General features: G+C 69.5%; 53 protein-coding genes, 2 pseudogenes and 1 riboswitch (1 of these 56 cut by a window edge). Of the genes and pseudogenes, 27 read left to right on the forward strand and 28 right to left on the reverse strand.

What is annotated here, in order from left to right:
• Both HYE82_RS00005 and HYE82_RS00010 read left to right on the forward strand, forming a co-directional pair.
• On the forward strand, window positions 1-1,025 hold a 1,025-nt coding region (locus HYE82_RS00005; protein WP_256986781.1), incomplete at its 5' end, for a metallophosphoesterase.
• Window positions 1,026-1,175: 150 nt separating this feature from the next.
• On the forward strand, window positions 1,176-2,018 hold the full coding sequence (locus tag HYE82_RS00010; protein ID WP_179171780.1) for a hypothetical protein: 843 nt from the start codon (window positions 1,176-1,178) through the stop codon (window positions 2,016-2,018).
• On the opposite strand, the gene HYE82_RS00015 is transcribed toward HYE82_RS00010, so the two are convergent.
• The gene (locus tag HYE82_RS00015; protein ID WP_218782093.1) at window positions 2,019-2,825 is read right to left on the reverse strand and encodes a collagen-like protein; all 807 of its coding nucleotides are present in this window, start codon (window positions 2,823-2,825) and stop codon (window positions 2,019-2,021) included.
• Between the two features lie 260 nt (window positions 2,826-3,085).
• On the opposite strand from HYE82_RS00015, the gene HYE82_RS00020 reads away from it, so the two are divergent.
• Window positions 3,086-4,192 (forward strand): glycosyltransferase, encoded by a 1,107-nt coding sequence (locus HYE82_RS00020; protein ID WP_179171782.1) that lies wholly within the window; start codon window positions 3,086-3,088, stop codon window positions 4,190-4,192.
• Between the two features lie 41 nt (window positions 4,193-4,233).
• On the opposite strand, the gene HYE82_RS00025 is transcribed toward HYE82_RS00020, so the two are convergent.
• From HYE82_RS00025 to HYE82_RS00035, 3 genes are all read right to left on the reverse strand, one after another.
• Window positions 4,234-5,283, reverse strand: a complete 1,050-nt coding sequence (locus tag HYE82_RS00025; RefSeq protein WP_179171865.1) for an aldo/keto reductase — start codon at window positions 5,281-5,283, stop codon at window positions 4,234-4,236.
• Between the two features lie 141 nt (window positions 5,284-5,424).
• Window positions 5,425-5,559, reverse strand: coding sequence for a thiamine biosynthesis protein ThiC (locus tag HYE82_RS00030; protein WP_179171783.1), 135 nt, complete (start codon window positions 5,557-5,559; stop codon window positions 5,425-5,427).
• A 367-nt stretch (window positions 5,560-5,926) separates the two neighbouring features.
• Window positions 5,927-7,525, reverse strand: coding sequence for a DUF2142 domain-containing protein (locus HYE82_RS00035; RefSeq protein ID WP_179171784.1), 1,599 nt, complete (start codon window positions 7,523-7,525; stop codon window positions 5,927-5,929).
• A gap of 79 nt (window positions 7,526-7,604) precedes the next feature.
• On the opposite strand from HYE82_RS00035, the gene HYE82_RS00040 reads away from it, so the two are divergent.
• Together HYE82_RS00040 and HYE82_RS00045 are read left to right on the forward strand one after the other, a co-directional pair.
• Entirely contained in the window at window positions 7,605-8,045 is a 441-nt protein-coding gene (locus HYE82_RS00040) for a GtrA family protein (RefSeq protein ID WP_179171785.1), read from the forward strand.
• 609 nt (window positions 8,046-8,654) lie between these two features.
• Window positions 8,655-8,849 (forward strand): annotated as a pseudogene (locus HYE82_RS00045) (transposase); the annotation flags it as partial.
• 268 nt (window positions 8,850-9,117) lie between these two features.
• On the opposite strand, the gene thiC reads toward HYE82_RS00045, so the two are convergent.
• On the reverse strand, window positions 9,118-10,914 hold the full coding sequence (gene thiC / locus HYE82_RS00050; RefSeq protein WP_218782094.1) for a phosphomethylpyrimidine synthase ThiC: 1,797 nt from the start codon (window positions 10,912-10,914) through the stop codon (window positions 9,118-9,120).
• Window positions 10,909-11,054, reverse strand: a riboswitch (TPP riboswitch). (Overlaps the previous gene by 6 nt.)
• A gap of 39 nt (window positions 11,055-11,093) precedes the next feature.
• On the opposite strand from thiC, the gene HYE82_RS00055 reads away from it, so the two are divergent.
• Window positions 11,094-12,515 carry a YibE/F family protein gene (locus tag HYE82_RS00055; RefSeq protein WP_179171786.1) on the forward strand — a complete coding sequence of 474 codons (1,422 nt, stop codon included), beginning with the start codon at window positions 11,094-11,096 and terminating at the stop codon, window positions 12,513-12,515.
• A 9-nt stretch (window positions 12,516-12,524) separates the two neighbouring features.
• Here the strand turns inward: HYE82_RS00055 and HYE82_RS00060 are convergent, their stop codons facing one another.
• The 4 genes from HYE82_RS00060 to HYE82_RS00075 form a co-directional block, all read right to left on the reverse strand.
• Window positions 12,525-12,974 carry an SsgA family sporulation/cell division regulator gene (locus HYE82_RS00060; protein ID WP_179171787.1) on the reverse strand — a complete coding sequence of 150 codons (450 nt, stop codon included), beginning with the start codon at window positions 12,972-12,974 and terminating at the stop codon, window positions 12,525-12,527.
• Between the two features lie 97 nt (window positions 12,975-13,071).
• A complete protein-coding gene (locus HYE82_RS00065; RefSeq protein ID WP_309144142.1) occupies window positions 13,072-13,818 on the reverse strand; it encodes a helix-turn-helix domain-containing protein in 747 nt (248 codons plus the stop codon).
• Between the two features lie 286 nt (window positions 13,819-14,104).
• Window positions 14,105-14,332 carry a DUF5326 family protein gene (locus HYE82_RS00070; RefSeq protein ID WP_179171789.1) on the reverse strand — a complete coding sequence of 76 codons (228 nt, stop codon included), beginning with the start codon at window positions 14,330-14,332 and terminating at the stop codon, window positions 14,105-14,107.
• Window positions 14,333-14,492: 160 nt separating this feature from the next.
• Complete coding sequence (locus HYE82_RS00075; RefSeq protein WP_179171790.1) at window positions 14,493-14,810, reverse strand: cupin domain-containing protein; 318 nt, start codon at window positions 14,808-14,810, stop codon at window positions 14,493-14,495.
• A gap of 84 nt (window positions 14,811-14,894) precedes the next feature.
• On the opposite strand from HYE82_RS00075, the gene HYE82_RS00080 reads away from it, so the two are divergent.
• The 5 genes from HYE82_RS00080 (at window position 14,895) to HYE82_RS00100 (ending at window position 18,434) form a co-directional block, all read left to right on the forward strand.
• Window positions 14,895-15,275 (forward strand): phage holin family protein, encoded by a 381-nt coding sequence (locus HYE82_RS00080; RefSeq protein WP_179171791.1) that lies wholly within the window; start codon window positions 14,895-14,897, stop codon window positions 15,273-15,275.
• 11 nt (window positions 15,276-15,286) lie between these two features.
• The gene (locus HYE82_RS00085; protein WP_179171792.1) at window positions 15,287-15,601 is read left to right on the forward strand and encodes a hypothetical protein; all 315 of its coding nucleotides are present in this window, start codon (window positions 15,287-15,289) and stop codon (window positions 15,599-15,601) included.
• A 77-nt stretch (window positions 15,602-15,678) separates the two neighbouring features.
• Window positions 15,679-16,806, forward strand: coding sequence for a cystathionine gamma-lyase (locus tag HYE82_RS00090; RefSeq protein WP_179171867.1), 1,128 nt, complete (start codon window positions 15,679-15,681; stop codon window positions 16,804-16,806).
• Window positions 16,807-16,985: 179 nt separating this feature from the next.
• Entirely contained in the window at window positions 16,986-17,894 is a 909-nt protein-coding gene (locus HYE82_RS00095; RefSeq protein ID WP_179171793.1) for a LysR family transcriptional regulator, read from the forward strand.
• A gap of 60 nt (window positions 17,895-17,954) precedes the next feature.
• Window positions 17,955-18,434, forward strand: coding sequence for an NUDIX domain-containing protein (locus HYE82_RS00100; protein ID WP_179171794.1), 480 nt, complete (start codon window positions 17,955-17,957; stop codon window positions 18,432-18,434).
• A gap of 33 nt (window positions 18,435-18,467) precedes the next feature.
• On the opposite strand, the gene HYE82_RS00105 is transcribed toward HYE82_RS00100, so the two are convergent.
• A complete protein-coding gene (locus HYE82_RS00105; RefSeq protein ID WP_256986783.1) occupies window positions 18,468-19,652 on the reverse strand; it encodes a globin domain-containing protein in 1,185 nt (394 codons plus the stop codon).
• 141 nt (window positions 19,653-19,793) lie between these two features.
• On the reverse strand, window positions 19,794-20,444 hold the full coding sequence (locus HYE82_RS00110) for an HAD family phosphatase (protein ID WP_179171796.1): 651 nt from the start codon (window positions 20,442-20,444) through the stop codon (window positions 19,794-19,796).
• A 171-nt stretch (window positions 20,445-20,615) separates the two neighbouring features.
• Between HYE82_RS00110 and HYE82_RS00115 the strand changes: the two genes are divergently transcribed.
• Both HYE82_RS00115 and HYE82_RS00120 read left to right on the forward strand, forming a co-directional pair.
• Entirely contained in the window at window positions 20,616-21,500 is an 885-nt protein-coding gene (locus HYE82_RS00115; protein WP_179171797.1) for a GNAT family N-acetyltransferase, read from the forward strand.
• Between the two features lie 14 nt (window positions 21,501-21,514).
• Window positions 21,515-21,976, forward strand: coding sequence for a GNAT family N-acetyltransferase (locus tag HYE82_RS00120; protein WP_179171798.1), 462 nt, complete (start codon window positions 21,515-21,517; stop codon window positions 21,974-21,976).
• Window positions 21,977-22,131: 155 nt separating this feature from the next.
• Here the strand turns inward: HYE82_RS00120 and HYE82_RS00125 are convergent, their stop codons facing one another.
• Window positions 22,132-23,517, reverse strand: coding sequence for a serine hydrolase (locus HYE82_RS00125; protein WP_179171799.1), 1,386 nt, complete (start codon window positions 23,515-23,517; stop codon window positions 22,132-22,134).
• A gap of 9 nt (window positions 23,518-23,526) precedes the next feature.
• Window positions 23,527-25,002: a replicative DNA helicase gene (gene dnaB / locus HYE82_RS00130; protein WP_179171800.1), complete on the reverse strand. Its 1,476-nt coding sequence runs from the start codon at window positions 25,000-25,002 to the stop codon at window positions 23,527-23,529.
• Window positions 25,003-25,436: 434 nt separating this feature from the next.
• On the opposite strand from dnaB, the gene HYE82_RS00135 reads away from it, so the two are divergent.
• Window positions 25,437-26,774 carry an MATE family efflux transporter gene (locus HYE82_RS00135; RefSeq protein WP_179171801.1) on the forward strand — a complete coding sequence of 446 codons (1,338 nt, stop codon included), beginning with the start codon at window positions 25,437-25,439 and terminating at the stop codon, window positions 26,772-26,774.
• A gap of 133 nt (window positions 26,775-26,907) precedes the next feature.
• Here HYE82_RS00135 and rplI read toward each other — a convergent pair whose 3' ends face one another.
• The 4 genes from rplI to rpsF form a co-directional block, all read right to left on the reverse strand.
• Window positions 26,908-27,354, reverse strand: a complete 447-nt coding sequence (rplI, locus tag HYE82_RS00140) for a 50S ribosomal protein L9 (RefSeq protein WP_179171802.1) — start codon at window positions 27,352-27,354, stop codon at window positions 26,908-26,910.
• Window positions 27,355-27,372: 18 nt separating this feature from the next.
• Window positions 27,373-27,609: a 30S ribosomal protein S18 gene (gene rpsR / locus HYE82_RS00145; RefSeq protein WP_005315025.1), complete on the reverse strand. Its 237-nt coding sequence runs from the start codon at window positions 27,607-27,609 to the stop codon at window positions 27,373-27,375.
• Between the two features lie 43 nt (window positions 27,610-27,652).
• Entirely contained in the window at window positions 27,653-28,231 is a 579-nt protein-coding gene (locus tag HYE82_RS00150) for a single-stranded DNA-binding protein (protein WP_179171803.1), read from the reverse strand.
• 72 nt (window positions 28,232-28,303) lie between these two features.
• On the reverse strand, window positions 28,304-28,594 hold the full coding sequence (rpsF, locus tag HYE82_RS00155) for a 30S ribosomal protein S6 (RefSeq protein WP_100827172.1): 291 nt from the start codon (window positions 28,592-28,594) through the stop codon (window positions 28,304-28,306).
• A gap of 247 nt (window positions 28,595-28,841) precedes the next feature.
• Between rpsF and HYE82_RS00160 the strand changes: the two genes are divergently transcribed.
• The 3 genes from HYE82_RS00160 (at window position 28,842) to HYE82_RS00170 (ending at window position 31,504) form a co-directional block, all read left to right on the forward strand.
• Window positions 28,842-29,156 carry a hypothetical protein gene (locus tag HYE82_RS00160; protein ID WP_179171804.1) on the forward strand — a complete coding sequence of 105 codons (315 nt, stop codon included), beginning with the start codon at window positions 28,842-28,844 and terminating at the stop codon, window positions 29,154-29,156.
• Between the two features lie 132 nt (window positions 29,157-29,288).
• Window positions 29,289-30,407: a peptidoglycan bridge formation glycyltransferase FemA/FemB family protein gene (locus HYE82_RS00165; RefSeq protein ID WP_179171805.1), complete on the forward strand. Its 1,119-nt coding sequence runs from the start codon at window positions 29,289-29,291 to the stop codon at window positions 30,405-30,407.
• A gap of 65 nt (window positions 30,408-30,472) precedes the next feature.
• Window positions 30,473-31,504 (forward strand): alanine racemase, encoded by a 1,032-nt coding sequence (locus HYE82_RS00170; RefSeq protein ID WP_179171806.1) that lies wholly within the window; start codon window positions 30,473-30,475, stop codon window positions 31,502-31,504.
• A 48-nt stretch (window positions 31,505-31,552) separates the two neighbouring features.
• On the opposite strand, the gene HYE82_RS00175 is transcribed toward HYE82_RS00170, so the two are convergent.
• Window positions 31,553-33,013, reverse strand: coding sequence for a glycosyltransferase family 87 protein (locus HYE82_RS00175; RefSeq protein ID WP_179171807.1), 1,461 nt, complete (start codon window positions 33,011-33,013; stop codon window positions 31,553-31,555).
• 87 nt (window positions 33,014-33,100) lie between these two features.
• On the reverse strand, window positions 33,101-35,641 hold the full coding sequence (locus HYE82_RS00180; protein ID WP_179171808.1) for a transglycosylase domain-containing protein: 2,541 nt from the start codon (window positions 35,639-35,641) through the stop codon (window positions 33,101-33,103).
• Between the two features lie 272 nt (window positions 35,642-35,913).
• Here HYE82_RS00180 and HYE82_RS00185 point away from each other — a divergent pair, with 272 nt between their 5' ends.
• The 3 genes from HYE82_RS00185 to HYE82_RS00195 all read left to right on the forward strand — a co-directional run bounded on the left by HYE82_RS00185 (window position 35,914) and on the right by HYE82_RS00195 (window position 39,048).
• Window positions 35,914-36,516, forward strand: a complete 603-nt coding sequence (locus tag HYE82_RS00185; protein ID WP_179171809.1) for a PadR family transcriptional regulator — start codon at window positions 35,914-35,916, stop codon at window positions 36,514-36,516.
• A gap of 49 nt (window positions 36,517-36,565) precedes the next feature.
• The gene (locus tag HYE82_RS00190; protein ID WP_179171810.1) at window positions 36,566-37,648 is read left to right on the forward strand and encodes an inositol-3-phosphate synthase; all 1,083 of its coding nucleotides are present in this window, start codon (window positions 36,566-36,568) and stop codon (window positions 37,646-37,648) included.
• Between the two features lie 119 nt (window positions 37,649-37,767).
• Complete coding sequence (locus HYE82_RS00195) at window positions 37,768-39,048, forward strand: MFS transporter (RefSeq protein ID WP_179171811.1); 1,281 nt, start codon at window positions 37,768-37,770, stop codon at window positions 39,046-39,048.
• A 63-nt stretch (window positions 39,049-39,111) separates the two neighbouring features.
• Here HYE82_RS00195 and HYE82_RS00200 read toward each other — a convergent pair whose 3' ends face one another.
• On the reverse strand, window positions 39,112-40,554 hold the full coding sequence (locus HYE82_RS00200; RefSeq protein WP_179171812.1) for a CCA tRNA nucleotidyltransferase: 1,443 nt from the start codon (window positions 40,552-40,554) through the stop codon (window positions 39,112-39,114).
• Window positions 40,555-40,739: 185 nt separating this feature from the next.
• Here HYE82_RS00200 and HYE82_RS00205 point away from each other — a divergent pair, with 185 nt between their 5' ends.
• The 7 genes from HYE82_RS00205 to trxA all read left to right on the forward strand — a co-directional run bounded on the left by HYE82_RS00205 (window position 40,740) and on the right by trxA (window position 50,365).
• Window positions 40,740-43,007, forward strand: a complete 2,268-nt coding sequence (locus HYE82_RS00205) for a DUF6049 family protein (protein ID WP_179171813.1) — start codon at window positions 40,740-40,742, stop codon at window positions 43,005-43,007.
• Window positions 43,008-43,052: 45 nt separating this feature from the next.
• Window positions 43,053-45,227 carry a murein biosynthesis integral membrane protein MurJ gene (murJ, locus tag HYE82_RS00210; RefSeq protein ID WP_179171814.1) on the forward strand — a complete coding sequence of 725 codons (2,175 nt, stop codon included), beginning with the start codon at window positions 43,053-43,055 and terminating at the stop codon, window positions 45,225-45,227.
• Between the two features lie 118 nt (window positions 45,228-45,345).
• On the forward strand, window positions 45,346-47,070 hold the full coding sequence (locus tag HYE82_RS00215) for a protein kinase family protein (protein WP_179171815.1): 1,725 nt from the start codon (window positions 45,346-45,348) through the stop codon (window positions 47,068-47,070).
• 172 nt (window positions 47,071-47,242) lie between these two features.
• Entirely contained in the window at window positions 47,243-47,944 is a 702-nt protein-coding gene (sigM, locus tag HYE82_RS00220; RefSeq protein ID WP_179171868.1) for an RNA polymerase sigma factor SigM, read from the forward strand.
• Window positions 47,941-48,885, forward strand: a complete 945-nt coding sequence (locus HYE82_RS00225; RefSeq protein ID WP_179171816.1) for an anti-sigma factor — start codon at window positions 47,941-47,943, stop codon at window positions 48,883-48,885. The genes sigM and HYE82_RS00225 overlap by 4 nt, the downstream gene beginning before the upstream one ends.
• Window positions 48,886-49,011: 126 nt before the next feature.
• Window positions 49,012-49,971: a thioredoxin-disulfide reductase gene (gene trxB / locus HYE82_RS00230; protein WP_179171817.1), complete on the forward strand. Its 960-nt coding sequence runs from the start codon at window positions 49,012-49,014 to the stop codon at window positions 49,969-49,971.
• Window positions 49,972-50,023: 52 nt separating this feature from the next.
• Entirely contained in the window at window positions 50,024-50,365 is a 342-nt protein-coding gene (gene trxA, locus HYE82_RS00235) for a thioredoxin (protein WP_179171818.1), read from the forward strand.
• A gap of 111 nt (window positions 50,366-50,476) precedes the next feature.
• Here the strand turns inward: trxA and HYE82_RS00240 are convergent, their stop codons facing one another.
• From HYE82_RS00240 to rnpA, 8 genes and pseudogenes are all read right to left on the reverse strand, one after another.
• A complete protein-coding gene (locus tag HYE82_RS00240) occupies window positions 50,477-51,094 on the reverse strand; it encodes a GNAT family N-acetyltransferase (protein WP_179171819.1) in 618 nt (205 codons plus the stop codon).
• Between the two features lie 105 nt (window positions 51,095-51,199).
• The gene (locus HYE82_RS00245) at window positions 51,200-52,300 is read right to left on the reverse strand and encodes a ParB/RepB/Spo0J family partition protein (RefSeq protein ID WP_179171820.1); all 1,101 of its coding nucleotides are present in this window, start codon (window positions 52,298-52,300) and stop codon (window positions 51,200-51,202) included.
• Complete coding sequence (locus HYE82_RS00250; RefSeq protein WP_256986784.1) at window positions 52,297-53,385, reverse strand: ParA family protein; 1,089 nt, start codon at window positions 53,383-53,385, stop codon at window positions 52,297-52,299. The genes HYE82_RS00245 and HYE82_RS00250 overlap by 4 nt, the downstream gene beginning before the upstream one ends.
• 271 nt (window positions 53,386-53,656) lie before the next feature.
• On the reverse strand, window positions 53,657-54,373 hold the full coding sequence (gene rsmG, locus HYE82_RS00255; protein ID WP_179171821.1) for a 16S rRNA (guanine(527)-N(7))-methyltransferase RsmG: 717 nt from the start codon (window positions 54,371-54,373) through the stop codon (window positions 53,657-53,659).
• 126 nt (window positions 54,374-54,499) lie between these two features.
• Window positions 54,500-55,012 carry a R3H domain-containing nucleic acid-binding protein gene (locus HYE82_RS00260; RefSeq protein WP_179171822.1) on the reverse strand — a complete coding sequence of 171 codons (513 nt, stop codon included), beginning with the start codon at window positions 55,010-55,012 and terminating at the stop codon, window positions 54,500-54,502.
• A gap of 15 nt (window positions 55,013-55,027) precedes the next feature.
• Window positions 55,028-56,131 carry a membrane protein insertase YidC gene (yidC, locus tag HYE82_RS00265; protein ID WP_179171823.1) on the reverse strand — a complete coding sequence of 368 codons (1,104 nt, stop codon included), beginning with the start codon at window positions 56,129-56,131 and terminating at the stop codon, window positions 55,028-55,030.
• 30 nt (window positions 56,132-56,161) lie between these two features.
• A pseudogene (yidD, locus tag HYE82_RS00270) lies at window positions 56,162-56,416 on the reverse strand (membrane protein insertion efficiency factor YidD); the annotation flags it as partial.
• On the reverse strand, window positions 56,413-56,737 hold the 3' portion of the coding sequence (rnpA, locus tag HYE82_RS00275) for a ribonuclease P protein component (protein WP_179171825.1). 50 nt of this gene lie beyond the right edge of the window; 325 of the gene's 375 nt are visible here — the last part of the coding sequence; its start codon lies beyond the right edge, outside the window; the stop codon is at window positions 56,413-56,415. The gene rnpA and the pseudogene yidD, both read right to left, overlap by 4 nt.

Consider the following 56,737-nt stretch of genomic DNA (forward strand, 5'->3'; position numbering starts at 1 on the left):
CCCCGGTCCCGCCCGCGCCGCCGGTCCCGCACGTCCCGCCGCAGCCGGGCGGGGGCATGCCGCCCGCGGACGACGACATGGATGGCTACACCCCGACCCAGCGCGACCTCCCGGTCATCCGCCCCGGCGACCTCGGCCGCCCCGGCGGGCCCGGTGACACCGTCCAGGTGCACTACGTCCCCCAGCCGGCGCCGAGCGGCCCCGGCCCGCTCTACGTCGTCGGCGACGTGCACGGCTACCTCGACGAACTCGTCGCGGAGCTCCAGGCACAGAGCATCATCGACGCCGACCTGCGGTGGTCCGCGGGGAACGCCCGCATCTGGTTCCTCGGCGACTTCACCGACCGCGGCCCCGACGGCATCGGTGTGATCGACCTCGTCATGCGGCTGTCCGCCGAGGCAGCCGCCGCCGGCGGCTATTGCAAGGCCCTCATGGGCAACCACGAGCTGCTGCTCATCGGCGCCAAGCGGTTCGGAGACACGCCCGTCCAGTCAGGCGCAGGCACCGCCACGTTCCAGGCGGCCTGGCTGCTCAACGGCGGCCAGCGCACCGACATGGAGCGGCTGGAAGACGTACACCTGCAGTGGATGTCGCGCCTGGACGCTGCCGTGCTGGAGGACGGTCACCTGCTGCTGCACTCCGACACCACCGCCTACCTCGACTACGGCGACTCCATCGAGGACGTCAACGACACCATCCACGAGCTGCTCAACCGCAACGACGCGGACATCACCTGGGACCTGTTCCGCAAGTTCACCAAGCGGTTCGCCTTCCGCGACGAGGAGACCGGCCCGCAGGCCGTACGCGAACTCCTCGACACCTACGGCGGCAGCCGCGTCGTGCACGGCCACAGCCCCATCCCGTACCTGCTCGGCGAGGTGGGCACCGAGGACGGCGACGGTGCCGGCGGCCCGGAGCTCGTCGACGGGCCCCACGTGTACGCGGACGGCCTCGCCATCGCGATGGACGGCGGCGTGACGATGGCGGGCAAACTGCTGGTCGTGCAACTCCCCCTGAACGACTGAGGCTTGTCAGAAGGGGGGTATTTTCGCGAAATCCCCTGTCACGGCGCGGCATGAGCCCTCTACCATCGCCCTATACGTAGCAGGCTCTCCTCCGTTTGTGCCGGCGCCCGGGTCTACGCGGGTGAACCGGCCCCCACGGAGCATCGGGGGATGCACATGAACAGCGCTCCGCACCTGCTGACCGAAGACCGGCCGGAGTTCGACCGGCTCCTCGACGAGGCGCTGCGCACCGCACACGAACGGCCCGGACTCGACGGGCTCGGCGAACGGCTGAACGCCGAACAACTGCGCATCATGGCCGTCGGGGCCAGCGCACTGCTGACCGCCGCGGCCACGGCCGAGTACGAGCACTACGTGAAGGTGCGCAGCGCGCAGCGCGAGGAGATCCGCTCCACCCCGAGGGCGGACTACCGGGACGGCGAACGGGAGGAGAGCGGCGGGGCCGGCATCACCGCCATGGTCGCGGTCCTCGCCCCGGTCCTGGCGGCCACCGCCATGGTGATCTTCCTGCTGGTGGGCTACATCCTGAAGGCCGTCGAGCCCGAACCGTCTTTCGCCGAAACGATGCTGACGGCGGGCTGGGTGTTCGGCGTCCTGACCGCTGTCACGCTCTTCGGCGCGGTGATCGCGCTGCTGGTGACGGCCGTGCGCAACCGGGCGACCGAAGTGGTGGCCCGGGACGAGGCCGAGGTCGCACCCGACGCGGTCGCGCTCGCGCGCGAGGCGTGGCGGAACGCCCTGCTGGAGCAGGGCATCCTGCCGTTCCTGCGCGAGGCCCTGGCGGAGCCTGCCGCGGACCCGGCCGCTGAGCCTGCCGCGGAGCCGGCGCAACCCGCCCCGCACACGCCGAAGGCCGGGCGCATCCCCCACCTGGGATACACCCGGCCCGACTTCACCAGTCCCGGACCCCATTCACAGGGGACCCGTCCCGGCTACACTCCTCCGGACTTCACCAGCCCGGACTTCGGCGGCCCGGACAGGGCCCCGGAATAGTCACTGCAGGCTGTTACGGGCGCCTCCGTGGGCAAGGTCGCCCTTCCACTGGATGCCCTTGCTGCGCAGCCCGACGTTCGGGTTCGGCCCGGGCAGCAGGAGCGTCCAGGCCTCGTCCCAGATGAAGTCAGTGCCCTCCACGTCACCGTGAGTCTGGTATACCTGACCATCCGTGGTCAGCACCTTGATGTACGCGTCATCGCCCTGAGCCTCGATGGAGATGGCGCAGGCCCGATTGACGGGGAAGTTCGGGTTGTCGTCGGCGTCGCTGATGTTCTGCCATACCGGCACGCCGCCGAGTGGGACTCCGCGGCCCGCGTACGCGACCCCGCCCACGAGCGCGGCGTGGAAGTCCTCATCGGCCGAGGGGGCGTAGCTGTCGATGTCGACGCACAACGACGGGCCCGTGGGGCCGGTGGCTCCCGTGGCGCCGGTGGCACCCGTCGCACCGGTCACGCCGGGGGCGCCCGTCGGACCGGTCGGGCCCGTCTTCCCCCTCGGGCCGGTGGGCCCCGTCTTGCCCTTCAGGCCCCTCGGACCCGTCGGCCCCCTCTCGCCCCTGCACTTGTCGTCGGCCGTCGGCTGCGCCGTCTCCGCCGGGTCCATCGCCTTCTTCGCCACGGTCGAACAGTGGTCGCCGCTGTCCGGAACCACCACGGACCCGCCGGGCTGCGGCGCTCCGACGGCCGCGGGGGCCGCCATGCCGGCCAGCACCAGCGCCACGGAGGCGAACGTGCCTCCGACCAGCCAGCCGGTCCGGCGGGGCAGCGGCCCCAAGGGAGATCGGGGCCTGTCCTCAGAACTCATGTACCACTCCTCGTGCGCACGGGATCGAATGCTTCCTCGAAGCCCGCACATTCGCGCAGACTCCGCGAGCAGCCATCCTGAAGAGCCGTTCCCTCCGCGTCGGCCCGGCTCGCCAGCCAGTCAGACGAACGGACCAGCATGCAGGGCCACATGGCCCTGTGCACGCCAGCCGCCCGGGGCCGCGGACCGGCGTGCCGCACGCGGCCCGAGCGGCCCCGTCCCTAGGGTCGGCGGCCGTGAAGCCGACCATTTGTCTCTGCATGATCGTGAAGAACGAGTCCGCCGTCATCGAGCGCTGCCTGGACTCAGTACGGGACCTCATCGACACCTGGGTCATCTCCGACACCGGATCCACCGACGGCACCCAGCAACTGATCCGCAACGCCCTGCGGGGCATCCCGGGCGAACTCCACGAGGAGCCCTGGAAGGACTTCGGGTACAACCGCAGCCTCAACATCGCACACGCCCGGGGCAAGGCCGACTACCTGCTCCTCCTCGACGCCGACCTGGTCCTGCGCCGTAGCGGCCCGCTGCCGCCGCTCACCGCGCAGTCGTACATGCTGCGGCACGAGGGGGACACCGAGTACCGGATCAAGCGTCTGGTCCGCGGTGACCTCCCCTGGCGGTACGAGGGCGTCACGCACGAGTACCTGACCTGCGACCGCCCCGACGAATACGACCAACGCCCCGGTATGCAGGAGAACCTCGACGCACTCGTCATCGAGGACTACGCCGACGGCGGCTCCCGGCACGACAAGTTCGAACGCGACGCACGCCTGCTCAGCGCCGAACTCGAACGGGACCCCGCGAACCACCGGACGGTCTTCTACCTCGCGCAGACCATGCGGGACATGGGGAACACCGCGGAAGCGATCCGGCTCTACGAGCGTCGCGCGGCCATGGGCGGCTGGGAGGAGGAGGTCTACTACGCGCTGCTCCAAGCCGGTGTCCTGAACGCGGATGCGGGCGACTGGCCTGCCGCAATGGACGCACTCACGCGCGCCTGGGAGTTCCGGCCCACGCGCCTGGAGGCCTGCTACGAACTCGCGTCACGGCTGCGGCTGCTGGGCCGGTACCACGCCGCGCATGCAATCACGCTGGCCGTCTTGGACCGGCCGGCCCCGGCGGACATCCTCTTCGTCCACCCGTGGGTCTACCGGTGGGGGCTGCTCTTCGAGCACTCCATCACCGCCTACTGGGTGGGGGACATGGACGCCTCGCTGCGCGCCTGCGACCGGCTGCTGGCTCTGCCCGACCTCCCCGAGAACTACCGGCGTCAGACCGAGACCAACCGCGGTTACGCCCTGGAGCGCGGCGGCTCGTCCATCCCGGTTTCACGTGAAACATCGCCCGCTGCGACGGTGTGACTCCCCAGACCCGGCCGGAAGTGTCGCCCCTGGCCGGGGCATCACCCGGCGGCGCGGTCCAGCAGCGGGCGGCGGCGCAGCGCGGCATCCGTCAGTGCCGGCGGTCGCCAGACCCCGTCCGGGTGGTAGAGGTTCGTCCCGGGAGGCACGATCTCGTCGATGCGGTCGAGCGCGGCGTCGTCAAGTACCAGCGAGATGCCCCCGACCAGCGATTCCAACTGCTCCATGGTCCGCGGTCCGATGATCACCGACGTGACGGCGGGGTGCGCGACCGGGAAGGCGACGGCCAGCTCGGGCAGGGTGCAGCCGATGCCGTCGGCGAGTTCGATGAACTTCTCCACGGCCTCGAGCTTCGCAAGGTTGCCGGGGATCGCCGGGTCGAAGCGCGCCGGCGTGCGTGCGGCCCGTCCCGAGGTCAGGTCGACGGGCTCGCCGAGGCGGTACCTGCCCGTCAGGAAGCCCGAGGCGAGCGGGCTCCAGGTCAGCACGCCCATCCCGTACCGCTGGGCAACCGGCAGGACATCGGCCTCGATGCGGCGCGCGAGGACCGAATAGGGCGGCTGCTCCGTCCGGAACTTCGGCAGCCCTCGCCGCTCGGCGCTGTGGTGCGCTTCGACGAGTTCCTCGGCGGGGAACGTCGAACAGCCGAAGGACCTGATCTTCCCCGCCCGCACCAGATCACCGAGGACCGACAGGGTCTCCTCGATGTCCGTCGTGTGGTCCGGGCGGTGCACCTGGTAGAGGTCGATCCATTCGGTGTCCAGGCGGCGCAGGCTGTCCTCGACGGCGCGCACGATCCAGCGCCGCGAGTTCCCGCTGCGGTTGCGGCCCTCCCCCATCTGGAAGTGGACTTTCGTCGCGAGCACGACGTCGTCGCGGCGGCCGCGGAGGGCCTTGCCCACGATTTCCTCGGACTCGCCGGCGGAGTACATGTCGGCGGTGTCGACGAAATTGATGCCCCGGTCGAGCGCGGCATGCACGATCCGCACGCATGCGTCGTGGTCCGGGTTCCCCGCCGCCCCGAACATCATGGTCCCGAGGCAGTGCGCACTGACCTCCATGCCGGTGCGGCCCAGACTGCGGTATCTCATGGTCATGGGGCGGCACTCTAGGAGTTGGAGCGCTCTCCAGCGCAAGCCCCGCACGGCCGGGGCAGCGGTCAGCCGGGCCCCGGGCCGGGCCCGCGACTCCCCCCATACGGGTCGCGGGGCCGGCCCGGCGGGCCCGGCACGTCAGTCGGCGATCGGCAGGTAGACCCGGTTGCCGGTCGCCGCGAACTCGGCGGACTTCGCCGCCATGCCCGCCTCGATCTCGTCCGCCTTCAGGTCGCCGCCGTGCTCGCGGCGAATGTCCTGGGAGATCTTCATCGAGCAGTACTTCAGCCCGAAACCAGCCCATCGGCGCCGACTTCAGCGCCTCCGTGTCAACGTTCTCCGCGCCGCAGCTGCTCTCACCAGTGGATCGCGGTCCTGCTCCACTCTTGGTCGTCCGACTCGGACAGCTCGTGCCTGAAGCAACGCCTGCGACCCCCACGAGTAGCGGACCGCGGTTTGCTCTGATGGCCCGCCGGCCAACTCGCCTCAAGGATGGAGAAGTGGCGACGGCCCTGGCGGGTGCTACATGGCCGCAACTTCAGCGCGGGCTCGTGTGCTGGCGAGGCGGTAGGAATCGACTCCCGTCTGGCGAACGGGTTGGCGACGGTGGCCCGCTTCGTCCTCCTCAAGCTGTGGGTCTTCAGGAGACGCTGAGCGCCACCGGTCGCGGCTCCGGAGCTGCCTCGGCCACTGTCGGGCAAGTGCTCGTCCAGGCCCACCACCCGAGCAGGGCGCAGCCGGCGGTGCCCACGAGCAGCGCGGTCGCCGATCCGGCCGGCGGGTGCCAGTTGCCGGCGAGCGGGTTGAGCGGAGTGTGCTGGAGCGACGAGCCGACTCCGGTCTGCCAGCGGATCATGGTGTACGCCAGGAAAGCCAATTGCAGCGGCAGTACCACCAGGGCGACGGTCCGGACCAACTTGGCGGAGCGCTCCTCGTCCAGCACCCCGCGGCGGCCGATCAGGTAGGCCGCCAGCAGCGGGACTCCGACCGTGACCGGCAGCAGGTAGCGGCCCTGGCCGCCGAAACCGTACTTGTGCGCCCCCACCGCGTCTGAGAGCGTGATCACACCGAACGGTACGATGAAGAGCGCGAACAGCCGCCCGCGGTCGCTCCACCGGCCGAAAGCGACTGCTGGCAGGATCAGGGCGCCCAGGACCAGGTACCACAGGTCGTAGGCTGTGCCCGGAAGATGGGTGTCCAGCCACGAAGGCACACCGATCATCTCGGTGAAATAGTTGGGCCAGCGCACTATCACCTCGTGCCGCAGCCCCTGAGCCAGGGTGACCTGTGGCTGCACGTTGACCGGGGCCATCTCGGACGCCTTCATCACCACGGTCCAGAGCGCCCCCGCCGCGCCGGTGACGAGGAGCGCGCCGGCCATCCACCAGACCGGGCGGAACCGCAGCAGGGCACGCAGCCGCTCCCGCTTGGCCGGGATCAGCATGATGCCGATCACCGCAGTGCACCAGACCGGCCCGAGGGCGCGGAGCGTCATGAGGACGCCGCCCGCGATGCCGATCTGGACCATCGCGGCCTGGCGCAGCGGCTGGTCCGGCTCCAGCACGGTGGGGACGAGCGCCGCGATCAGCGCCAGGCCGGCGGCGATCTCGACCCCGTTGGGGTTGACCGAGCCAGCGAGGTGGGCGGTGATCGGGGTTACCGCGGCAAGCACGCCGGCCGCCGCGACCCGGTGCCTGGTCCAGGCGACCATACTGTGCGCAGCAGAAGCCAGCAGCGCGGAGACCAGACCCGCGCTGATCAGACGGGCCAGAGTGACGCCCGACCAGTTCGGCCACAGCGCAAGCGGCCACCCGACTACGGCGTAGAAGATCGGGTTGTATCGTCCGGCTCGGGTGGCCACCTTCTCCACACGCTCGTCGCCACCGATCGGCTTGGCGCAGGCCGCAGACTTTCCGGCGTCGAAGGCCCAGCAGTTCTCCCTGACCAGCGAGACCGGGACGTGCTGGAAGGCGCCGGTGCCGCCACCCGCCGCCTCCGGCCTAGGCGCGAACTCACCGCGCGCCACACCGGCCGCCCGGATGATGTGCTGGGCCTCATCCGGGCTCGCATCGTACGGCGCGGCCAGGGCCCAGCCTGCGCACAGCAGGAAGAAGCCGATGAAGGCGGTCCACCAGGTGCGTTGGAACAGCAGACGGCTCGGGCGGTAAGCACCGCGTCGGCCGATTTCGCTCGTGGAGGGCGCAGGCAAGGACGTGACGGAGGTGGAGTATGAGGACACGCGCCCAACCTACCGGGCGCAAGAATCCAACTACTCAAACACTTGTAGGACGGTGCTTCGCAGCACGTACGATTCCCCCGTGACTTCACAGGAATCGCCCATATACGTGTCCGAACCCACCACCGCGAGAGGCGGCGTCGTGGGACTGCTGGGCCATAGCGCCGTACGATTCCTGGTCGCCGGTGTCACCAGCGCGACGGTGGACATGGGCCTGCTGTTCGTGCTGCACGGTCTCTTGCACCTGCCGCTGGCGCCGTCCACATTCACTGCGGTGCTGGCCGGCTTCGTCACCAACTTCCTGCTGAACCGGATATGGGCGTTCGAGAGCTCGTCAGCAGTCGGCAAACAGAGCCTGCGCTACATCGCGATGGCGGTCGGCAATTGGGTCGGCACAGTGCTACTGGTCGGCGGACTCGTCAAACTCGGGCTGTTCTACCTGCTGGCCCGCGCTCTCGTGCTGGTGGTTCTTTCGGTGGTAAACTATTTGGGCTACAAGCACTGGGTGTTCCGGGCCAAGTGACGACATGACCCGGCGGGATGTATGCGCTGCCGACAACTCCCGGGCCTGGTATTTCGGCCACCAGGAGCTGCGGCGCTTCGCCTCGTGGCCGCCGCTTCTGCTACGGCCGGCTCCCCATGATGACTAGCAGCCTGCGCCACTCGTCAGCACGTAAAAGGGCCCCATGGCGTCGACTGAGATGCCGGCCAGCCGCTCACAGTCTGCGTAGGAGCCCCGCAAGCCCACCCCGGTGAACTCGTCGATGGCTGTCGTGGTGTTGCCCCACGGAACCCGCTTCTGATGGCTCGCCGCAGCACCGCCGAGGGCACCCTCCACTTGATCGGGACTCATCCCGAACCTCAGGGGCTCCACACCAACATACGGCCCGGCAAGTAGTCTGCGCCCGTTCGTCGTCTCACTTCCCGATCCACGTACTCATGACCGCTGCCCCGTTCCGATCACTCACAGCGCCGAATGAACAGCCTACGGGCAGTGCTGGGGAGCTCCCCCCACTTCCCGGCACCGCGTCCCCACGGGCGATGGCGTCAGTCGGGACTGACACGAAAATGACCACCGGTGGTGGGTCAGGCTGTGATCGGTTCGAAGCGGATGGCCAGTCCGAGACAGCGCGAACATCCCGGCATCGAGGCCGTATGCCGCGACGGCTCGGCCACCTACCGAGGCCGTCCACCGCGCCCTTCCCGATGCGGTGCAGGTCAGCGACCGATGGCACCTGTGGCTCTATCTCTGCGACAAAATCCAGCTCGAGGTCCGCGCGCACGCCGACTGCTGGGCCACCAGCACCCGCCCCGCCCCGGCGGAGTCCTCGCCCTATGACAACGGCCGCACCGAAGGTGTCAACACCCGCACCAAACGGATCACGAGACTGATGCACGGACGCGCCGGATTCGACCTCTTCCGCTACCGCGTCCTCCTGCGCTGACGGACCCAGAGCGTCACCACCGACTAGGGGCCAGAGCCCTGCGATTGACAGACGCCGGACCGGCACCCATCTCGACCTCGGCCCGTTGACGAGCGACCGAGCGCCGCCCCGAGAGGCGAAAGCTCTCGGGGCGGCGCTCGGTGTGGTGTGTCAGTCGGCCAGCGGCAGGTAGATCCGGCCGCCCGAGGCGGCGAACTCCGCCGACTTCTTGAGCATGCCGTCGGCGATCTCGTCATCCGACGCGGCAGGCTCGTCGCCGCCGAACTGCTCTGTGATGCTTCTGCTGATCTTCATCGAGCAGAACTTCGGGCCGCACATGGAGCAGAAGTGCGCGGTCTTCGCCGGCTCGGCCGGGAGCGTCTCGTCGTGGAACTCGCGGGCCGTATCCGGGTCGAGGGCCAGGTTGAACTGGTCCTCCCAGCGGAACTCGAAGCGCGCGTCCGACAGGGCGTCGTCCCACTCCTGGGCGCCCGGGTGCCCCTTGGCCAGGTCCGCCGCGTGCGCGGCGATCTTGTACGTGATGACGCCGGTCTTGACGTCGTCACGGTTGGGCAGACCCAGGTGCTCCTTGGGTGTGACGTAGCAGAGCATCGCCGTGCCCCACCAGGCGATCATCGCGGCGCCGATGCCCGAGGTGATGTGGTCGTACGCCGGGGCGACGTCCGTGGTCAGCGGACCGAGCGTGTAGAACGGCGCCTCCTCGCAGATTTCCTGCTGGAGGTCGATGTTCTCCTTGATCTTGTGCATCGGAACGTGGCCCGGGCCCTCGATCATGGTCTGCACGTTGTGACTCTTGGCGATCTTGTTCAGTTCGCCCAGCGTCTTCAGCTCGGCGAACTGCGCCGCGTCGTTGGCGTCCGCGATCGAGCCGGGGCGCAGGCCGTCACCCAGCGAGTACGTCACGTCGTACGCTGCGAGGATCTCGCAGAGCTCCTCGAAGTTCGTGTAGAGGAAGTTCTCCTTGTGGTGCGCCAGGCACCACGCGGCCATGATCGAGCCACCGCGGGAGACGATGCCGGTCTTGCGGCGGGCAGTCAGCGGCACGTAGGGCAGCAGCACACCGGCGTGGACCGTCATGTAGTCAACGCCCTGCTCGGCCTGCTCGATGACGGTGTCCTTGTAGATCTCCCAGGTCAGCTCCTCGGCCTTGCCGTCGACCTTCTCCAGGGCCTGGTAGAGCGGCACGGTGCCGATCGGCACGGGGGAGTTGCGCAGCACCCACTCGCGGGTGGTGTGGATGTTGCGGCCGGTGGAGAGGTCCATGACCGTATCGGCACCCCAGCGGGTGGCCCAGGTCATCTTTTCGACCTCCTCCTCGATGGAGGAGGTGACCGCGGAGTTGCCGATGTTGGCGTTGACCTTCACCAGGAACCTCTTGCCGATGATCATCGGCTCGATCTCCGGGTGGTTCACGTTCGCGGGCAGGACGGCGCGTCCTGCGGCGAGCTCCTCGCGCACGACCTCCGGGGAGACGTTCTCGCGGATCGCGACGTACTCCATCTCCGGGGTGACCTCACCGCGGCGGGCGTACGCGAGCTGCGTGACGGCCTGGCCGCCACGGCCGCGGCGCGGCAGGCGCGGACGGCCGGGGAAGACCGCGTCGAGGTTCTTGAGGCCGCCGCGCGGCGAGGTGTGCTTGATGCCGTCGTCCTCGGGGCGCACGGGACGGCCCGCGTACTCCTCGGTGTCGCCGCGGCCGATGATCCAGTTCTCGCGCAGCGGCGGCAGGCCCCGTCGGACATCGGTCTCGATCTGCGGGTCGGTGTACGGACCGGATGTGTCGTAGAGCGTCACGTCCTTGCCGTTGGTGAGGTGGACCTGGCGAACCGGCACCCGGATGTCGGGGCGGGAGCCCGCCACGTAGCCCTTGTGCCAGCCCGGCTGGCGCTCGGTCCTGCCGTCGGCGTCCGGGCCGACGGCAGGCGTGCGTGCGTCCTGAATGGTCATGAGACCTGATCTCCCTACGCCGGCATTACCCGGTAACAGGTTCGGCGGTCGGCGCAGCCTCTTCCCGTACGCGCGTCGTGCCCGCGTACGGTGATCAGCGCCCTCTCAGCCCGGTGCTCCGAGCTCCCGCGTTGTGCAAAGGTGCCACCACGCTAGCGTCATCTGTGGCGTGCTGAACAGTGGGCCCCCTCAACTCTTGCGATGATCAGCTGGTGACGTCCTCGACACAGCCCCCCGACGAGCCCACCGAGCCCACGGGTCGCACCGGCCACGAACATGCCGACCACGACCACGGTCACGGGCACGGCCATTCCCACGGCCACGGGCCTGCGGCTCCCGTCTCGAAGCACCTGCGCAAGGTCATCGCGGCCGTGCTGATCCCCTTCGCCACGGCCGTGTTCGTCGGCATGGCGGTGCTCTGGCCGGGCGGCGCCCCCGCACACGAGCGCTCCGGTGTGGGCTTCGACCGCCAGACCGAGCAGGGCCGGGTCGTTCGGCTCGAACAGGTCGACTGCAAATCCGTGAACGCCTCGCAGGTGCCGCCGACGGCCAACCCCTCGACACCGGAAGGCCGCGAGGCACAGGCCGCGCAGACCGGCCAGTGCAAGAAGGCCACCGTCGAGGTCGGCACCGGCCGCGACAAGGGCCGCACCTTCATCGAGATCGTCCAGCCCGGGGCTCCCCGGCAGCTGGCGGACGGTCAGAAGGTAGTCGTGGCCTACGCGCCCGACGCGCCCCGCGACCTGCAGTACTCCGTGATCGACGTGAACCGCAAGATCCCGCTGGCGGTGCTGGCGGGAATCTTCGCCCTGGTGGTGGTCCTGGTGGGGCGGATGCGCGGCCTGTTCGCGCTGATCGCCCTCGTCATCAGCTTCGCCGTGCTGACCCTGTTCATCCTGCCGGCGATCCTGCAGGGCTCGAATCCGCTGGTCGTCGCGGTCATCGGGGCGAGTGCCATCATGCTGATCGCGCTCTACCTGTGCCACGGGCTGACCGCCCGCACCTCCGTCGCGGTCCTCGGCACGCTCGTCTCGCTGCTGCTGATCGGACTGCTGGGCTCGGTGTTCATCGACTGGGCGTTCCTCACCGGCAACACCGACGACAACACGGGGCTGATCCACGGGCTGTACCCGGACATCGACATGAGCGGTCTGCTGCTCGCCAGCATCATCATCGGATCGCTCGGCGTACTCGACGACGTGACGGTCACCCAGACCTCGGCGGTCTGGGAACTCCACCACGCGGACCCGGCGATGGGGCCGCGTTCCCTGTACCGCGCGGCCATCCGCATCGGCCGCGACCACATCGCGTCGGTGGTCAACACCCTCGTGCTGGCCTACGCGGGCGCGGCCCTGCCCCTGCTGCTGCTGTTCTCGATCGCGAACAGCAGTGTGGGCGCGGTGGCCAACAGCGAGCTCGTCGCGGTGGAGATCGTACGGACCCTCGTGGGCTCGATCGGCCTGGTGGCCTCGGTCCCGGTCACAACGGCGCTCGCAGCGCTCGTGGTGTCCGCCGACCGGCCGGCGGGCACGGCCGCTGCGACGGCGGCCCCGGGTGCCGGGCGCGGGAGCCGGGGCCGGGGCCGACGGCGCAAGCGCTGAGTCCGGCTGTCAGCCGGCGTTCTGCTCGTTCTGCCGGGACTCGGCGAAAATTCTGTCGAGCGCCTCGTCGAGGCTCATCTCGAAGTCGCCGAGGCTCCGCTCCTGACCGAGCGGAACCAGCCGGTCGGTGCGGTCGAGGAAAGCGACCAGGGGGGCTGCACCGGCCCGGAAGACGGCGCGGTCGCTGCCGACCTGGAGCCGGATGCGGACGTCGGACAGCTCCTCGGACGAGGCCGGGGCGATGTGGACGTCGCCTTCCCCACACGGCTTGTTGATGCCGTCGAGCAGGAGTTCCCGCCCGAACGCCCAGGTCACCGGCGCATCACCGGGAAGGTGGAAGGTAAGCCGCACTGCGTACGGGTCGCCGGCGTCGTACCGGAGCTCCACCGGGATCCGGAACGAGAGCTCCTCGGAAACGAGGAAGCTCATCATGACCTCTGCCTGTACCGACTCGCGCATTGCCTACCCCGCTGTTGTGGAAGTGGCCAGGAATGACCCCCCGGAACCCCCTTGACAAGACTGGTGGAAGCGCTAGCGGATCACAAGGAGTGAGTTTTCAGATACTGATAGAGAAGGAGAGGGAGCTCAACAGCGCGCCTACTTCACTCCGTAGTCGATCGACTGCACATGGCAGCCTTTCCTGCTGATGGAAAGGGAGAGAAATGGCCATCGTTGCGGCTGCGTCGCCGGCGGTGATCGGGATGGCGGCGCACACCGTGCCCAGCGCGTACTCCTGACGCTCGATCACGGGCTCCATGCGCCCCAGGGAACGGATCCTCTGCTCCAGGACTCGCTGGTCCCGCACGGTGTAAGGGGTGATGGCCTGAACGGGATGGCGATCGTAGTAGTCCCGGCGCGTCTCCTCGTCGAGCTGGGCCAACAGGCACTGCCCGACCGCGTGCGCGTGGCCGGTGGTCCGGAAGTCGGCCCACTCTTCGACGGCCGGATCGGCCGGGGTGTCCGACACGCCCACCACCTCGATCTCACCGTCACGGAAGACGGCGAAGTAGACGGGGGCCCCGACCGCATCGCGGAAGTGCGCGAGCGCATCGAGGATCATGGTGCGACGTTTCTGCTGCAACCCGCCGGCCGCCAGCCGTCCGGCCGCGGCCCCGAGAACGAAGACGCCGCCCTCTCGACGCAGGTATCCCTCATGCGTCAGCGTCCGCAGCAGGTGGTACGCGGTGGGCAGCGGGAGCCCGGCCTCGCGCGCCAGCTGCTTCGCCGGGGCTCCCCCGCTGTGGGAGCCGGCTGCTTCGAGCAGCCTCAGCGCCCGCTGTACCGAGCCGATCAGTGTCGGCACACCGGCATTGTGAACCGGAGACAAGGATTCACCCCCAGGCGTGGCGGCAGGCCGTGAAGCCCACCCGGCGGGGGCCGCCCCCGCGCATGCCGCGGTCCTGGGGCCGTGCTCGTTCCTGCGTGGCATGATCGCGGGGTCGGAGCGGTCGTACCGGCGTTCGCACCCAGGGGGACGGCGCAGACTGCACTCTAGCGACCGCGTCCCGCCCGGTGAGCTGCCCGGAGCCCCGCGTTAGGCCACCCGGGTTACTGCCCGGGCGGCCCGAACAGGGGACCGCGAATCCCCGCTACCACTCGCGCGACGACGACTTCGCGCTGCTACCACCGAACTTCTTCACCAGGAAGACCAGGCCGGCGACCAGACCGACGAAGAGCAGCAGCTTGAACGCGAACCCGATCAGGGCACCGAGGATGCTCGTGATGACGCCGCCGAAAACGAAGAGCACCAGAAGCGGGATCGCGACCCACTTCACCCACCAGGGCATGCCTGCCAATGTCGCCCGGATGCCGTCCATGTCCTCGCCTCTTCCTCTTCCGCGTCCCCGTCGGTGACGTCCGTTTTCCTGCCTCCGATGCTAGGAGCACGCACATGCGGACGGGGGCCCGCGAGCCCCCGGACTCCCCTGATCCTGCCCCTAGGGGGATCAGGGCTTCGACCCTCACCCGCGGCGGGGGTCATGCCTCCGGCGGGGAGAACACCACCAGCACCTTCAGGTCCTCGGAGATGTGGTGGAACTTGTGGGGCACGCCGGCCGGCACGTAGACGACGCTGCCGCGGGCCACCGTCGTCGTCTCCTCCCCGACCGTGATCGAGGCGCGGCCGCTGACCACGAAGTACACCTCGTCCTGGCGGTGGGGCTGCTGCGGATCGCTCTGGCCGGCGTCGAGTGCGTACAGCCCGACCGACATGTTCCGCTCGCGCAGGAACTGCAGGTAAGCGCCGTCGTTGGCGAGCCGCTCCGCTTCGAGCTCGTCCAGCCGGAAGGCCTTCATCGTTGTGCCCCTCGTGTTCTCGCGGTCCGGGATCGGCGGATCCGCCGATATACCACCTGGATCTTCTCTGCCACGATCAGACACATGACGAATTTCGTAGTCAAGACGCTGGCGAACGCGGCCGCCCTCGCCGTTGCCATCTGGCTGGTGTCGGGCATCACGCTCGACGACGGAAGCCCCCTGGGGCGCCGAACGCTGACGCTGGTCCTCGTCGCCCTGGTCTTCGGCCTGGTCAACCTCATCGTCAAGCCGGTGGTGAAGCTCTTCTCGCTGCCGCTGTTCGTCCTCACCCTCGGACTGTTCACCCTCGTCGTGAACGCGCTGATGCTGCTCCTGACGTCGTGGCTCGCCCAGCTGCTCGACCTCAGCTTCCACGTCGAGAACTTCTGGAGCGCGCTGCTCGGCGGCGTGATCATCTCCATCGTGTCCTGGGCCGTGAACCTGGCCCTGCCCGAGAAGAACTGAACGGAGCGGCGGTGTACCGCGTGTGCTTCGTCTGCACGGGCACCATATGCCGCTCTCCCATGGCCGAGTCCGCATTCCGCGCCTGTGTCACCGAGGCCGGACTCGCGCGCCTGGTCGAGGTGGACAGTGCCGGAACCGAGGACGCGGCTAAGGTCCGGCTGCTGCGGTCCTACGACCCGGCCGCGCCGGCCGGGGCCGACGTACCGGACCCCTACTACGGCTCCCTCGACGGGTTCGAGAAGTGCCTGCGGCTCGTCGAAGCGGCGCGCCCAGGCCTGCTGGAGGCCGTGGAGGAGGCCCTGAACCCGAAGGAGCACGTCCCGTGACCGACCGTACGAACGACCACGTCCCGGAAACGGTCCAGGAGACGGATCCGGCGACAGCAGCGGCGGCGGAAGCCGGAATGGGCGACGGCACCCGGGCCGTGCGCGCCGGGCTGCCAGCGCCGGTGAAGAACGAACCAGCCCTTCCCGGGCCCGTCTTCGCCGCCCATTTCCACCTCCCCGGCGACGTTGCCGGTCCCTACACCTACGGCAGGGACACCAACCCGACCTGGACCCTGCTGGAGCAGGCCATCGGGGAGCTGGAGGCGCCCGGACGGGAGGGAGTGGACACCGTCGTCTTCGCCTCCGGCATGGCCGCCATCTCCGCCGTCCTGTTCTCGCAGGCCCGCGCCGGCGACACCGTCGTCCTGCCCGACGACGGATACCAGGCGCTGCCGCTGGTCCGGGAACAGCTGGAGGCGTACGGGATCTTTGTCCGGACCGCCCCCACCGGCGGTGACGGCCAGCTCGCCGTCCTCGACGGAGCCCGGCTGCTGTGGATCGAGACGCCGTCCAACCCCGGGCTCGACGTGTGCGACGTACGGCGCCTGGTCGACACGGCCCGCGCGGGCGGCACTCTGGTCGCCGTCGACAACACCCTCGCCACCCCGCTCGGGCAGCGGCCTCTGGAGCTGGGGGCCGACTTCTCCGTGGCCAGCGGCACCAAGGGACTCACCGGCCACGGCGACCTCCTCCTCGGCTACGTCGTCTGCCGCGATGCGGAGCTCGCCGCCGGAATCCGCCGCTGGCGTAAGATCATCGGAGCGATCCCGGGGCCCATGGAGGCCTGGCTCGCCCACCGCTCCCTGGCCACCATCCAGCTGCGCGCCCAGCGCCAGTGGGCCAACGCCCTGGCCGTCACGGAAGCCCTGGCCGGCCGCTCCGAGGTGGCCGGGCTGCGCTACCCCGGCCTGGCCTCGGACCCGTCCCACGCCACGGCCGCCCGGCAGATGCGGGGATTCGGCTCGGTCGTCTCCTTCACCCTGCCCGACCGCGCGTTCGCCGAGCGGTTCCTGGCCGCGCTGCACCTCGTCGAGGACGCCACCAGCTTCGGCGGCGTGCGCTCCACGGCCGAGCGGCGCGGACGGTGGGGCGGCGACCCTGTCCCGGAGGGCTTCATCCGCTTCTCCGCCGGCGCCGAGGACACGGACGATCTGGTCACGGACGTGCTGCGCGCCCTTGACGCCGCGGGCGCGGACCGGGGCTGAGCCGCAGCCCGCGCGAAGGGCGGTCCGAGCCTCCCCCCTCCTGGCTCGGACCGCCCCGGGTTCCCGCGCGAAGAACCACGGACTCAAGGCTAGTTGACCCAGTGTCAGAGTCCAATCACGGTAACGACAGTGGCCTATCGACATATTTATAGTTGAAGGCCCACCGAGAGGGGCCTCTCATGGACCTGGCCCTGCTGCGCACCTTCGTCGCCGTACACCGGGCCGGCTCGTTCACCCGTGCCGCCGCACTCCTCGGGCTGTCCCAGCCCGCCGTCACCTCCCAGATCCGCACCCTCGAACGCCAGCTGGGGCGGCCTCTGTTCCACCGGCGGGCGCGCGGGGTCACCCCCACCGCTGTCGGGGACGAACTCGCCCACAAGGCCGCCCCGCACCTCGACGCACTCCTGCAGATCACCGAGGCCGAACGGGAGATTGCCGGAGCCGCGCGTACCCTGCACCTCGCCGGTCCCCCGGAGTTCCTGTGCCTGCGGGTCCTGCCCGCCCTCGCGCCCCTCGTCGGCCAGGGCCACACCCTGCGGACCACCCTGCGGACCGGAGCCGAGGAGACCCTCGACGAACTCGCCGCCGGCCATCACGACCTCGTCGTCACCACCGCCCGCCCGCGGGGCGAGCTTTTCACCGCCACCGCCCTGTGCGACGAGGAGCACGTACTGGTCGCCGCGCCCTACTGGGCAGCCCTGGTGGACCCGGACCGGCTCCGCGACAGCGGTCCCGCGACTCTCGACGGCATTCCGCTCGTCGAGGTCCACGAGAGCCTGCCGCTCGTCACCCGCTATTGGGCGGCCGTCTTCGAGACCCGGCCCGACAACCGACAGCCCGATGCCGCCACCGTGGTCGTGCCGGACTTGCGGGCCGTGCTCGAATGCGTCCGGGCCGGCGCCGGACTCGCCGTTCTGCCGCGCTACCTGTGCCAGAACGCCCTCGACAGCGGGCAGATCGTCGCCCTGCTGGAGCCCCCTGTGCCTCCTCTGCGGACCTGGTTCCTCGTCGTACGCACCGGAAGCCTCTCCCTGGCCCACCTCTCCCGTGCCCACGAGCGGCTGCTGCGTGCCGCCGCACAGTGGTAAGCATTCCGGTTCCGGCCCGTGGCGCGTTTCAGAGGCGCAGTCCTGGGCCACTCTTCTCCCATGACCGAACGTCCCGTGGTCAAACGCACCGCCCGCGCGATCCTGCTCGACGGTGACGACCTGATCCTCATCAAACGCACCAAGCCCGGCGTCGACCCCTACTGGGTGACCCCCGGCGGGGGAGTCGAGCCCTCGGACGAGACCGTCGTGGACGCCCTCCACCGGGAGGTCCACGAGGAACTCGGCGCCAAGATCACAGATGTGGTGCCCTGCTTCGTCGACACCGTCGAGCACATCGCCGACGGGGGTGTGACCGGCGTGAAGGTGCAGCACTTCTTCGTCTGCCGGCTCGCCTCGATGGACCCGGCCGAGCGGCACGGCCCCGAGGTGGACCAGCCGGAGGGGACGTACGAGATCGTGCGGGTGCCGTTCAGCCGGGTCGGCATCGCCGCCGTCCACCTCGTGCCCCTGTCCCTGCGCCACTACCTGGACGGCAACATCGAGGGTGTTCGTGCCATGCACGCTCCCGACCTGGGCTGATCCGGGCCTCTGGAAGGCGGGCGGCCGCCGGTGTCAGCCGGCGACACCCGCCAGCTCCTCGACTGCGTCATAGCGGATCCGATCGCGGGGAACGCCGATCCGCTCAAGCTCGCCCACACCGCTGCGGATCATCGCCGGCGGCCCCGAGACGAAGGCGTCGTACGAGCTCCACGGGCCGTGCCGGCCGACCGCGTGCGGCAGCTGCCCCTCCAGCCCCCCGCCGACCACCGGGCGTACCGACAGCCACGGGTGCGAGCGCTGGAGCCCCAACAGCGTGTCCTTGTCGTAAAGGTCCCCGTCCGTGCGCGCCCCGAAGAAGACCTCCACGGGGCGCCGTTCGCCGTGCACCGCCACGTCCTCGATCAACGCCCTGATCGGGGCGATGCCGGTTCCGCCGGCCAGGCACAACATCCCGTTGTCGGTGCTGTGGTCCACCACCATCGATCCGGCCGGCGGCCCGAGCCGCAGCACGTCGCCCGGGCGTGCATGGCGTACGAGGGCGTTGGAGACCCAGCCGGCCGGGACAGCCTTGACGTGGAAGGACAGCAGGCCGTCGGGACGCGGGGCCGAGGCGAACGAGTAGTGCCTCCAGACCCGCGGCCACCACGGGGTCTCCAGGCTCGTGTACTGGCCGGCCAGGAAGGTGTACGGCTGGTCGGGGCGAACGGTCAACACCGCGATGTCGGGTGTGCGCAGCTCGTGCGAGACCACCTCGGCGTGCCACCACGCCGGGGACTTCCGCTCGTCCTCAGCGGCAGCATCGATCATGATCTGGGAGATGGCGGTGTAGGCCCGCACCCATGCGGCTTGCGCCTGCGGCCCCCAGGTGTTCTGGGCGTACCGGGACAGCGCCCCGATGAGGGCCTCACCCACCACCGGGTAGTGGCCCGCGAGCGTGCCGTACTTGCGGTGTCCGGTGCCCAGCCGCTGCAGATAGGGCCTGAGGACCGCGGGGTTGTCGAGGTGTTCGGCTGCGGTGAGAAGCGCCTTCAGCAGCCTGTCGCGCTGGGCGTCCATCGCAGCAGGGAACATGCCCCGCACCTCCGGGTGCCCGGCAAACACCAGGGCGTAGAAGTACGAGGTCACCCGGTCTGCAATGGGTGCGATCTCCTCCAGGGTCCGGCGGATGAGTACCGCGTCCGGGGAGGGCTCGGCCTGACTGCCCGCGGACGGTATCCGGACCGTCCCTCTGGCCGATCTGGTGGGCGGAGCGTCCATGCGGTGCCTCGCTTCGAACATCTCGGTCGGTAAAGCAGGCCACGGCCTTTGAATCCGTGGTTCCGGGGCTCACAGACTGCCAGCCGACCCAGATACTCGCGGGGGAATGAAGAAATCCCCCGTTTCGAACCCACTTTCCTCTTAAGATGCCTCAACTCCCGGGCGTGCCGACGCAACGAGCTGGTATGCGTCACGCAGATCCCGTCCTTCGTAGATGTGTGTGGCACGCTCGGCCAGAGCGGGCCGGGCGTTGACCGCCACCGACACCGGAACCGCGTCGAAGAGCACCGCATCGGTCGCGGAGTCTCCGTAAGCCACGCAGTCCGCCCGGTCGAGCCCGAACCGGGAACACAGCCGGTCGGCCACGGTGACCTTGTCCTTCGGCGTCAGGATGCCGGTCACATCCACAGGCCGGGTGAAGGGGACCTCGGGGAACACCGAGCCGTGGGCGGCGTGTGCACCCCACTCCAGCAGCAGCTCCACGAAGAAGGACGGCGACAGCGAGATCACCGCGCAGTAGTCGCCCCGTTCCCGGATCTCCTGCCACACCTCCTGGATCCCGGCCAGCCACGGCGCGCCATCGAACGCCGCCCGAACATGCGCGGGCGTCAACTCGGCCCACAGGGCATGGGCCGCCACCGAGAACTCCTGGGGGCCGATCTCACGGGCTCCGAACGCTCGCTCCAACTCGGCGATCTCCGCGCCCAGGCCGAGCTGCCGAGAAAGCTCCACCGGCGCTGCCGTGCCGTACATCAAGGTGCCGTCGAGGTCGAAGAGGTGCAACAGCGTCATGGCAGTGCAGGCTAGCCGCTGGTTCCGCGTGGAACGGTCTGTTTCACGTGAAACTGCGGTTTGGTTTCACGTGAAACATCGTACGTTTCACGTGACACGTCAGACCGATCGGCGCCGAACATCGCCGGAATTTCCCTGGACGCGCACCCGTGCGTGATCCAATCTGGGCCGGTGACACCACCACACCTCACCGACCTGCCGATCCGTGCGCTGACGGTGGATGATCTCCGCTGCTGCGCCGACCTCTCCGAAGACCGCGGGTGGCCGCGCGAGGACCACAAGTGGGGCCTGCTCCTCGCCGCAGGCAAGGGCTACGGGGTCGACGCCCCCGACGGGCGGGGACTCGCCGCCGCCTGTGTCGTCACCTCCTACGGACACACCTACGGCAAGCCGCAGCTGGCTGCCATCGGGATGGTCCTCGTGGCCGACCGTTACGCCGGCCGGGGCCTGGGCCGCCGCCTGATGACGCACCTCTGCGACGGCACCCTCAAGGGCATCCCGCTCACCCTCCACGCCACGCCGTACGGCCGCCCCCTCTACGAGGAGCTCGGCTTCACCGCCACGGGCCAGGCCGAGATGCTCCGAGGCACCTTCCGCCCCGGCCCCGCGGCGGAGCGGGACAGCACCGCGGTCCGGCCCGCCGCCGCTGAGGACATCTCACGGATCGTCCACCTGGACGCCGAGGTGTTCGGCGCCGACCGGACCCACCTGATCACGCGGCTCCCGGCCTTCGCGGACCGACTCATGGTCGCCGAGGACCGCGCGGGCCACCTCACCGGTTACGCGGCGATCTGGCCCAACATGGAGACGCATGTGATCGGCCCATTGATCGCCCGTGACACGGCCTGCGCCCAGGCGCTCGTCATCGGCCTCGCCGCCACCACCAGCAGGCCCCTGCGCACGGATGTCGACGTCCGCCACGAGGAGTTCGCCGGCTGGCTCAAGGATCGGGGCCTGTCCTCCGTCGCCTTCAACGTGGTCATGACCCGTGACATCCCCGGACTGCCCGGTGACTGGACCCGGCGCTGGGCCCCGCTCACCGTGGCGGCCGGCTGAGCAAGGAGCGCCTCATGTACGACACCACCGACCTCACCATCCGTCCCGCGACCGAGGAGGACCTGCCGGCCATCGTCGCGATGCTGGCTGACGATCCCCTCGGCGCCACACGCGAATCCGCGGACGATCTCACGCCGTACCTCGCGGCGTACCGCCACCTGGCCGCGGACCCCTACCAGCATGTGGTCGTGGCGGTCCGCCAAGGGCGGGTCGTGGGCACGCTCCAGCTCACCATCGTCCGGGGGCTGTCCCGCAAGGGGGCCACGCGCTCCATCATCGAAGGCGTCCGCGTCCACGCCGACGAGCGGGGCAGCGGTCTGGGCACTCGTTTCATCGAATGGGCAATCGAGCAGTCCCGCCGGGAGAACTGCCAAATGGTCCAGCTCACCTCCGACGTGACCCGCACCGACGCCCACCGCTTCTACGAGCGACTCGGCTTCACGCCGTCCCACGTGGGCTTCAAGCTCGCTCTCTGATCGCTCACGGCGCTGAGCGGGGCAAGAAGCCGGCCCGGCGGTGTGGCGGAACGGCGAGGCCGTCGGCGGCCGGGGACAGCGGGCGGACGGGGCAACGTCTGGCGGATGCTCGGTTCCCCCGGCCGGGCCGCGGAAGCGGTGGTGGCGGCCGAGGGTCAGCCGATTCCCCGCCACCCCTTCGGGTCCACCCCACCCGGTACCGGGGCCTCGGGGTCGTACGGCTGCCGGGTGAACATGAACGACCCCAGGTCGAGATGGCCCACCGAGCCGTCGGCCCGCCGGACCGCCCGCAACGTCTCCCCCGCGTAATAGCCGTTCAGGCCCCGCCAGCTGCCGTCCGGCTCCGCCCGGAACCTGGCGGCCCGGCCCACCGCGCCTGCAGGGCCCAGTTCCAGCTCACCGTTCGACCGCAGCCGGACCACGTGCGCCGCGGGACCCCAGTACCAGGGCCCGCACAGCTCCAGTGCCACCGGATCCGCCTCCTCGAACGGCTTCCACGGCTCCGGAAAACGCGGTTCGGCGTCCGCGACAAGGGTCAGCAGCTCAGCGGCCACGGTCCCGGCCGGCAGCCCCGACGTGCAGTTCGCCAGCACCACGGCCACCAGGTCCTCGGCCTGGTTCAGCCACAGGCCGGCGACGAAGCCCGGCAGCGAGCCGCAGTGCCCCGCGAGCCGGCGCCCGCCGCTCTCCGTCAGCTGCACCCCCAACCCGTACCCGAACTCGGCGATTCCCGGCTCGGGGGGCGACGCGGCAACAGCCATCTCACGGACGCTCTCGGCACCGAGCACCTGCTCGTTCCCGTGCAGCAGGAACTGCCCGAACCGCGCCAAGTCGCGTGTGCTGGACCAAAGCTGACCTGCCGGGGCCATCAAACCCAGGTCCTCCGGCGGCTCGGGCATCAGCACATCGGCCCACGGATGGACGGCCCAGCCGTCCGCGTAAGGCGTCTGTGGCTGCACGGTAGTCCGGTCCAGACCCAGCGGCTCCAGCACCTCGGCACGCAGCACCTCTTCCCACGGCTTGCCGCGCACCGCCTCCACAAGCGAACCCAGCAGTGTGTAGCCGGGGTTGGAGTAGTGGTGGCGCCAACCGGGCTCGAAGAGGAACGGCCCCGTCCCCAGGACGTCGGAGAGCTCGGGGCGCAGCGAGGCGGAGCTCCGCTCCCACCATTCACCGGGCGTCTCCGCGGCCAACCCAGCAGCGTGGGAAAGCAGCTGTCGGACCGTCACTGCTCCGGCGCCGGTCCCGGGCAGGTGTTTTTCCAGAGGGTCACCGAGCGCCAGCAGACCCTCGTCGCGCAGCCGCATCACCAGGACGGCAGTGAAGGTCTTGGTGATCGACCCGATCCGGTACTGCGTGTTCCCGTCCGGGTCGTGCCCGCCGGCCGGGCTCCGAGCCCCCTCCCAGACCAGGGCGCCTCCCCTCGCCACGGCGGCGACCACCGAGGGCGCCCGGCCCTCGTTCTGGGCGACGGCGATCCGGTGCCCGAGGGCACGCCGGGTGGAGGGGAGCAGATCCAGGTCTTCGGGCAAGGCGTCCATGCCCGGATGCTACGTGTTGGCCATGTCCACGAACCGCGAATAATGCCCCTGGAAGGCGACCGTGATCGTCGCCGTGGGGCCGTTTCGGTGCTTGGCCACGATCAGGTCGGCCTCGCCCGCACGCGGCGACTCCTTCTCGTAGGCGTCCTCGCGGTGCAGCAGGATCACCATGTCGGCGTCCTGCTCGATCGAGCCCGACTCACGCAGGTCGGAGACCATTGGCTTCTTGTCGGTGCGCTGTTCGGGACCACGGTTCAGCTGGGACAGCGCGATCACCGGCACCTCGAGCTCCTTGGCCAGCAGCTTGAGGTTTCGGGACATGTCCGAGACCTCCTGCTGGCGGCTCTCGGGCCGGCGGGAGCCGCCCGACTGCATCAGCTGGAGGTAGTCGATGACCACCAGTGCCAGGTTGTTGCGCTGCTTCAGGCGCCGGCACTTTGCCCGGATCTCCATCATCGACAGGTTGGGGGAGTCGTCGATGTACAGCGGGGCGGCGGAGACGTCCGGCATACGGCGGGCCAGCCGGGTCCAGTCGTCGTCCGTCATCGTGCCGGAGCGCATGTGGTGCAGGGCGACGCGCGCTTCTGCGGACAGCAGGCGCATCGCGATCTCGTTGCGTCCCATTTCGAGGGAGAAGATCACGCTCGGCAGGTTGCTCTTGATGGAGCAGGCACGGGCGAAGTCCAGCGCGAGAGTCGACTTGCCCATGGCGGGGCGGGCCGCGATGACGATCATCTGGCCCGGGTGCAGGCCGTTGGTGAGCGAGTCGAGGTCCGTGAACCCGGTCGGGACGCCCGACATCTGGCCGCTGCGCGAGCCGATGGCCTCGATCTCGTCGAGCGCGCCCTCCATGATGTCGCCGAGGGGCAGGTAGTCCTCGGAGGTCCGCTGCTCGGTGACGGCGTAGATCTCGGCCTGGGCGCTGTTGACGATCTCGTCGACGTCACCGTCCGCCGCGTATCCCATCTGCGTGATCTTCGTGCCGGCGGCGACGAGGCGGCGCAGGACCGCGCGCTCATGGACGATCTCCGCGTAGTACGAGGCGTTGGCCGCCGTGGGCACCGACTGGACCAGCGTGTGCAGGTACGAGACGCCGCCGACCTTGCCGATCTCGCCGCGCCGGGTCAGCTCGGCGCCGACCGTGATCGGGTCTGCGGGCTCGCCCTTGGCGTAGAGGTCGAGGATGGCCTGGTAGATGGTCTCGTGCGAGGGCCGGTAGAAGTCGTGGCCCTTGATGATCTCGACGACGTCCGCAATGGCGTCCTTGGACAGCAGCATGCCGCCGAGCACCGACTGCTCGGCGTCGAGGTCCTGCGGCGGAACGCGCTCGAATCCACCGCCGTCCCAGGAGCCGCCTTCGCGTCCCCGCTCGTGCTGCTCGTCCCCACGGCCGCGGCTGTCGGCGCCGCGGCGCGAGCGGGTGGGCAGACGGTCGCCGGGACCGCTGTCGGCCCAAGGGTCGTCCATGGGCTCGGGCATACTCACCGGCCCGCCTCCTCACGTCCGCAACGCGGACCTCGCCATGCCGTTCTCGCCGGGGCACGGCTCTGACATTTGGGACACCCGAGACGGCAGTCAGCCGGTCGGGCAACGCACAACGGTAGGGCCGGGAGCGGCGTCAGCCAATCTTGTTATCCACAGGCTGTGTGGATGAGATGTGGATGACGGACCCAATGCTGTGGGTAACTCGCCGGAAGCTGTGCACGGACCGGGGGACGACGCTGTGGACAAAATCACCCGACCCACCCCGTCACCGCACCTGACCTGCACATTCTCCCTCCACCGCCTGCGAGGAGGAAATTTCTTGCCCGCAGTCCCGAGATCACCTTCGACAGGGCGCCAAGAGCACCGGAATCGACCGTTCAGTAAGGATCGTCAATGCATTGCGTCTGTTACCTGTGGAAGATTAGATTGACCACATGACACAGGCCCCGGACATACCGAAGGCTCCACCGGGCCGGCACGACCGAGAGATCCTGGCTCTGGCCGTGCCGGCCTTCGGTGCACTTGTCGCGGAACCCCTCTTCGTGCTGGCCGACAGCGCCATCGTCGGGCACCTCGGCACCTCCCAGTTGGCCGGACTCGGGGTCGCCGCCGCCCTCCTGACGACCGCCGTCAGCGTGTTCGTCTTCCTCGCCTACGCCACCACCGCGGCAGTCTCCCGTCGCGTCGGCTCGGGCGACCTGGGAGCCGCCCTCCGGCAGGGCATGGACGGCATCTGGCTCGCCCTCCTCCTGGGCGCGGCCGTCACCGCCCTCGCGCTCCCCACAGCGCCCTGGCTGGTCTCGGCCTTGGGCGCCTCCGACACCGTCGCCCCTTACGCGATCACTTATCTGCGGATTTCGTCGTTCGGCATCCCGGCCATGCTCGTGGTGCTGGCAGCCACGGGCGTGCTCCGCGGCCTCCAGGACACCAGGACCCCGCTGTACGTGGCCGTGGCCGGCTTCGCCCTCAACGCCGTCCTCAACCTCGCTCTGGTTTACGGAGTCGGTTTCGGCATCGCGGGCTCCGCCTGGGGTACGGTCATCGCCCAGTGCGCCATGGCCGCCGCATACCTCTACGTGGTGGTCCGCGGGGCCCGGAAGCACAGAGCCTCACTGCGTCCCGACGTGGTGGGCATTCGCGCCTGTGCCCAGGCCGGGGTGCCGCTGCTGATCCGTACCCTGTCCCTGCGAGCCGTCCTGATGATCGCGACCGCCGTGGCCGCCCGGCTCGGTGACGCGGACATCGCCGCCCACCAGATCATCCTCGCCCTGTGGAGCCTGCTCGCCTTCGCTCTGGACGCGATCGCCATTGCCGGGCAGGCGATCATCGGCCGCTACCTGGGAGCCGGCGACGTCGGGGGCGCCAAAGCGGTCTGCCGCCGCATGGTGCAGTGGGGAATCGTCTCCGGTGCCGCCCTCGGCGCACTGGTGGCTGTGGCCCGTCCCCTGATCGTGCCGTTGTTCACCACCGACCCGGTGGTGCAGGAGGCTCTGCTGCCCGCTCTGCTGGTCGTGGCCGTGTCCCAGCCCGTCGCCGGGGTGGTCTTCGTCCTCGACGGGGTCCTGATGGGCGCGGGCGACGGACGCTATCTGGCCTGGGCAATGCTGGCGACACTCGTAGCGTTCGCGCCGGCAGCCCTGCTCGTGCCGGCCGTCGGCGGGGGGCTGACGGCACTGTGGTGGGCCATGACCCTGATGATGCTGGTCCGGTTGGCAACCCTCCAGCTGCGCGCACGCTCCAGCCGATGGGCCGTCGTCGGCGCGACCCGCTGAATCGCGGACCGATGTTTCACGTGAAACGTGCCCTTGAAACGGCCCGTGTTTCACGTGAAACCGCGCCACCCGGAGACGGCAGACAATGACGAAGGGCCGCACCCGGCGGGGTGCGGCCCTTCATGCGCAGCACTTAGGCGGCGACGACCTCGACGCCCACGTTCGCGGCGACCTCGGCGTGCAGACGCACGGAGACCTGGTACGAACCGAGGGTCTTGATCGGAGCAGCCAGCTCAACGCGGCGCTTGTCGACCTTCGGACCGCCGGAAGCCTCGATCGCCGTGGCGATGTCGGCCGGGGTCACGGAGCCGAAGAGGCGGCCGGCGTCACCCGAGCGGGTGGCCAGACGGACCTTCGTGCCCTCGAGCTGGGCCTTGACCTCGTTGGCCTGCTCGATGGTCGCGATCTCGTGGATCTTGCGGGCGCGGCGGATCTGCGCCACGTCCTTCTCGCCACCCTTGGTCCAGCGGATCGCGAAACCACGCGGGACCAGGTAGTTGCGAGCGTAGCCGTCCTTGACGTCGACGACGTCGCCAGCGGCACCGAGGCCCGAGACCTCCTGGGTCAGGATGATCTTCATTAGTCGGTCACCCTTTCCTTATCGCGCGGTGGACGTGTAGGGCAGCAGCGCCATCTCACGGCTGTTCTTCACGGCCGTGGCGACGTCACGCTGGTGCTGCGTGCAGTTGCCGGTGACGCGGCGGGCACGGATCTTGCCGCGGTCGGAAATGAACTTCCGCAGCATGTTCGTGTCCTTGTAGTCCACGTACGCGGTCTTGTCCTTGCAGAACGCGCAGACCTTCTTCTTCGGCTTGCGCACAGGCGGCTTCGCCATGGTGTCTCTCCTGTGTGATCAAGAAGTGGGGGTGCGAGCTCCCCTAGAAGGGAGGCTCGTCCGAGTAGCCGCCGCCGGAGTTTCCACCCCAGCCACCGCCGCCACCCTGCTGCTGGCCGCCGGCCGGCGCGCTGGACGCCCACGGGTCGTCGGAGGGACCTCCGCCGCCCTGCGGACCGCCGCTGGGGGCTCCGCCCCAGCCACCGCCACCGCCGCCGCCCTGCTGGCCGCCGCCGTACCCACCCTGACCACCGCGGCCGGTGGTCTTGGTGACCTTGGCCGTGGCGTTCTTCAGGCTGGGACCGACTTCCTCGACGTCCAGCTCGAAGACCGTGCGCTTGACACCCTCACGATCCTCGTACGACCGCTGCCTCAGTCGGCCCTGCACGACGACGCGCATGCCTCGCTGAAGGGACTCGGCGACGTTCTCCGCCGCCTGCCGCCACACCGAGCAGGTCAGGAACAGGCTCTCGCCGTCCTTCCACTCGTTGGTCTGACGGTCGAAGGTGCGAGGGGTGGACGCGACGCGGAACTTCGCGACCGCCGCACCCGAGGGGGTGAAGCGCAGCTCGGGGTCGTCGACGAGATTGCCGACGACCGTGATGACGGTCTCGCCTGCCATGGATGAACCTCTCGGCGGGGATTTGCTGCTGGCTGCTGTGCTACTCGAACCCGATTACCGCTGAACCGAGGTTCAGTGGGTCTCGGGGCGAAGGACCTTGGTCCGGAGAACCGACTCGTTCAGGTTCATCTGGCGGTCGAGCTCCTTGACGACCGCAGGCTCGGCCTGCAGGTCGATGACCGAGTAGATGCCCTCGGGCTTCTTCTTGATCTCGTAAGCGAGACGACGACGGCCCCAGGTGTCGACCTTCTCGACCTTTCCGTTGCCCTCGCGGACGACGGAGAGGAAGTTCTCGATCAGGGGGGCGACAGAGCGCTCCTCGAGATCGGGGTCGAGGATGACCATCACTTCGTAGTGACGCATGTGGAACCCACCTCCTTTGGACTCAGCGGCCACGGTCGTTCCGTGGCAGGAGGGTCGTGATGCGTGCCGCACGGCGTCTGAGAGCAGACACCGCGCAGACCGTACAGACTACCCCGCCGCCTCCTTCCGGTTGAAATCCGGCGCAGGGGGGCCACAATTTGTAGGCATCGGGTGTGCTCGGTGCTATGCCCCCGGCCGGGAGGCAGGCCCGCAGCACCGGTCCGCTTCAGCCAGGAGGTGCCTTCCGATGGCACAGGCAATGCGCTCGCAGCCCTCCATCTCGCTCCTCGCGACCGACGGCAAGCCCCATCCGCTGCAGGACACGCTGATGGCGATCACGCTCGTCTGCGGCGCCGTGGCATGCATCACAGCGTTCTTCGACAATCTGCACCTGCTCACCTCGTGGTCCGGGCTGGTCGGGATCCTGACCGGCGCATACGGACAGTTCATCTCGGAAACGACACGCGAGCGCTTCGCGCTGATCATCGGCCTTGGCGCATCAGGCCTCGGCTTCTATCTCGGCATGGCCCACGGCGGGCTCTTCGGGGGCCTGCTGGGCTGACCGGGGAACCTCCGCGACAGGGCGCCGGCCCCCCGACCGGCCCGAATACGGCCCGTCCCCCAGAAGGGTGGCGCCCTTGTCGCAGTAGGCTTCGCGCCATAGCCAGCGAAGCCGCCGGAGGAGACGCCCCGCATGAGCCTGTCCCTGAGGACCATCAGCCGAGAGCAGCATCTGGGATATCTCCAGACCCTGCCCTCGGCTAGTCACTGCCAGGTCCCGGCGTGGGCCGACGTGAAGAACGAGTGGCGGTCGGAGAACCTCGGCTGGTTCGACGAGAACGACGAACTCGTCGGTGCCGCACTCGTGTTGTACCGCCAGCTGCCCAAGGTGAAGCGGTACCTCGCGTACTTGCCCGAGGGCCCCGTCATCAACTGGTTCGCCCCGAATCTGGAGGAGTGGCTCCAGCCGATGCTGGCGCACCTCAAGCGCCAGGGTGCCTTCACCGTGAAGATGGGTCCGCCCGTCGTCATCCGCCGCTGGAACTCCGCCGCCATCAAGTCCGGCATCCAGGACCCGAACGTCAAGCGCCTGCGTGACGTGGAGGCCTCGCACATCGAGCCCCGTGCCTTCGAGGTGTCCGACAAGCTGCGCCGCATGGGCTGGCAGCAGGGCGAGGACGGCGGCGCCGGCTTCGGCGACGTGCAGCCCCGCTACGTCTTCCAGGTGCCGCTCGCCAACCGCTCGCTGGACGACGTCCTCAAGGGCTTCAACCAGCTGTGGCGCCGCAACATCAAGAAGGCCGAGAAGGCCGGCGTCGAGGTCGTCCAGGGTGGTTACGAGGACCTGGAGACCTGGCAGCACCTGTACGAGATCACGGCCGTGCGCGACAAGTTCCGCCCGCGCCCGCTCAGCTACTTCCAGCGCCAGTGGACGGCCCTCAACTCCGAGGATCCCAACCGCATGCGGCTGTACCTCGCCAAGCACGAGGGTGAGGCGCTGGCCGCGGCCACGATGATCACCGTCGGCCAGCACGTCTGGTACTCGTACGGCGCGTCGGCCAACCACAAGCGGGAGGTGCGGCCGTCGAACGCGATGCAGTGGCGCATGCTGCGCGACGCGTACGCGCTGGGCGCGAGCGTCTATGACCTGCGCGGAATCAGTGACACGCTGGACGAGAACGACCACCTGTTCGGCCTGATCCAGTTCAAGGTCGGTACGGGCGGCGAGGCCGTCGAGTACGTCGGCGAGTGGGACTTCCCGCTCAACAAGATGCTGCACAAGGCGCTCGACATCTACATGTCGCGGCGCTGACCGGCTGCACCCCCACCACCGCACTGCTGCTTCACGCAGCCATTCCAGAGAGGCTCCGGACGGGCATGGCGCTCACGCTCTACGTCGACACCGCGCGCTGGCGTGCGCACCACAAGCAGATCCAGGACCGGTTCCCCGGTCTGATCCCGGTCTGCAAGGGCAACGGCTACGGCTTCGGCCACGAGCGGCTGTCCGAGGAGGCAACCCGGCTGGGCGCGGACATCCTGGCCGTCGGTACGACGTACGAGGCTGCCCGCATCAAGGACCTCTTCAGCGGCGACCTGCTCGTCCTCACCCCGTTCCGGCGGGGTGAGGACCCGGTCCCGCTGCCGGACCGGGTGATCCGCTCCGTGGCCTCGCTGGACGGGGTCCGCGGTCTGGTCGGGGCCCGTGTGGTCATCGAGTGCATGAGCTCGATGCGCCGCCACGGCATCTCCGAGCAGGACCTGGGCCAGCTGCAGGCCGCGATCGAGGACGTGCGGCTGGAGGGCTTCGCCCTGCACCTCCCGCTGGACCGCCCGGACGGCTCTGACCCGGTCGAAGAGGTCATCGGCTGGATGGACCGGCTGCGCGCGGCCCGTCTGCCACTGCACACCATGTTCGTCAGCCACCTGAAGGCCGAGGACCTGGCCCGTCTGCAGCAGCAGTTCCCGCAGACCCGTTTCCGGGCCCGTATCGGAACCCGGCTGTGGCTCGGGGACCACGAGGCGACCGAGTACCGCGGCAGCGTCCTGGACGTCACCCGGGTGGCCAAGGGCGACCGGTTCGGCTATCGGCAGCAGAAGGCCGCCTCCGACGGCTGGCTCGTCGTGGTGGCGGGCGGTACCTCCCACGGTGTGGGCCTGGAGGCCCCCAAGGCCCTGCACGGTGTCATGCCACGCGCCAAGGGGGTGGCCCGGGCCGGCCTGGCCACTGTCAACCGGAACCTTTCGCCCTTCGTGTGGGCGGGCAAGCAGCGCTGGTTCGCCGAACCGCCGCACATGCAGGTATCGATCCTGTTCGTGCCGTCCGACGCGCCCGAGCCCCATGTCGGCGACGAGCTCGTGGCGCACCTGCGCCACACGACGACGCAGTTCGACCGGATCCTCGACGCCTGAGCCGGGCGCTCCGGGCCGCCAGGCCGGGTTGGTTCGAGGCCGAGGCCGTCAGTCCCCGGGGGCCGTGCCCCAGCGGACCCGCTGTCCCTCCGAGGGCGCCGCTTCCCGCGGCGCCCTCGCCGCGTCCGAGAGCACGAACACGTCCTCGGCCCCGTCCAGGACTCCTCCGGAGGGGTCGTCCGCCCCGTCGCGGCGTACGACATCCCGCTCGGGCAGCAGGATGTCGCGCACGACGACCGCACACAGGTAGAGCGTGCCCAGCAGATGGGCGGCGATGGCCAGCTGGTAGCCCTCCGTGGGCAGGCCCTGGTGCTTGTCCCCGCTGGTCGTGTAGGCCAGGTAGAACCAGATCCCGAGGAAGTACACGACCTCGGTGGCCTGCCAGATGAGGAAGTCCCGCCAGCGCGGCCGGGCCAGCGCCGCGAGCGGAATGAGCCACAGCACGTACTGCGGCGAGTAGACCTTGTTGGCCAGGATGAAGACGGCCACGACCAGGAAGGCCAGCTGCGCGAAGCGCGGGCGGCGGGGCGCGGTGAGCGCGAGCAGGCCGATGGCCGCGCACAGCAGCAGCGTCAGGCCCGTCGCATAGGTGTTGGCGTCGGTCAGGGGGTTACCGGAACGCTGGGAGATGAGCAGCCACACCGAGCCGAAGTCGATCGGCCGCTCCTGACTGAACGTGTAGAACTTCTTCCAACCGTCCCAGGCGAACAGCATGACGGGCAGGTTCACCACGAGCCAGGAGGCGGCCGCGCCGAGGACCGCCGCCGCGAACGCACGCCACCTGCCAGCCCGCCAGCACAGCACGAACAGCGCCCCGAGCAGCAGGACGGGGTAGAGCTTCGCCGCGGTGGCCAGCCCGACGAGGACACCGAAGAGCAGGGTGCGGCCGCGGGACCACATGAGCATGGCCGCGGCGGTCAGGGCGATGGCCAGCAGGTCCCAGTTGATCGTCGCGGTGAGCGCGAAGGCGGGCGCGAGGGCGTAGAGCAGCGCGTCCCAGGGCCGGCGGCGATGGGTGCGGGCGACGCACACGGCGATGACGGCCGCGCAGGCCATCAGCATCCCGGCGTTGACCATCCAGTACATCTGCTCGCGGTGCTGCATGGAGCCGCCGCCCGGGGTCAGCCAGGACGCGACTTCCATGAACAGGCCCGTGAGGACGGGGTACTCGAGGTACTCCATGTCGCCCGGCAGCCGGTCGAAGTACGGCGTGAGGCCGTCCGCGAAGCCGCGTGCGACGAAGAGGTGCGGGATGTCGGAGTAGCAGGCATGGGTGTACTGGGACCCGGCGCCCCGGAACCACGCCCAGTCGTAGCAGGGCAGCTTCTGCACCATGCCGAGGGCGAACATACCGAGGGCGACCAGCACCACGACGCGGACAGGGTGCAGCCAGTGGCCGCCCAGCCTGGCGTGGCGGCCGATGGGACCGCCGATGAATTCGCTGCCCGCCGCGGCGACCTCGTCCTGCTGTGTGGGCAGTACGGGCCGCTCCTCCTGCACCTTCGTCATGCGCTCATCCTGCCGTACGGCGCCGGGCACGCGGGAGGGCCGCCGCGGCGGAAGCGGCGGCCCTCCTCCGGCCGGGGGACGGGCGGGTCAGCCCCCGTCCGTGAACGTTCCCCAGCTGATACTGCCGCCGGGGCGGCCCGGCTTGCCCGACGGGGTCGGGGACGGCGATCCGGTGGATGTGCCGCCGTCGGCGCCACCGGTGGTGGTGGTGCCGCCGCTGTCGGGGATGCAGTACAGCTGCCACGGCTTGCAGGACGGCTTGCCGCCCCTGGAGGGCGTCGGGGACGGGGAGAGGGAGGGGGACGGGGACGCCGACATGGACGGCGACGAAGAGACGGAGGGGCTCGGCGAGGGAGCGCCGGCGCCGTCCGCGATCACGCCGATCGGGGCGGGCTCCGGGAAGTCCTTGACCGGGGCGTCCTTGAGCGCTTCCTTCATGTAGGCGGTCCAGATGACGGCCGGGATGTCGCCACCGTGGATGGAGTCGGTACCGCCCACGCCCTTCATGGAGATCAGCTTCTTGTCCGGCGAGTTCGGGTCGGTACGGAAGAGCGTGACCGAGGTGGACAGCTCCGGGGTGTAGCCGACGAACCAGGCCGACTTGTTGAAGTCGGTGGTACCGGTCTTCCCGGCTGCCGGCCGGCCGAGCCTCTTGGCCTTGGTGCCGGTGCCCTTCTCCACGACGTTCTCGAGCACCTTGGTGACGTTGTCGGCGATGGAGTCGTCCATCGCCCGCTGCTCCTTGGGCGGCTCGAAGCCGGGCAGGTCCTTGCCGTCCTTCTGCACACTGCGCACGGAGAACGGCTCGCGGTGGACGCCGGACGCCGCGAAGGTGGCGTAGGAGTCGGCCATGCGGATGGCGCTCGGGGTGGAGGTGCCCAGGGCGAACGAGGCGTCGTTGTTCGGGTTCATCGAGTCTTCGAGGATGCCCGTGGCCTTGGCCACCTGGCGGACCTTGCTGTGGCCGACGTCGAAGACGAGCTGCGCGAACGGCACGTTGATGGACTTCTCCATCGCCTCGTTGAGGGTCACGTAGCCGTAGGGGTACTCGCTCTCGTTCTTCTGCCGGAACGGCTGGCCGGAGGCATCGCGCAGCGGCTTGCCGTCACGGTTGTTGATCACCGTGCGGTCGTTGGCCATGTACTTGCTGTCGGGCGAGATGCCCTGGCCCTTGGAGTTCTGGGTGCCGTACTCCATCGCCGCCGCCAGCACGTACGGCTTCCAGGTCGAGCCGACCGGGACACCGATGGTGTTGGCGTTGTTGCTGAAGTACTTCTTGTCCATGCCCGGACCGCCGTACAGGGCCACGATCGCGCCGGTCTTGACGTCCACCGAGGCCGCGCCGAACTGGACGAAGGTGTCGTGCTCCGGCCGGGCCTTCTCGTCGAGGAAGTCGTTGCGGGTCTCGTCGACCGCCTTGGTCAGGGCGTCCACCTTCGGCTTCTGGAAGGTGGTCTTGATCTGGTAGCCGCCCCTGGCCATCTGCTCCGGGGTGATCTTCGCGACCTTCATGACGTACTGCTTGGCCGTCTCGACCAGGTAGCCGGTCTGGCCGGAGAGGCTGCGGGCCTGCTCTGAGTCGACGAGCTTCGGGAACTCCTTGAACTGCTCCCGCTCCGACTTCTGCATGCGGCCGACGGCGACCTCGCGGTCCAGCACCCACGCCCAGCGCAGGTGGGCGCGCTTGGTGTTCTCCTCGGGAGTGGCCGCGGGGCCGATGCCGCCATCCGGGTTGTAGAGGTTGGGGCCCTTGAGCACGGAGGCCAGGAAGGCGCTCTCGGAGGGCGTCAGGTCCCAGCAGTCCTTTCCGAAGTAGGCGCGCGCCGCGGCCTGGATGCCGTAGGCATCACGCCCGTAGTAGGCCGTGTTGAGATAGCCGGCCAGGATCGTGTCCTTCTCCTCGGACACGCCGAGCCTCATCGAGATGAAGAGCTCGGTGACCTTGCGCTTCAGCGTCTGGTCGGAGTCCAGGTACGTGTTCTTCACGTACTGCTGGGTGATGGTCGAGCCGCCCTGGGTGGAACCGCCCGTGGCCATGTTCCACACGGCGCGGGCGATACCCATCGGGTCGATGCCCTTGTCCGTCTCGAAGGACTCGTTCTCCGCGGCGATCACGGCGTTCTGCATCGACCTGGGGATCTTGTCGATGGGCACGATCTGGCGGTTCATCGTGCCGCCGGTGGCGACCATCTGGGTGCCGTCGTCCCAGAAGAACACGTTGTTCTGGGCCCTCGCGGCGAGGTTCGGGTTGGGCGTGCTCACCGCGGCGATCCCGATGCCGGCCCCTGCCGTGATGACGGCGAAGAAGCCCAGGGCCGTGCCGCCCACCAGCTTCCACGACGGGACGAAGCGCTGCCATCCCTCCTTGTCGGAGCGCGGGTAGTTGATGAACCGCTTGTCGGGGCGGCCCGCGCCCCGCCCCCGGGTTCCGGATCCGCGCTGGCCCACCCGGCGCGCCTCTGCACGGCTGCCGTGGCCGCGGGGGTCTGCGTACGGTCCGCTGTACGACGCCGTGGGGACGTCGCGCGCGGGTCCTGCGCCCCGTCCCGGGCGCTGCTGGGCGGCCCGGCGGGCAGCAGCACGTCCGCTGCCCTCGGGCTGCGGCGGTTTGCGGCGGTGCTCGCTCATCGAACGACTACTCCTCGGGCAGGCGAGTGGCCTGGAAGCGGCTGGTGAATTCCGGTTCCCCCTGTGTCCTGCCGCAAAGACTACGCACGCTCAAAACCCGAACAGTGCCGAAGTTCACCCCAAAACAGGCAAGTCGCATCCTGCGAACCGGTGATGTGATGCCGGTCACGAGATCACCACTTGTCGACGATGACCACCCGTTCTATCGTCTGGATGTATCGAGCCGATACATCAGCTCGGTATAAAAACTCAGAGGCGAAGGAGGCAGGCGGATGAGCAGGCGCTCAGGCATCCTCGAGTTCGCCGTCCTCGGCCTGCTTCGCGAGGCCCCCATGCACGGCTACGAGCTGCGCAAGCGGCTCAACACCTCGCTGGGGGTGTTCCGGGCGTTCAGCTACGGGACGCTCTACCCCTGCCTCAAGACGTTGGTCGCCAACGGCTGGCTGGCCGAAGAGCCGGGCAACGCCCCGGAAGACGCCCTCGCCGCACCACTCGCAGGCCGCCGCGCCAAGATCGTCTACCGGTTGACGGCGGCCGGCAAGGAGCACTTCGAGGAGCTCCTGTCCCGCACGGGCCCCGATACCTGGGAGGACGAGACCTTCGCCGCCCGGTTCGCCTTCTTCGGCCAGACCGAGCGGGACGTGCGCATGCGGGTCCTCGAAGGCCGCCGCAGCCGGCTCGAGGAGCGTCTGGAGAAGATGCGCGCCTCGCTCGCCCGCACACGGGAGCGCCTCGACGACTACACGCTTGAGCTGCAGCGGCACGGAATGGAGTCCGTGGAGCGCGAAGTGCGCTGGCTGAACGAGCTCATCGAGAGTGAGCGGGCGGGCCGGGATCTGCGACGACCCGGTCCGCCCGACGAAACCGCAAAGTGAGGCCTGCACCTCGCAGGCCTCGTCCGAGAACAAACAGGGAGCAACCGGAATGGGTTCGGTTCGCGTAGCCATCGTCGGCGTGGGCAACTGCGCCGCCTCGCTGGTGCAGGGCGTCGAGTACTACAAGGACGCCGACCCGGCGTCCAAGGTCCCCGGGCTGATGCACGTCCAGTTCGGCGACTACCACGTCGGTGACGTCGAGTTCGTCGCCGCGTTCGACGTCGACGCGAAGAAGGTCGGCCTCGACCTCTCGGACGCCATCGGCGCCAGCGAGAACAACACCATCAAGATCTGCGACGTTCCGCCCTCCGGCGTGACCGTCCAGCGCGGCCACACCCTGGACGGCCTGGGCAAGTACTACCGCGCGACGATCGAGGAGTCCTCCGAGGCCCCGGTCGACGTGGTCCAGGTCCTCAAGGACCGCGAGGTCGACGTTCTGGTCTGCTACCTGCCCGTCGGCTCGGAAGAGGCGGCGAAGTTCTACGCCCAGTGCGCCATCGACGCCAAGGTCGCCTTCGTCAACGCCCTCCCGGTCTTCATCGCCGGCACCAAGGAGTGGGCCGACAAGTTCACCGAGGCCGGTGTCCCGATCGTCGGCGACGACATCAAGTCGCAGGTCGGCGCCACCATCACGCACCGCGTGATGGCGAAGCTGTTCGAGGACCGCGGTGTCCGTCTCGAGCGCACCATGCAGCTCAACGTGGGCGGCAACATGGACTTCAAGAACATGCTGGAGCGCGACCGCCTGGAGTCGAAGAAGATCTCCAAGACGCAGGCCGTCACCTCGCAGATCCCCGACCGCGACCTGGGCGACAAGAACGTCCACATCGGCCCGTCCGACTACGTCGCGTGGCTCGACGACCGCAAGTGGGCCTACGTCCGCCTTGAGGGCCGTGCCTTCGGCGATGTCCCGCTGAACCTCGAGTACAAGCTCGAAGTGTGGGACTCCCCGAACTCCGCCGGTGTCATCATCGACGCCCTGCGCGCGGCGAAGATCGCCAAGGACCGTGGTATCGGCGGCCCGATCCTGTCGGCCTCCAGCTACTTCATGAAGTCCCCGCCGGTCCAGTACTTCGACGACGAGGCGCTGGCGAACGTCGAGAAGTTCATCAAGGGCGAGGTCGAGCGCTAAGCACGACACAGCGCGCGGCACCGGGAGTCCCCCCGGACACCTGGTCTTCGACCGTTCTTCCACGGAGGGTCCCCGGGCAATGTGTCCGGGGACCCTCCGCGTGTGTGACCCTTGCCCTCATGCCTGTCGTACGTGATCTGCGCGTACTCCTGCGCCTGAGGGACTTCCGCAACCTGCTCGCCGTACGGCTGTTCTCCCAGGCCGCGGACGGCGTCTACCAGGTCGCGCTGGCCACCTATGTGGTGTTCTCCCCGGAGAAGCAGACCTCGCCCGCGGCAATCGCCTCGGCCATGGCGGTCCTGCTGCTGCCGTACTCCGTGATCGGCCCCTTCGCCGGGGTGCTCCTGGACCGCTGGCGCCGCCGCCAGGTCTTCCTCTACGGCAACCTGCTGCGGGCCTTCCTCGCCTGCATCACCGGCGTCCTGATCGTCGCACACGTCCCGGACTGGCTCTTCTACGCCTCTGCCCTCTCCGTGACCGCGGTCAACCGCTTCGTCCTGGCCGGCCTCGCCGCCTCCCTGCCCCACGTGGTCGCGCCCGACCAGCTGGTAACTGCCAACGCGCTCTCTCCCACCGCGGGGACTCTCGCCGCCACGGCCGGAGGCGGGCTGGCCTTCCTGCTGCAGTTCCTGGCCTCCGACTCCGACGCCGTCGTCGTCCTGCTCGGAGCCGGCCTCTACCTCTGCGCGGCACTTGTCTCGCTGCGCCTGGCAACCGACCTGCTGGGGCCCGACCATCGCGTCGGTGTGGCCCATCCGACGGTCGCAGAGGGGATCGCCCTCACCGTCCGGGGCATGGCCGAGGGGCTGCGGCACCTGGCCCAGCGGCGGGAAGCCGCCCAGGCGCTCACTGCGATGACGCTGATGCGCTTCTGCTACGGGGCCCTCACGGTCACCCTGCTGATGCTCTGCCGCTACTCCTGGTCGGACAACGAGTCCGACGGGCTCGCCCTGCTGGGCATCGCGGTGGGCTTTTCCGGGGCCGGTTTCTTCGCCGCCGCCGTCATCACGCCCCGGATGGTGGGCCGCCTGGGCACCCTCGGCTGGATCACTGCCTGCTCGGCCGCGGCCTCCGTGCTCGTGCCCGCGCTCGGCCTGTTCTTCCTGCCGGGTCCGATGCTCGCCGCCGCGTTCGTCCTCGGCCTCGCCACCCAAGGCGCCAAGATCGCCACCGACACCGTCGTGCAGTCCCGGGTGGACGACGACTTCCGCGGCCGTGTCTTCTCGGTCTACGACGTGCTGTTCAACGTCGCATTCGTACTCGCGGCCGCCGTGTCCTCCCTGATGCTGCCCTCCGACGGGCAGTCCGCAGTGCTCATCGTGACCGTCTCCGTGCTCTACGCACTGACCGCCGTCTACCTCGGGCGCCAGGGCAATGTTTCACGTGAAACACGGCCCTGAAGCCGCCCAACAGCCTGCCCGGGTCGGTGTTTCACGTGAAACACCGACCCGGGCACCCGCGGATCAGGCCTGCGCTGCCCACCACTCCTTGAGCGCGGCGACGGCCGCGTCCCGCTCCATGGGGCCGTTCTCCAGCCTCAGGTCCAGCAGGAAGGCGTAGGCCTTCCCGATCAGCGGCCCGGGACCGACGCCCAGCTCCTGCATGATCTCGTTGCCGTTGAGGTCCGGCCGGATCGCGTCCAGTTCCTCCTGCTGCTGGAGCTGCGCGATGCGCTCCTCCAGGCTGTCGTACGTGCGCGAGAGGGCGTTGGCCTTGCGCTTGTTCCGGGTGGTGCAGTCCGACCGGGTCAGCTTGTGCAGCCGGTCCAGCAGCGGACCGGCGTCGCGGACGTAGCGTCGCACCGCCGAGTCGGTCCACTCTCCGTCCCCGTAGCCGTGGAACCGCAGGTGCAGTTCCACCAGCCGGGAGACGTCCTTGATCATGTCGTTGGAGTACTTCAGCGCGGCCATGCGCTTCTTGGTCATCTTGGCTCCCACCACCTCGTGGTGGTGGAAGGAGACCCGGCCGTCGCTCTCGAACCGGCGGGTACGGGGCTTGCCGATGTCGTGGAGCAGGGCTGCAAGCCGCAGGACCAAGTCCGGGCCGTTGTCCTCCAGGTCGATCGCCTGCTCCAGCACGATCAGCGAGTGGTCGTACACGTCCTTGTGCCGGTGGTGCTCGTCCCGCTCCAGCCGCAGCGCGGGCAGCTCGGGCAGTACGTGATCGGCCAGCCCGGTGTCCACGAGTAGGCCCAGGCCTTCGCGGGGGTGCGCCGACAGCACCAGCTTGTTCAGCTCGCCCTGCACCCGCTCCGCCGAGACGATCTCGATCCGCCCGGACATCTCCCTCATCGCCGTGACGACCTCGGGGGCGACCTCGAAGTCGAGCTGCGCGGCGAAGCGCGCCGCCCGCAGCATCCGCAGCGGGTCGTCGGAGAACGACTCCTCCGGCGTGCCGGGGGTCCGCAGCACGCGCGCCTGGAGGTCCTCCAGACCGCCGTGCGGGTCCACGAACACCTTCTCGGGCAGCGCGACCGCCATCGCGTTCACGGTGAAGTCGCGGCGGACGAGATCCTCCTCGATCGAGTCGCCGTAGGAGACCTCGGGCTTGCGCGAGGTCCGGTCGTACGCCTCCGAGCGGTACGTGGTCACCTCGATCTGGAAGCCCGCCTTCTGGGCCCCCACTGTGCCGAAGGCGATGCCGACGTCCCAGACCGAGTCGGCCCACGGCCGGACGATCTTGAGGACGTCCTCGGGGCGGGCATCGGTGGTGAAATCGAGATCGTTGCCGAGACGCCCGAGCAGCGCGTCGCGTACGGACCCGCCGACGAGGGCAAGGCTGAAGCCGGCCTCCCGGAAGCGGAGGCCGAGCTCGTCGGCGACAGGGGCGACCCGCAGCAGTTCGCTGACCGCGCGGTGCTGCACCTGACTCAGGGCACTGGGGTTGTCTTCGTTGGCGTTCGGCACAACAGAAAAGGGTACGTGCCCGGCCCGGCAGGGGCTCCCGGGTTTGTCGCCCCCCCACCCGGCGGCGCCCGCGGAGCGGAACCGATCATGTGGAGCAAGGCGCGGCACTCGCATGCAGCGGGTCTCGTTACCATTCCTGGACGCAGACACGACGACCACTGACACTTCGAGGGACGGGCTAGCGCGTGGCCGAGGCGGCAGACATCCAGGGGGCGTCCCCCGCTCCTGCCCGGCGCCGCTGGCTGCGGCGCGCCGCCGTCCTGTTGGCCGGGACGCCCGTCTTCGCCGCTCTCGCCGCCTCACCCGCGCCCCCGGCACAGGCCGCCGACGCGGGCACCGTCGAGGTCCAGCTCAGCACCGTGGCTCCGGCCGCCCCGGTCAAGGGCGACACGCTCACGATCTCCGGCACCGTGGTCAACACCGGCCACGAGACGATCACGGGCGCCCACGTGGGTCTGCGGGTAGGGCCCGCCCTCGGGGACCGGGCCTCGATCGACGAGGCGGCGGAGCGGGTCGGCTTCCGGGCCGGCACCGACCCGGGCGAGGTCGACCAGGCCTACTCCGCGAAGATCGCATCGCTGCCCTCCAAGGCCAGCCAGCCCTTCACTCTCTCGATCCCGGTGGACAAGCTGGAGCTGGGCAAGGAGGGCGTGTACCAGCTGGGCGTCTCGCTGTCCGGGGAGACCGAGAGCCGGAGCTACGAGCAGGTGCTGGGCATCAAGCGGACCTTCCTGCCCTGGCAGCCGGACCCCGCCGCGAAGCGCTCCCAGCTGACCTACCTGTGGCCGCTGGTCTCGACAACCCGGCTGACCGCGGAAACCGGCTCGGACGAGGTGCAGACGCCCGTCTTCCTGGACGACTCCCTCGCCGATGAGCTCAGGACCGGCGGCCGCCTGGAGCGAATGGTCTCGCTGGGCAAGGAGCTGCCGATTACCTGGGTCATCGATCCCGACCTGCTGTACACGGTCGACGCGATGACCAAGGGCTACCGGTACCGCACTCCGGACGGAAAGATCGTCCAGGGCAAGAACAAGGCCGTCGCCGAACAGTGGCTGAACTCACTCGAATCGGCCGTCCAGAGCAAGAAGATCGTCGCGCTGCCGTTCGCCGACCCCGACATCGCCTCTCTCGCCCACCAGGGCAAGGACGTCTCCGGCACCCTGGGCCAGCTGCGGCCCGCCACCGACAAGGCGAAGCAGGCGGTGGAGACCGTCCTGCACGTCACCCCGTCCACCGACTTCTCCTGGCCTGTGGACGGCGCCATCGACCCGTCGATCGTGAACGTCGCCACCTCGGCCGGCGCCCACCACGTGCTCGCCCGCAGCGACAGCCTCCAGGAGACCGGCGCCCTCGGCTACACCCCCTCGGCGGCCCGCCCCATCGGCGCGGGCACCACCGCCGTCGTCGCCGACGCCGACCTGTCGACCGCCTTCGAGGGCGACATGCTGAACGCCGGGAACTCCACGCTGGCCGTCCAGCGCTTCCTCGCCCACAGCCTGGCCCTCAACCTGCAGAAGACCGACAACCAGCGCAGCTTCGTCGTCACCCCGCAGCGGATGCCCACCGCCAGCCAGGCGCAGTCGATGGCCGATGCGCTGCGGGCCCTGCAGGCGGGCCGCTGGACGCAGCCCGCGGACCTCGACGCCGCCGCGGCGGCCAAGCCCGACACCGGCGTCAACACCCAGGTCCCGGGCGCCGGCCAGTACCCCGAGGCGCTGCGCAAGACCGAGCTGCCCGTCGCCGCGTTCGAGAAGATCCGCACCACCCAGAACACCCTCGACCACTTCAAGGTCATCCTGACCTCGCCGGACCGCGTGGAGATCCCGTTCGGCAACACCACCAACCGCGAGATGTCGACTTCCTGGCGGGGCCGTCCGCAGGACGCCGGGTACTACCGCAACCAGGTGCAGGAGTACCTCATCGGCCTGACCGAGAAGGTCAAGGTCGTCCCCAAGTCCGACGCCACCCTGTCCGGGCACAGCGCGACGATCCCGGTGAGCGTCCAGAACAGCCTCGTGCAGGACGTCCACAACCTCGTCCTGCGGGTGAAGTCCGCCAACCCGACCCGTCTGATGTTCGGCGACGGCGGCGAGGCCGAGCAGCAGGTCACCGTCCAGGGCGGCCACAGCCAGACGGTCAAGTTCACCGCCAACGCCACCGCGAGCGGCCCCGTCGAGGTCACTGCGCAGCTCTTCACCAAAGACGGTGTGCCCTACGGCAAGGAGCGCAGGTTCACCGTCGAGGCCACCGAGATCACACCGACTGTGATGCTCGTCATCGCCGGCGGGGTGCTGCTCCTGGTCCTGGCAGGCATCAAGATGTACGCCAGTCGCAAACGTGTCGCCGCCCGGGCCGCCGCCGCCGAGGAGAGCACGCAGCCGAGTGACGGGACCCCGGACACCGGACCGCAAAGCACCAGCCCGTCCGGCGCGGGTGAGACAGTGGACCGTTGAGCGATGCCGTGGCCGGCCGGCCTGGGACGATGAGGTGGGGTTTCGATGAACGCGCCGTACGACGGTGACCGCGCGCAGGGCACTGGCGCGCCCGCGCCCTCCTCGGGCGCCGATCCGGGGATGAGGCTGCCCGGACAGGTTCCCGTGCCTGGTCCTGCAGCGGACCGCGACCCGTACGTCCAGGACGTCTACGACCGCGACCCGTACCGGTCGCAGGACCTGTCGGCCCAGGACCCGGTCGCCGAGGTCCTCTACGACCGGGCGTCGCACCCCCCGCCGCCGCCGGGGACCTACCAGGACCCGGGACCGCTCTACGGGGCACCGCGGACCGCGCAGCAGGGCCCCGACCCGCGCGTGTGGGCCCAGACCCCGCCGCCCGAGCCGGACGGCCCCTCCCGCCACCTCCCGTACGGTGACCGCCCCTCCACCACGCAGTTCGTGGGCGTGGACTCCCTGGTCACCAGCGCGACGGAGGAGGAGGCCGAGCCCGACGCCTTCGCCCACCTGTACAAGGACCAGCAGGCGGCGCCCGGTGCTCCCGCCGAGGACGCGCCCGTCGCGTCCCCGGCGCCGAGCAAGCCGACCGGCCGGGCCGCCGGTCTCCTCAAGTCCAGTGCGCTGATGGCCGCCGGGACGATCGTCTCCCGCATCACCGGCTTCCTGCGGACTCTGGTCGTCGCCGCCGCCATCGGTGTCGGCACCTTCAACGACACCTACCAGATCGCCAACACGCTGCCGACGATGATCTACGTGCTGGTGGGCGGCGGAGCCCTGAACGCCGTCTTCATCCCCCAGCTCGTGCGGGCCATGAAGAACGACGACGACGGGGGCGAGGCGTACGCCAACCGGCTGCTGACCCTGGTCGTCGTCCTGCTGGCCGCAGTCACCACGATCTGTGTCCTGGCCGCGCCGGTGTTCATCACCATGATGTCGCCGAAGATCGCCTCCGATCCGCAGCAGATGGAGGTCGCGGTCGCCTTCGCCCGGTACTGCCTGCCGACCATGTTCTTCATGGGCGTGCACGTGGTGCTCGGTCAGATCCTCAACGCACGCGGCCGCTTCGGCGCGATGATGTGGACCCCGGTCCTCAACAACATCGTGGCCATTGCCACCTTCGGCGCGTTCATCTGGGCCTTCGGCGGCTTCACCACCTCCGGCGTCAGTGCGGCCACGGTCACTCCGGAGGGTGTGCGCCTGCTCGGCATCGGCACCCTCCTCGGCCTCACCGTGCAGGCGCTGGCGATGCTGCCGTACCTGCGCGACGCCGGGTTCTCGCCGCGCCTGCGCTTCGACTGGAAGGGTCATGGCCTGGGCAAGGCCGCCGGTCTGGCCAAGTGGACCTTCTTCTTCGTCCTGGCCAACCAGATCGGTCTGGTCGTGGTGACCCAGCTCGCCACCTGGGCCGGTGCGATCGCCGAGGAGCAGGGCCACCCCGGTACCGGCATCACCGGCTACCAGTACGCGCTGCTGCTGTGGCAGATGCCGCAGGCCATCATCACCGTCTCCGTCATGACGGCCGTCCTGCCCCGGATTTCCCGCTCCGCCCACGACGGGGACGCCGCCGCCGTCCGCGATGACATCTCCTACGGACTGCGCACCTCGGCCGTCGCAATCGTGCCGTGCGCCTTCGCGTTCCTCGCCCTCGGCGTCCCCATGGCCACGCTGCTCTACGCCGGCGCGGGCGCCGGCGCCCAGAACATCGGCTACATCCTGATGGCGTTCGGCCTCGGGCTCATTCCGTACTCGGTCCAGTACGTGGTCCTGCGCGGCTTCTACGCGTACGAGGACACGCGCACGCCCTTCTACAACACCGTCATCGTCGCCGCGGTCAACGCCTCCGTCTCCGCTGCTGCGTTCTTCGTCCTTCCGGCTCGCTGGGCGGTCGTCGGCATGGCCGGCGCCTACGGTCTCGGCTACGCCGTGGGCGTCGGCGTCGCCTGGAAGCGCCTGCGCAAGCGGCTCGGCGGGGACCTGGACGGCGCCCACGTGCGGCGCACCTACACGCGCCTCATCGGGGCCTGCATCCCGGCGGCCGCCGTGGCCGGCGGTGTCGCCTACGCCGTCACCCAGTGGCTGGGCAGCGGAGTCCTCGGCTCCCTCACTGCGGTGGTCGTCGGCTCCCTCGCCCTGGGCGGGGTCTTCCTTCTGGCGGCCAAGCGGATGCGGATCGAAGAGCTCAACGCCATGGTCGGAATGGTTCGCGGGCGCATGGGTCGCTAGATGCGCACAACCGTCGGACCCCTTCGCGTGTCGTGCATAGCGCCGGACTGTGGGCACAATTGGCATGGCTTCGCAGACTGGCCGACAGCGCGTAACGGATGGGGAGGCAGGAACGACGGTGGCGGAACGTAGCACGGCTGCCGTCGACGTGGCCGACAACGGCGGCGACCAGCCGCTCGTCGCAGATGCGGCGAAGGCCACGGCCGACGGGGTGGACACCCAGAACGGACGAGCCGCGGACGGACCCATGCCAGAGAAGGACGGCGAACGCAGGCCGGCGGCCTCTGCCGCCGCCCCCGAACTCCACAGCGGCCACAAGCTCGCACGGCGCTACCGCCTGGAGGAGTGCGTCACCCGTCTGGACGGATTCAGCAGTTGGCGCGCGGTGGACGAGAAGCTGCGGCGGGCCGTCGGCGTCCACGTGCTGCCCGCCGACCACCCGCGCGCCCGCACGGTCCTGGCCGCGGCCCGGTCATCGGCCCTGCTGGGCGACCCGCGCTTCGTCCAGGTCCTCGACGCCGTGGAGGACAGCGACCTCGTCTACGTCGTCCACGAGTGGCTGCCCGACGCGACCGAGCTGACCGCGATCCTCGCCTCCGGCCCCCTGGAGCCCTACGACGCGTACCAGCTCGTCAGCCAGGTCTCCCAGGCCATGGCCGCCGCCCACCGCGAGGGCCTGTCCCACCTGCGCCTGACGCCCAGCGCCATACTCCGCACCTCCACCGGCCAGTACCGCATCCGCGGCCTCGCCGTGAACGCCGCGCTGCGGGGCATCACGAGCGACACCCCGCAGCGTGCGGACACCGAAGCCATCGGCGCACTTCTGTACGCCGCCCTCACCCAGCGCTGGCCGTACGAGGACGACGCGTACGGCCTCTCCGGCCTGCCGAAGGGCGTCGGCCTGCTTCCGCCCGACCAGGTCCGTGCCGGTGTCCACCGCGGCCTGGGCGAGCTCGCCATGCGCGCCCTCGCCAACGACGGGGCCACCGCCTCCCGCCAGGAGCCCGCCTGCACCACCCCGGAGGAACTGGCCAAGGCGGTTGCTGCGATGCCTCGCATCCGGCCGCCGGAGCCCGCTTTCACCCCGCCGCCCGAGTACCAGCAGACGACCTACCAGCAGGGGAGCTACGGCCGTCCGCCGACGCGCCCCGGCTCACCCCTGACGCGCCCCATCCCCGTCACGCCTCCGCCCCCGCTGCAGAGCCGTACGGGCCGTGCCCTGAAGTGGGGCGTCGCGGCCCTGCTGATCGCTGCGCTGGGCCTGGGCAGCTGGCAGCTGGCCGACACGCTGCTGGACCGCGTCAAGGGCAACAGCGGCAGCAACGGCAGCTCCACGCAGCCCGCCAAGACCGACGACCAGAAGTCGTCCAAGCAGAGCAAGCCTCTGCCCATCAGCAGCGCAGCGCTCTTCGGCGGAGACAACAAGGCCGGCGACGTCCCGAAGGCCGTGGACGGCAAGACCAGCACGACGTGGATCACACAGGTGTTCTACGGCCACGCCAACTTCGGCAACCTCCCCGCCTACAGCGACGGCAGCGGCATCATCATCGACCTCGGCAGCGTCCAAGACGTGACCGGGCTCGAAGCGGAGATGTACGCCGCGGGACACACCGCCGAAGTACGCGCCGCAGCCCCCGAGGCCACCTCGGCGAACTCCCTCTCCGACTTCCCAGAGCAGCTCTCCAAGCTGGGCATCACGGAGAGGAAGCTGGTGGCCAAGCCTGACGAGCCGGTGAAGACTCGCTTCCTGCTGGTGCACCTCACCAAACTGCCCGCCTCACGCGACGGAGACGGCTACCGGGGCGGCATCACCGAGATCAAGGTCACCGGCCTGGTCGACTGAGCGGCCGCAGCAGTCCGCAAGGCCGTGCGATGCGGTGCAGGGGACGTTCCCGGCACCGCTCCCACGGCAGCCGCGGGGCAACCGCCCGCGGCCTCGGCAACACCGGTAGGCGCCCCCCTCGTGCTCCGCTCGCGAAAGCCCTAGTCTCCATGCCGGGAGGGAGCGAGGTGTGATGCAGGAAGCAGCGGCAGGCGGCCGCAGCGACCGGGAGCTGCTGGCGCTGCACGTCGCCGGGGACCCCGATGCCTTCGGTGAGCTCGTGCGCCGGCACCGCGACCGGCTCTGGGCGGTGGCGCTGCGCACCCTCGGCGACCGCGAGGAGGCCGCCGACGCCGTGCAGGACGCCCTCGTCTCCGCCTACCGGGCCGCGCACTCCTTCCGCGGCGAGTCCGCCGTCACCACTTGGCTGCACCGCATCACCGTCAACGCCTGCCTCGACCGGGCCCGCAAGGCCGCCTCCCGCAGGACGGCCCTCCTCGACGACACGGACCGCCTGGAGCGCCTCCTGGAGCCCCACGAGTCCGCCGAGGCCCCCGCGGAGCGCGAGGACCTCCACCGCGAGCTGCTGGCTGCCCTCGCCACCCTCCCGGCCGACCAGCGGGCCGCTCTCGTCCTGGTCGACATGCAGGGATACTCCGTCGCCGAGGCCGCCCGGGTCCTCGACGTCCCCGTCGGCACGGTGAAGAGCCGGTGCGCACGCGGACGGGCGAAACTCGTCCCGATGCTCACTCATCTGCGCTCGAATGCCGGGGATAACACGGCTATGGAGCGGGGAAGGAACCGGACGCCGGGGACACCCGTCCCACCAGCGGCAGACTCCAGTCAGCCAGCGCCAGGCGCAGACACGGTGAAGGGCGGAGGTGGACGAACGTGACTCCCGCAGCCGGCACGATCCGGCACCCTGACGTCTCGGAAATCTCCGACCTGACCGAGGGACTCCTCTCCCCGGCCCGGACCGCCGAGGTGCGCCGCCATCTGGCCGAGTGCCCCCTCTGCGCCGACGTGCACACATCCCTGGAGGAGATCCGCGGCCTGCTCGGGACGCTGCCGGGGCCGCCCCGCATGCCCGTGGACATCGCCGGGCGCATCGACGCGGCGCTGGCAGCCGAGGCACTACTGGACTCCACCACCCCCAGACCGGGCAACGAGTCCGCCCCCGACGCCGCCCCCGACACCGATCGGGTTGTTTCACGTGAAACAACGCCGGCCGCACGCTCCGGACGGGACGCGCGCCGACCCGCCGGTCACCCGGGCGGCACAACCGGTCCCGGGCGCCGTCGCGCCCGCCGCCGGATCGCGGTCATCGCGGGCCTCACCGGAGCCGCCGCCTGTGCGCTCGGGATTCTCCTCGCAGGCAATCTGCTGGGTGGCTCCCCTGACACGGCGGCCCGCAAGTCCCCCACGAACGCCACCGCCCAGGCCCCCGCCGCCGGCACCTATACCGCCCAGGGCCTCCAGGACAACGTGAACCGCCTGCTGGCCTCGGGAGAAGGCGCCATGAAGGCCTCCCCGAAGGCGCAGCAGCAGGAGAACAGCACCTACGGCCTGGAGAACACCTCACCGGCCCTGGGCGACCGGGCGGGCACGGACGCCGCTGCGGTTCCGTCCTGCGCCCGGAACGCCACCGGCCGCAGCGACACCCCGCTCGCCGTCGAGCGCGGCACCTATCAGGGCAGCGAGGTCTACCTCCTCGTCCTTCCGCATCCCGGCGACCCCGGGAAGGTGGACGCCTACCTCGTCGGCGCCGACTGTGCGGTCACCCCCTCGGACGGCGCAGGCCACCCCCTGCTGACCAGGACTTACCCTCGAAGCTGACAGCTTGGGGCTCGTGGGTGAGCAGCCCGGGAATGCTCGCGCCTTAGGATCCGTTGGGTGGGGTGAGACTCCACACCGGCCCCCAGGGCCCGCAGCGCGCAGTCCACAGAGACGAGGAAGAGACCCGTGAGCGACGTACGAAACGTGATCATCATCGGTTCCGGGCCCGCCGGTTACACCGCCGCCCTGTACACCGCACGTGCTTCGCTCAAGCCGCTGGTCTTCGAAGGCGCCGTCACCGCCGGCGGCGCGCTGATGAACACCACCGAGGTCGAGAATTTCCCCGGTTTCCAGGACGGCATCATGGGGCCCGACCTCATGGACAACATGCGCGGCCAGGCCGAGCGCTTCGGTGCAGAGCTCGTCGCGGACGACATCGTGTCTGTGGACCTCACCGGTGAGATCAAGACTGTCACCGACTCTGTCGGCACCGTACACCGCGCCAAGGCCGTGATCGTGGCCACCGGCTCCCAGCACCGCAAGCTCGGCCTGCCCAACGAGGACGCCCTCTCCGGCCGCGGTGTGTCTTGGTGCGCCACCTGTGACGGCTTCTTCTTCAAGGACCAGGACATCGCCGTTGTCGGCGGCGGCGACACCGCGATCGAGGAAGCCACCTTCCTCTCCCGCTTCGCCAAGTCCGTCACGGTCGTTCACCGCCGTGACGCCCTGCGCGCCTCCAAGGCCATGCAGGACCGGGCCTTCGCCGACCCGAAGATCAAGTTCGCCTGGGACAGCGAGGTCTCCGAGATCCACGGCGACCAGAAGCTCTCCCACCTCACCCTGCGCAACACCAAGACCGGTGAGACCTCCGAGCTTCCCGTGACCGGCCTGTTCATCGCCGTCGGCCACGACCCCCGCACCGAACTGTTCAAGGACCAGCTGGAGCTCGACGACGAGGGCTACCTCAAGGTCGAGGCCCCGTCCACGCGCACCGACGTCCCCGGCGTGTTCGGAGCCGGCGACGTCGTGGACCACACGTACCGTCAGGCCATCACCGCCGCCGGCACGGGCTGCGCCGCCGCCCTCGACGCCGAGCGATTCCTCGCCGCCCTCGCGGACGCCGAGAAGGCCCCCGCGCTGGTCTGACCCCAGACACCCCCCCACCTCAACACCCCGCAGGAAGAATTAGGAGGCCGCTGTGGCCGGCACCCTCAAGAACGTGACCGACGCCGACTTCGACACCGAGGTCCTCCGGAGCGACAAGCCCGTCCTGGTGGACTTCTGGGCCGAGTGGTGCGGTCCGTGCCGCCAGATCGCTCCGTCTCTGGAGGCCATCGCAGCCGAGTACGGCGACCAGATCGAGATCGTCAAGCTCAACATCGACCAGAACCCGAACACGGCCGCGAAGTACGGCGTCATGTCGATCCCGACCCTGAACGTCTACCAGGGCGGCGAGGTCGTGAAGACCATCGTCGGTGCCAAGCCCAAGGCCGCCATCCTGCGTGACCTCGACTCGTTCATCGAGGCCAAGGCCGTCTGACGGCAATGTTTCACGTGAAACGGGGCCGCCCCTTGTCAGGGGCGGCCCCGTTTTCCCGTTCCACAACACGATCGGACCCGGCTCCGATCCGGCCGCTCACCAGCACCCCTCTCACAAGGGGCGCAGAGCGGGCTCCTTCCGAGCCGCGCCCAGCAGCCGGTCCAGTGCCAGTTCCACGTCTTCCTTCCACGACAGCGTCGAGCGCAGCTCCAACCTCAGCCGCGGATGCACCGGATGAGGTCGCACTGTCTTGAAGCCCACCGCGAGCAGATGGTCCGCCGGCAGCAGGCATGCGGGCCCTTCCCAGCGCGCGTCGCCGAATGCCTCGATCGCCCGGAAGCCCCGCCGCAACAGGTCCTTGGCCACCGTCTGCACCATCACCCGCCCGAGGCCCTGCCCCTGATACCCCGGCATGATCCATGCGGTGATCAGTTGCACCGCATCCGGAGACACCGGGCTCGTCGGGAAGGCCGTGGACCTGGGCACATAAGCGGGCGGCGCGTACAAGACGAACCCCACGGGGACCTCGTCCACATAGATCACACGGCCGCACGAGCCCCATTCCAGCAGGACCGCGGAGATCCACGCCTCCTTCTCCAGGGCCGGAGTCCCCGCCTTGGCGGCGGCCTCACCGCTGACAGGATCAAGTTCCCAGAACACACAGGACCGGCAACGCAGAGGCAGGTCCTGGAGGTTGTCCAGTGTGAGTGGTACCAACCGACGCCCCATGAGCGCATCGTATCCAGGGTCCGAATCAGGAGAAACCGCAACAAGGCAAAGGGGCGGCTCGCACCGGCATACACCGGTACGACCCGCCCCTCAGCAGCCGGGAACTCACTCCCCGGACGGCCGCCGCTCCAGCACCTGGCCCTCGCCCGGCGCCAGCGTCGCCAGAATCCGCTCCAGGTCCTCCATCGAGGCGAACTCGACCGTGATCTTGCCCTTCTTCTGACCCAGGTCCACCTTCACCCGGGTCTCGAAGCGGTCCGACAGCCGCGTCGCGAGCTCACTCAGCGCCGGGGAGACCCGGGCTCCGGCCCTCGGCCTCTTCGGCTTCACCGGGCTTTCCGGCTCCGACCCCATCAGGAAGACGATCTCCTCGACCGAGCGCACCGACAGGCCTTCTTCCACGATGCGCTCCGCCAGGGCTTCCTGCGCCTCGGGGTCCTCCACGGGCAGCAGGGCCCGAGCGTGGCCTGCCAGGAGCACACCTGCCGCCACACGCAGCTGCACCTTCGGCGCCAGCTTGAGGAGCCGCAGCGTGTTCGTCACCTGAGGACGGGAGCGACCGATTCGGTCCGCCAGCTCGTCGTGCGTGCAGTTGAAGTCCTTCAGCAGCTGGTCGTACGCGGCAGCCTCCTCCAGCGGGTTCAGCTGAGCCCGGTGGAGGTTCTCCAGCAGCGCGTCCAGAAGCAGCCTGTCGTCTTCCGTCGCCCGGATGATCGCCGGGATGTACTCCAGGCCGAGCTCCTTGCACGCGCGCCAGCGGCGCTCGCCCATGATCAGCTCATAGCCGTCCGGGCCCGCCTGTCGCACCACCACCGGCTGGAGCAGACCCACCTCCTGGATGGAGGTCACCAGCTCCGTCAGTGCATCGCGGTCGAACTCCTTGCGAGGCTGGTGCCGGTTCCGCGTGATGGCGCCGATCGGGATCTCCGCGAACATCGCACCCGCCACATCGGCGACCGAAGGTTCCGCCGGCTCGGGCGTCGGCTCCGGCTCGACCGGTGCCGATGTTTCACGTGAAACATCGGCCTGGGCAAGCGAGGCCAGCTTCGCCGCCACACTTCCGCGTTCCGAGGTCAGTGGCGGCATCGCCGTCGGCGAGCTCGACCCGGCCGACCCTGCAGTGGTCACTGCCGGCGTCTTCTCCTGCGGGGCAGCAGGGATCAGCGCGGCGAGCCCCCGGCCCAGACCCCTTCGTCGCTCGCTCACTGGATCCCCTCCGCCACACTGTGCGTGCTGTTCATGCCCGCGCCCATATGGGCGTGCCGGGCGTCGTACTGGATTCCGGCCCCCCGCAGCGCGATCTCACGCGCCGCCTCCAGGTAGGAGAGGGAACCGCTGGAACTCGGGTCATAGGTGACCACCGTCTGCCCGTAGCTCGGAGCCTCGGAGATGCGCACCGACCGGGGGATGCTCGTCCGCAGCACCTCGCTGCCGAAGTGGGTGCGGACCTCCTCGGCCACCTGAGAGGCCAGCCGGGTCCTGCCGTCGTACATCGTCAGCAGGATGGTGGAGACGTGCAGCGCCGGGTTGAGGTGGGATCGCACCAGGTCCACATTGCGCAGGAGCTGGCCCAGGCCCTCGAGCGCGTAGTACTCGCACTGGATCGGGATCAGCACCTCGGCGCCCGCAACCAGTGCGTTGACCGTCAGCAGGCCCAACGAGGGCGGACAGTCGATGAGGATGTAGTCCAGCGGCTGCTCGTACGCCTGGATGGCCCGCTGCAGGCGGCTCTCGCGTGCCACCAGGGAGACCAGCTCGATCTCCGCGCCCGCCAGGTCGATGGTGGCCGGGGCGCAGAAGAGGCCCTCCACATCCACCACCGGCTGGACCACTTCCAGCAGCGGCCTGCTGTCGACCAGCACGTCGTAGATCGAAGGGACGTCCGCGTGGTGGTCGATACCGAGCGCGGTGGACGCGTTCCCCTGCGGGTCGAGGTCGATGACCAGGACCCGCGCGCCGTGGAGCGCCAGCGAGGCCGCCAGGTTCACGGTCGTCGTGGTCTTGCCGACGCCGCCCTTCTGATTGGCGACGACGATCACCCGTGTCCGGTTCGGCCGGGGCAGCCCCTCACCGGCACGCCGCAACGACTCGAGCGCAAACGGGTCGGGCACACCGCCGGACGTGTCGTTGTCGGCAGGGGGCGGCGGTGATGTTTCACGTGAAACATCACCGCCTGCCGCTTCAGAGCGGGGACCGGGGACCGGGTCGGCCATCGGCCCCGCGAGGTTGGCGTCGGACCGCACGGTGTCACTCTCCTCGGCAGGGGGCTCGCGATGCACAGAGCCTGCCATGCCACCGGGGCCGCGAACCAGCGGGGCCCGTACTGCTGTGGATGAACCCACAGATGTGGACAACTCCGTCCCCCTTCCGTCCCTGGAGGACCGAGGGGGCGCGGCTTCCCGGCCGCGACTGATGATTCCGTGCAGCAGAGAGCGACGTTTCACGTGAAACACGATGCCGGGGCAGAGCCGACAGGTCTCTACGACACTCCCAAATCCGCACCTATAGGGCCCAACACCCCCGCTAAGGGGGTGCTGGGGAAGCCACAGGCCAGGATCGCCACTACCGGCGTCGGCGCGAACGCCCCACCCGGGCCGCCTTGGCCCGCTTGGCCGCGAACCGCACACCTCCGGGGCTCTCGCCGACCTCGACCCGCACCACCGTCGACATCGGGTCCACCACACCCGCGCCGACCTGGAGCACGGAGGTCTTGACCACACCGAGCCTCGCCAGCGCGACCTTCGCCGCCGCCAGCTCCTCCTCGGCAGTGTCGCCCTTGAGCGCCAGCATCTCGCCGTACGGGCGCAGCAGCGGCACGCCCCAGCCCGCAAGGCGGTCCAGCGGGGCCACCGCCCGCGCCGTCACCACATGCACGGGCTGCACCTTGCCGAGCATTTCCTCAGCCCGGCCGCGCACCACCGTCACATGGTCCAGGCCCAGCAGTTCCACGGCCTCCTGGAGGAAGTTCGTGCGCCGGAGCAGCGGCTCCAGCAGCGTGATCTTCAGGTCCCGGCGCACCAGGGCCAGCGGGATGCCGGGAAGGCCGGCGCCTGAGCCCACGTCGCACACGGTGACGCCCTCGGGCACCACCTCCGACAAGACCGCACAGTTCAGCAGGTGCCGCTCCCACAGGCGCGGCACCTCGCGTGGGCCGATGAGGCCCCGCTGGACCCCTGCGTCCGCGAGCAGCTCCGCGTACCGCACAGCTTCGGGGAAAAACTCGCCGAACACCGCGCGCGCCTCTTCCGGCGCCGGGGGAAGCTCCGCTGCCTCCGTCACGGGGACCGTCCTTCCGTTTTGCGTACCGCGTGATCAGTGATCGTGAAAACGCACTGGTACTGCCAGGCTGACAAACATCGGCCCCGTCTGCGACACAGACGGGGCCGAACACATCGGGGCTTGCGATCAGGCCGGGAGCACAACGACGAAGCGCTGCGGCTCCACGCCTTCCGACTCGCTCCGCAGACCGGCGGCCGCCACGGCGTCGTGGACGACCTTCCGCTCGAACGGCGTCATCGGGGCCAGCTTCAGGGGCTCGCCCGACGCCTTCACGTCGGCCGCCGCCTTGGCCCCCAGAGCCGCCAGTTCCTGGCGCTTCTTGGCACGGAACCCTGCGATGTCCAGCATCAGTCGGCTGCGATCCCCGGTCTCTCGGTGCACGGCGAGGCGGGTCAGCTCCTGCAGGGCCTCCAGGACTTCGCCGTCGCGCCCCACGAGCTTCTGCAGGTCGCGGCCGCCGGAGTCGCTGACGATCGAGACCGAGGCCCGGTCGGCCTCGACGTCCATGTCGATGTCACCGTCGAGATCGGCGATGTCGAGCAGACCCTCAAGGTAGTCGGCCGCGATCTCACCCTCCTGCTCGAGGCGGGTCAGGGTGTCGCCACTCTCAGCGGCGGCGGTGGTGGTGCCTTCCGTCACGGGAGGGACTCCTTCTTACTTCTTGGGAGAGGGCTTGGAGGGCGTCTGGCGCTGCGCCTTCGTCTGGCGCTTCGGCTGCTGACGCTTCTGGGCGCCGCTGCTCGCCGCGTCCGCGTCCGCCGTGGCCACGGAACTCTTGATCACAGAACCGTCATCCTGGGCGGCCAGACCCTGCTTCGTCAGAGTTGCGATGAACTTGCGCTCGATGTCGTTGCGGTCCGGACCCTTGGCCACGATCGCGGCGACGATCTTCTTCTTGCCCCGTCCCTTGACCTGCCCGTGCGAGCTGACGGACTTGAGCAGGCGCGTCAGGTACTGGTCCTGCGCCTTGCTGCCCGGCGTCGGGTTCTGGTTGATCACGTACATCTGCTGGCCCATGGTCCAGACGTTGGTGGTCAGCCAGTAGACGAGGACACCGACGGGGAAGTTGACACCCATGACGGCGAAGATCACCGGGAAGATGTACATCAGCATCTTCTGCTGCTGCATGAACGGCGTCTTGACCGTCAGGTCCACGTTCTTCTGCATCAGCTGGCGCTGGGTGTAGAACTGCGACAGCGACATCAGGATGATCATGAACGCGGTCACGATCCGGACGTCCGTCAGCGAGGCGCCCAGCGCGGCGACCTTCTCAGGGCTGTCCATGAACTTGGCGGCGATCGGCGCGCCGAAGATCTTCGCCTCGCGGGCGCTGTCGACCAGCTGCTGGTCCAGCACACCGATGGTCTTGCCGTCGGCGATGTGCGCCAGCACGGAGTACAGCGCGAAGAAGAACGGCGACTGCGCCAGGATGGGAAGACACGAGGAGAGCGGGTTGGTACCCGTCTCCTTGTACAGCTTCATCATCTCTTCGGACTGACGCTGCTTGTCGTTCTTGTAGCGCTCCTGGATCGCCTTCATCTTCGGCTGGAGCGCCTGCATGCCCCGCGTCGCCTTGATCTGCTTCACGAAGAGCGGGATCAGGCAGATACGGATCAGGACCACCAGGGACACGATGGACAGGCCCCAGGCCCACCCGCTGTCCGGCCCGAAGATCGCTCCATACAGTGAGTGGAACTGGACGACGATCCACGAGACGGGTGTGGTGATAAAGCTGAACAGACTGGCAATCGTGTCCACTAATCAGGCTCCTTGAGCATTGCGAGATCTACGCAACGCAGTGCGCAGCTGCTCGTGCCAACGCGGGCGTTTACGAGGTGGGACATGATCAACCCCACCCGCGGACCACGGGTTGCACCGCAGGATCCGCCAGGCGGTGAGAACGGTCCCCTTCACCGCACCATGCCGGTCGATGGCCGTGAACCCGTAGCGCGAGCACGAGGGGTAGTAACGGCACACCGGGCCGAGCAGCGGACTGATGGTCCACTGGTACAGCTTGATCAAAGCGAGCAGCGGGTACTTCATCGAGCTGCGCCTCCCAGGAGCCGCAGCAGAGCGGCATCCAGGTCCTTGGCCAGGTCCTCGAGGCGGGCATCGCCCGATCCGGGCAACGCCCTCACCACCACCAGGCTACCGGCGGGCAGGCGGGAGAGCCGCTCGCGTACGAGATGGCGGAGGCGGCGCTTCACCCGGTTCCGGACGACGGCGCCCCCCACGGCCTTGCTGACGACGAAACCCGCACGGGTCGAGGGAACTGTCTCCCCCGGCCCGTGCGGGTCCGTTGCACCGCTTGTGCGTAGGTGGACGACGAGGAGCGGGCGACCGGCCCTGCGGCCTCGGCGTACC

The organism is Streptomyces sp. BR123 (assembly GCF_013401435.1).
Classification (GTDB): Bacteria; Actinomycetota; Actinomycetes; order Streptomycetales; family Streptomycetaceae; genus Streptomyces.

What these genes read in the sequence shown, in the direction of transcription:
- HYE82_RS00010 (WP_179171780.1), top strand. Translation starts at nt 1,176, where the DNA reads ATGCACATGAACAGCGCTCCGCACCTGCTGACCGAAGACCGGCCGGAG.
- HYE82_RS00015 (WP_218782093.1), bottom strand. Translation starts at nt 2,825, where the DNA reads ATGAGTTCTGAGGACAGGCCCCGATCTCCCTTGGGGCCGCTGCCCCGC.
- HYE82_RS00020 (WP_179171782.1), top strand. Translation starts at nt 3,086, where the DNA reads ATGATCGTGAAGAACGAGTCCGCCGTCATCGAGCGCTGCCTGGACTCA.
- HYE82_RS00025 (WP_179171865.1), bottom strand. Translation starts at nt 5,283, where the DNA reads ATGAGATACCGCAGTCTGGGCCGCACCGGCATGGAGGTCAGTGCGCAC.
- HYE82_RS00030 (WP_179171783.1), bottom strand. Translation starts at nt 5,559, where the DNA reads ATGAAGATCTCCCAGGACATTCGCCGCGAGCACGGCGGCGACCTGAAG.
- thiC (WP_218782094.1), bottom strand. Translation starts at nt 10,914, where the DNA reads ATGACCATTCAGGACGCACGCACGCCTGCCGTCGGCCCGGACGCCGAC.
- HYE82_RS00060 (WP_179171787.1), bottom strand. Translation starts at nt 12,974, where the DNA reads ATGCGCGAGTCGGTACAGGCAGAGGTCATGATGAGCTTCCTCGTTTCC.
- HYE82_RS00070 (WP_179171789.1), bottom strand. Translation starts at nt 14,332, where the DNA reads ATGGACGGCATCCGGGCGACATTGGCAGGCATGCCCTGGTGGGTGAAG.
- HYE82_RS00075 (WP_179171790.1), bottom strand. Translation starts at nt 14,810, where the DNA reads ATGAAGGCCTTCCGGCTGGACGAGCTCGAAGCGGAGCGGCTCGCCAAC.
- HYE82_RS00080 (WP_179171791.1), top strand. Translation starts at nt 14,895, where the DNA reads ATGACGAATTTCGTAGTCAAGACGCTGGCGAACGCGGCCGCCCTCGCC.
- HYE82_RS00090 (WP_179171867.1), top strand. Translation starts at nt 15,679, where the DNA reads ATGGGCGACGGCACCCGGGCCGTGCGCGCCGGGCTGCCAGCGCCGGTG.
- HYE82_RS00095 (WP_179171793.1), top strand. Translation starts at nt 16,986, where the DNA reads ATGGACCTGGCCCTGCTGCGCACCTTCGTCGCCGTACACCGGGCCGGC.
- HYE82_RS00100 (WP_179171794.1), top strand. Translation starts at nt 17,955, where the DNA reads ATGACCGAACGTCCCGTGGTCAAACGCACCGCCCGCGCGATCCTGCTC.
- HYE82_RS00105 (WP_256986783.1), bottom strand. Translation starts at nt 19,652, where the DNA reads ATGGACGCTCCGCCCACCAGATCGGCCAGAGGGACGGTCCGGATACCG.
- HYE82_RS00110 (WP_179171796.1), bottom strand. Translation starts at nt 20,444, where the DNA reads ATGACGCTGTTGCACCTCTTCGACCTCGACGGCACCTTGATGTACGGC.
- HYE82_RS00120 (WP_179171798.1), top strand. Translation starts at nt 21,515, where the DNA reads ATGTACGACACCACCGACCTCACCATCCGTCCCGCGACCGAGGAGGAC.
- HYE82_RS00125 (WP_179171799.1), bottom strand. Translation starts at nt 23,517, where the DNA reads ATGGACGCCTTGCCCGAAGACCTGGATCTGCTCCCCTCCACCCGGCGT.
- HYE82_RS00135 (WP_179171801.1), top strand. Translation starts at nt 25,437, where the DNA reads ATGACACAGGCCCCGGACATACCGAAGGCTCCACCGGGCCGGCACGAC.
- rplI (WP_179171802.1), bottom strand. Translation starts at nt 27,354, where the DNA reads ATGAAGATCATCCTGACCCAGGAGGTCTCGGGCCTCGGTGCCGCTGGC.
- rpsR (WP_005315025.1), bottom strand. Translation starts at nt 27,609, where the DNA reads ATGGCGAAGCCGCCTGTGCGCAAGCCGAAGAAGAAGGTCTGCGCGTTC.
- HYE82_RS00150 (WP_179171803.1), bottom strand. Translation starts at nt 28,231, where the DNA reads ATGGCAGGCGAGACCGTCATCACGGTCGTCGGCAATCTCGTCGACGAC.
- rpsF (WP_100827172.1), bottom strand. Translation starts at nt 28,594, where the DNA reads ATGCGTCACTACGAAGTGATGGTCATCCTCGACCCCGATCTCGAGGAG.
- HYE82_RS00160 (WP_179171804.1), top strand. Translation starts at nt 28,842, where the DNA reads ATGGCACAGGCAATGCGCTCGCAGCCCTCCATCTCGCTCCTCGCGACC.
- HYE82_RS00165 (WP_179171805.1), top strand. Translation starts at nt 29,289, where the DNA reads ATGAGCCTGTCCCTGAGGACCATCAGCCGAGAGCAGCATCTGGGATAT.
- HYE82_RS00170 (WP_179171806.1), top strand. Translation starts at nt 30,473, where the DNA reads ATGGCGCTCACGCTCTACGTCGACACCGCGCGCTGGCGTGCGCACCAC.
- HYE82_RS00175 (WP_179171807.1), bottom strand. Translation starts at nt 33,013, where the DNA reads ATGACGAAGGTGCAGGAGGAGCGGCCCGTACTGCCCACACAGCAGGAC.
- HYE82_RS00180 (WP_179171808.1), bottom strand. Translation starts at nt 35,641, where the DNA reads ATGAGCGAGCACCGCCGCAAACCGCCGCAGCCCGAGGGCAGCGGACGT.
- HYE82_RS00185 (WP_179171809.1), top strand. Translation starts at nt 35,914, where the DNA reads ATGAGCAGGCGCTCAGGCATCCTCGAGTTCGCCGTCCTCGGCCTGCTT.
- HYE82_RS00190 (WP_179171810.1), top strand. Translation starts at nt 36,566, where the DNA reads ATGGGTTCGGTTCGCGTAGCCATCGTCGGCGTGGGCAACTGCGCCGCC.
- HYE82_RS00195 (WP_179171811.1), top strand. Translation starts at nt 37,768, where the DNA reads ATGCCTGTCGTACGTGATCTGCGCGTACTCCTGCGCCTGAGGGACTTC.
- murJ (WP_179171814.1), top strand. Translation starts at nt 43,053, where the DNA reads ATGAACGCGCCGTACGACGGTGACCGCGCGCAGGGCACTGGCGCGCCC.
- sigM (WP_179171868.1), top strand. Translation starts at nt 47,243, where the DNA reads ATGCAGGAAGCAGCGGCAGGCGGCCGCAGCGACCGGGAGCTGCTGGCG.
- HYE82_RS00240 (WP_179171819.1), bottom strand. Translation starts at nt 51,094, where the DNA reads ATGGGGCGTCGGTTGGTACCACTCACACTGGACAACCTCCAGGACCTG.
- HYE82_RS00250 (WP_256986784.1), bottom strand. Translation starts at nt 53,385, where the DNA reads ATGGCAGGCTCTGTGCATCGCGAGCCCCCTGCCGAGGAGAGTGACACC.